We start from the raw sequence: 57,671 nt of genomic DNA on the forward strand, positions 1-57,671 counted from the left end.
TCCCGGGCCTGGGCGGCAACACCAGATAGCGGAGCTACTGTAGATGCACCTGCTATCTCCTGGATCTCGATCATTCTCCCGGTAGTAGGTGTGGTGGTGCTCAAGGTTCCGATCATTTTTGGATTTATCTTCGCCGCCTTGTTCGCCCTGTTGACCTGCGGTAAGCTGAAGGGCGGTTTTGCAAACGTTTGCAGAATGCTGTCGAAGCAGTTCGCAGACGGAGCCATCGATGTGGCGCCGATGATCGGGTTCCTGCTCACGCTCTCAATGTTCAACAATGCAGCCACCTATGCTTCGCCTTATTTCAAAACCCTGCTGGACGGGGCGATGCCCCAGACCGCGCTACTCTTGTGTATTGTCTTCGCCATCCTGACACCGCTTGGCTTCTTCCGCGGCCCGATGAACCTTGTCGGCTCCGGTTCGGCTATCCTGGCGGTTGTGGTGGCAACCGCAGCCTGGCCGGTACAATTCCTCTATCCGCTGTTCGCCATTACTACAGTAGCACCGCAGCATTTGGACGTTACACAGTCCTGGGTTGCCTGGGGCTTCGGCTATACGAAGGTTCCGGCCAAGGAATATATGAAGATGTCGATTCCTACGGGCTGGATTATCGGGATTATTCTTTGCACAATCGTATTCTTCATGTACGGCAATCTGGTGTAGTCCACTATTAATGAAGAGAAACGGAGAAATCATATGGGTAAAATGGTTAGAATGGGTATCGATGTGGGGGGAACCCATACCAAGGCAGTTGCGATTGACAACGCGACACATGAGATTATCGGCAAATCATCCGTGAAGACTACGCATGATCATGCGACAGGTGTAGCCGCAGGTGTGGTGAAATGCTTCCAGAATTGCCTCGACGAGAACAATATCCGTCCGGAGGATGTAGTGTTCGTGGCCCACAGTACCACGCAGGCAACGAATGCGCTGATCGAGGGCGATATTGCCCAGGTGGGCATCATTGGCCTGGCGAAGGGCGGTCTGGAAGGCTGGCTCGCCAAGCGTCAGACCCGGCTTCAGAATATCGATCTGGGCAACGGCAAGGAGATCAAGATCTATAACAGCTTCCTTAATATTAAAAAAATGTCCGAAGCCTCTGTGCTGACGGTCATCGAGGAGCTTAAACAGCAGGGGGCACAGGTGATTGTGCCTTCCATGGCTTTTGGCGTAGATAACGGGCGGCCCGAGGAACTGGTCTATATAGAAGCGGAGAAAAAAGGGATGCCGACCACCATGGCCTCCGACATCACGAAATTATACGGGTTGACCCGGAGAACGAGAACAGCGGCAATTAATGCAAGTATTCTGCCGAAGATGCTGGATACGGCCAATTCAACAGAGCGGTCTGTCAGGGAGGCCGGTGTCCATGTGCCGCTGATGATCATGAGAGGCGACGGCGGCGTGATGGAGATCAGTGAGATGAAGAAGCGGCCTGTGCTGACGATGCTGTCGGGTCCGGCGGCTTCGGTCATGGGATCGCTGATGTATCTGAGAGCGTCGAACGGGGTGTACTTCGAGGTCGGTGGCACGACTACCAATATCGGTGTGATCAAAAACGGCCGCCCGGCCATCGACTATTCTATCGTCGGCGGTCATCCGACCTATGTCAATTCCCTGGATGTACGGGTGCTCGGCGTGGCTGGCGGGTCGATGATCCGGGCGAACAAGAGCGGAGTGGTCGATGTCGGACCCAGATCGGCGCATATCGGCGGACTGGATTATTCGGTATTCACCGATCCGGATAAGATTAAGGGAGCGCAGGTCGAATTCTTTTCTCCGAAGCCTGGTGATCCTGCTGATTATGTGGCGATCCGGCTGGAGAACGGGGAACGGGTGACGATCACGAACTCCTGCGCGGCGAATGTGCTGGGACTGGTCAAGCCGGAGCATTTCTCCTACGGGAATGTGGAAGCGGCCAGAAGGGCGATACAGGCGCTGGCTGATTACTGCGGAACAACGGTAGAGGATATTGCCAAGCAGATTATGGAGAAGGCGTATGCGAAGATCGAGCCGATCATCCTGGCGCTGGCCGAGAAATACAAGCTGGAGAAGGACCAGATATCCCTGGTGGGTGTCGGCGGCGGAGCGGCTTCGCTCATTGTCTATTTTTCTGAGAAAATGGGCCTGAAATACAGCATCCCCGAGAATGCAGAGGTTATCTCTTCGATTGGGGTTGCTCTGTCGATGGTCCGGGACGTTGTAGAGCGGATTATTCCGTCTCCGTCCAAGGAAGTGATTGCGGCCCTGAAGATGGAAGCCTTGAACAAAGCCATCCAGAGCGGGGCTACACCGGAGAGCATCGAGATTCATATTGACATTGATCCGCAGACCTCCAAGGTGACAGCGATTGCTACCGGTTCCACCGAGGTGAAGACGACTGAGCTGCTGAAGGAATGTGATGAGGCAGAGCTGCGGGAGCTGGCGGCGAAGGATATGCGTATTCCTCTGGAACGGACCAAGCTGCTGGAGAAGACCCGGTATGTCAGTATTTTCGGCGAATTGATGGATAAAGCCGGTGAAGCCGGGGCGGTCCGCATCCTGGACACCAAGGGCTTCATCAAAGTGCAGAGGGGCCGGGCTATGGCGCTTAAGACCACTGCGGGTGACTACCTGAATGCGGTTAAGCAGCTGTGGGAGGCAATGGCGGTCTATCAGACGGAGCTGATTGCAAGACCTGACTTTTACCTGTGTATCGGCGCCCGGGTCATGGACTTTACCGCATCGGATTTCGAACAGCTGGAGCTGCTGATGGATATTGAGATTTCCACGTTCGAGCCGGACACTGAGGTGGTTGTTGTGGCGGCCAATATTAAGCAAAGCTAACCGCCGGGCGGGAGAGTATAGACAGGAGGCTGGATGTAGGTGCAGGTGAAGGTGAAGCTAGGAGAAATGATGAATCATTTGCTGCAGGTAGAGGATGAGGCTTGGGGAATGTACGCATTCTCCCGGGATATTCTGAACCGGCGCCTTCAGCCGGAGATGAAGAGGGATATGCTGGCCAAAGCCAGAGCCTGCGGCATAGAATACGCACACCGGATAATCCGCGAATATGGGACCAGTGATGTAAGGCTGCTTGCGCAAAAGATGAATCTGAAGCTAGAAATCCAGCAGGCGCTCATGACCGGCAAGCGTGTGCTGTTCGCCTGTTATACCCCTCCGGATAAGGTGGAAATTATGGAGGAACCCGTGCGCAGAGCGGCGGAGCGGGTGCGGGAGGAGGCATCGGCGCTAGTTGAACTTTTTCCGCAAGCTGGTATAATGAATACTATCCTTGGCCACGAAATGTATCATTTTGTAGAAGACCGGTATGCACAGGAGATATACACCCGAACCGAGCGGATTCTGCTGTGGAAGCTGCTGGGTCTGAAGAACTATTCTACAATACGCACCTTAAGTGAAGTTGGAGCCATGGCTTTTACACAGGAGCTGAACAGATTGCGGTACTCGCCGTTTATTCTGGATGTTCTGTTGTATTACAGCTACGACTCAGCCAGTGCGGAGACCATATACCGTGATGTACTAGGAGTGAGTTCAGGGAAGGTGTAGGAAGACGTTGAAGATTATGAATAACAGTAATTCACTGAATGATGTAACTTACAATAAAATAAAAGACGACATCATGAATATGACGTTGGAGCCGGGAATGGATGTCAGTGTGCAGAAGCTCTCTGAACGCTATGGCGTCAGCCGGACGCCGGTACGGGAAGCAGTGGTCCGCCTTCAACAGTCAGGACTGGTGGAAATATATCCTCAGCGCAAAACCGTAGTCTCCAAGATTGATCTGCAAAGAGTCCGTGAGGAATGGTTCATCCGGACCTCCCTTGAATCTGCTGTAATCGATGAATTCATCCGCAAATGCAGTGAATTGGTCGCGGATACGATGCAGGAGCTGATCAACAAGCAGAAGAAGTACATGGATAAGAAATATTTCCGGGAATTCTATTTCAAGGACAACCGTTTCCATCAGCTGATCTTTCAGACGGCCGGGGAGGAATTATCCTGGTTCACGATTGAAGAGGTGGCCTCGCATTACAACCGAATCCGTCTGCTCTATGGGAAGATGGAGGGGGTCCAGCCATCCGATATCGATAAGCATGTGAAGATGGTTGCGGCTACCCGCAAGCGGGATGTGGAAGGGATGCGCAAGGTAGTGATGGAGCATTCCAATACGCTGCTGGAAAGGGTTCAGAGCATGTCCAAGCAGTACCCGCAATTCTTCTGATCATACAAGTGAAAAGCTTAAAGGCGTATACTGAAGTCTTCTCCGCGCATGGAGCAGGACTTCCGGTATACGCCTTTTGTTGCGACAGCACTAAGCTGTCTCTACTTGTGCCGGGCCCTGCAACAATAGCTATTGCTGCTTGAGCCGCCGGTAATATAGCCAGGTTCTGCCTGCGAACGAGCCGAAGAGCAGGATGGAAAGGAACATAATTGAAGTGTTCCACGCCTGGGAAGAGGTGATCCCGTCCCGCAGCATGCCATCTATGAAGGCCGACACATTCAGGCTGTAGAGCAGGATCATGGGCAGGAACAGCAGGGTATAACTGATGGCGATTTTGCGTGCCTGCTTAAGGCGGTGGACCGGATCACTATAGATTTCAAGCTGCTCCGCAGAGTTAAGCTCCTCACGGCTCCAAATGGTCCATTTCTGCAGAGAGAAGGGAGAGCTGTAGAGCCTCGTCCAGCCCGCCTCCTGATGCAGCTCGAAATACCCTTCACCCGCAACGACCTGATAGTCGGCGTGATATGTCATGCGGCGCGGACGGCCCTTGCTGAAATGGAACAGCGTTCCTCCGAAGCCTACTTTATAGAGATTCCATCCGTGCTTCTCCTTGTCCTCCAGCCATTGCTCCAGCCGGTCAGGAGCATACATCCAGCCTAACTTCATCCGCGCCATCTTAGTGCCGACAGGCTTCTGCGGTCCGGGAGGCTTCTTCATGTCCTGATGGTCCAACTGAAATACCTTACTGGCAGCCCGGAGCTTCACAATAGAGTAGATTGCAAGAACAAGCAGAGCCAAGGCTCCCGCTGCTGCGATCCAGGTAACAGCCCACATCGGGCTTGGCTGAATGCGGAAGGGAGCATCTGAATTGAAGCTGAGTCCTAGTACAAGCAGTGGAATAAGTGCTATGAGCAGCAAATACACCAGGATTCCAGTGAATAGATAGGAGATGATGCGGTTACGCCTCAGGACATCCTTACGTGAAGGATAGGCGCTAATCTGTGATGGGGACCGATCATTCTCGTACAGGCTCCATTTTCCTTGCTGCAGCCTGCTCCATCCCTCTGCGGCAAGATAGGGAGACATGGATGAATGCCTGGATGAATGATAAGCCAGCTGAAAAGTTAGCCGGACGGGCTCAGCCTGCCGGAAGTTAAAGCGCCGCAGCAGTAAGCTCCATTCCTCCAGACGCCATCCCTTGCCGGCCATATCGGCCAACCAGGCTTCTGTCCCCGGCAGATCGTAGCTCCAAAAGGGCCGAAATACAGTTCTCATTGAAATTCCTCCTCACGGGTGACGGCGTTACGGTGAAGTTCCTTTAATCTGCCGATTTCAGCGCGCATGACTTCCTTCCCAAGCTCAGACACCTCGTACACCGTCTTTCTCTCTCCATCGGCAAATACGGTAATCAGTCCATCCTTATTCATCTTGGTCAAGGTTCCATACACCGTACCGGAGCCCAGCCGTAGCCGTCCTTCCGACAGCTCATCCACATGCTTGATGATTCCATATCCGTGGCGCGGCTTGGTTAAGGACAATAGAATATAGAACGCCGTCTCGGTCATGGGCACGTACTTTTTTAGAACCTTTTGGGCTGCGGACACCGCGTTCACCTGCTTCGTCAATTCGTTGTGCCAAGTCATGGCAAAAAGAAAATATGTCATGATGTGACTATGTCATATCGTGACTATATCACGATGCGACATATAATTCAAGCAGAACTACATTGGCGAAAGAAGTAGAGGCTGGCACAATGGTTGCCAGAGTACAGGTACAAGCTGGGGCTGTGAACAGTAGACCGTCTGTAAATACTGGCTGAGTGGGGCCAGCTTGTCCTCAACCAGCACCTCCTTGATCTCGGACGGCTTGACGGGTATAGCTTGTCCGGTGGAGGACATGAATTCGGCTAGGGGAAGCAGCATTGCGCAGCTCTTACGGTATGACATGCGGTGCGGGAACCTTGGAGAGCTGCCGGAATCGTATTTGGACAGCCTGATGCGGGCGTAGTGACCCGCCAGGACTCTGCGGGCATCAAGCTTCAGCACAGCGAAGACCTCGCCTGGCTCTCTGCGCGAATACATCGCAGCCATTGCGAGGCAATCGCGCCAGGTCGGCCACAGGAACACATGGCGGTCCAGGCAGCGGCGGAACTCCTCCGCCGTTGTCCCCGGAGCCATCGCCTCAGGCGTAATGCGCAGATGGGCATTCAAAATCGCGGCTTGCCGGGCGTAGCTTACCCGGTGCGCGGCAGTCCGCCGCTCTCCGGCTGCATGGGCGGGACTCAGCACCGCAGAAGAATAGATGGTATCAAGCGAAGCCATGGCGGGCAGATTCACTGCCCGGGTGAAGTGATAGAAGGAGGTGCGGAGCGGGCTTTTGGTAATGGCGTCAATCAGGGAGGGGTTCATGGGAGCTTCTGTCCATTGAAAGAGCTGAAGGGCATACTCTTCACCTTGCGGTTCAATAGGACCGCATTGATCTCTCCTCCGGCCAGGATAATGAACGAGCTGATATACAGCCAGATTAGCAGCACGGTTACGCCCCCGAGACTGCCGTAGGTTTTGGAGAAATCACTGAATTGATTGACGTACACGGAGAACAGAATCGAGGTCGTAATCCAGCCGAAGGTGGTGAACAGCGCCCCAGGCATGACCTCCCGCAGCGCCAGTCTCCGGCTGGGAGCGATCCAGTACAGCAGGGTGAAGACAATGAACATCACGAGCAGTGGAATCGCGTATTGCAGCAGATCCCAGAGCTTTTGGAAACCATAGGGAAGATCAACCAGCAGGAAGATCTGCGTCTTAAGCCAGCTTCCGAGGACCAGCAGCAGAATGCTGAGCAGTACGACGAACCCGATCGTCAAGGTAGCGAGCAGGGCGATCCCCCGGATTTTCCAGAACACTCTGCTCTCGTCAATCTCGTAGGCACGGTTAAGCCCCTTGATGATAGCATTGATTCCTTTGGAGGCGGCCCACAGCGTAGCCAGCATCCCGAAGGACAACAGCGTCTGGCTGCGTCCGGCGGACACATCCTGCAGAATCTCTTCTATAATTGAGATGGCTTCGGCGGGCATGATCTGCTCCAGCTGCTCTATATTTTTCTCCAGCGAGATATTCGCATACCCGATCAGGGTCATGATGAAGATTAGAAAAGGAAACAGAGACAGGATTAAATAATAGGTCAGCTGCGCAGCGATGCCCTGGACATCATCGTCGTTGATTTTCACCCATAGCTGCTTGATGAAATTGAAAGTGCCTCTTCTACTGCCCGAAGTGCTGTTCATAGGACCCTCCTTCTTGAATTCCCGGATAGGCTAACCTGGTAGCCAAATCGTTCCATATATATGTATACCCGTTAAAGTATCCTTTAGTCCGTCAAGGTAGTTTTTATTGTATCATACGGGATTAGTTGGATTTTGGGCAGTGAAAATTCAAACAGGGAATTCACTTGTATTATACTGGAAAACTCTTAGAATAGTAGGAAAGATAACAATATAGGAATATAAGGAGAGTGCATATGAAGCTGTTGCTGGAGGAGTATGAGGGAATTAGGCGCTGGATGGTTCGGAATGCCCGTCCGCTGGACCTGGCGCGGTGGAGATTTCACTTTGAGGGCGGCGGGGTTGAGCCGGTGCTGGAAGCGCTATCCGCTTATCAAAATGAGGATGGGGGCTTCGGCCATGCCCTGGAAGCGGACGCGTGGAATCCGCATTCCACGCCCATCCAGACCGCTACGGCGGTGGAGCGGCTGCTGGAGCTGGAATTCGCAGATGCCGGGCATCCGCTGGTGCAGGGAATTCTGAAATATCTGGACAGCGGTGTGGATATGGATGGCCGTACGTGGAGGAATGTCGTAGCTTCTAATAACGATTACCCTCATGCACCCTGGTGGCATACAAGCTCAGACAGTACTTCCCACAGTATGTATAACCCTACAGCTATTCTGGCCGGATTCATTCTGAAGGCTGCTCCCAAGGATAGCGGGCTGTATGCCACCGGACTGGGGATTGCCCGTGAGCTGACTGAGCTTTTCCTGCGTGATCCTGCTATTGAGATGCACCCGCTGAAATGCGTGGACACGCTGCTGCATTGCATCACCTGGGCGGGGCTGCAGGAGCACTTCCCCTATGTGGAGCTGCAAGAAGCCTTCAAAGTACAGAGTGCACGGCTGATCAGCCGCGATGAGGGGAATTGGAACGGGTATGGCTGCAGACCCTCAGTGTTCATCCATTCGCCGCATAGTCCCGGGTACGCTGAACTCGGCGGGCTGCTGCACCAGGAGCTTGATTATCTGCTGGAGACCCGAAATGCCGCAGGTGTCTGGGAGCTGACCTGGAGCTGGGAGGGATATGAAGGCGAGTATGCTATTAGTGAGAACTGGTGGAAGGGACATATCGTGATTGAGAATTTGCGGCTGCTGCGGGAATTCGGACGAATGGCGGAGCTGCTATGAACAGAATTGGAATGCAGTTTGGCATAAAATAAAATAAATGCAGCGCATTCTCAAGCCACAGCCCTCTGTACCGGGAGCTGTGGCTTGATCGCGTCGCGTGCCAATTGCAGCCTTGTCACCAGCAGCAGCTATGATGCGCCGCCGGTTTGAAGGAATTCCTGTTCGTGAATGGCCCGGACATCCTTCAGGATACGGCTGCTGTACTCAGTGAATTTCAGCGGTTTTACCTGATTCTTGGTCAGGAAGACACCTGACTTGCCGCTGTGTTCACCCAGAGCCGCCTGATACAACAGGCCTGCCCCATGGGTAGGCTCGGGGAAGAACAGCCGCGTAATGGGTTTTAACCACAGCGGGATACCGGATTTTTTGCCGCTGCGAAGGGTATTGTTGCCTCCGGGATCAGCGCTGCGGATCAGGATGCCTTCGGCTGCAAGCGCGGGTGCCACCGCTTCCGTCCACAAGGACATGGCGCGCTTGGTGTCGGCATAAGGGCCGGTCAGCATCTGGAATTTCACCGGATGCTCCAGAGAAGCCGGGTCGAAGCTGCGCTTCATCATAAAAGCGTTGGAGGACGTATTCACGACCGTGCGGAGCGTGCCTCTCAGCAAGAGCGGCTTCAGCTCCATCGTAATGATATACGGAACCACCGTCTGCAGCTCATAATGCAGCTCACGCCCTTGCTTGGACAAGAGTAACTCGGGGAAGCTGCCCCCGGCATTATTGAACAGGATGTCAATCTGCGCTTCGTGGCGGTTAATATCCTGCAAGGCACTCCGTAATTGGCCGAAATCGCTTAAATCAGCCTTATAGATTCGAAGTTGTCTGCTGCAGAGTGCCTGCCCGATAAGCCGGTCATCTTCCGCAAAAGCAGAGCGGATCAGCGCAATGACCTCCCAGCCTTCGTTCAGCAGTCTATGGGTCAGGGCCAGCCCAATACCGTGATTGGCTCCGGTAATTAGCGCGGTGCGCGGGGAATGTGATGATTTCATAGTGGTTGCTCCTCTACATGGAAAGTGATGAATGGTGCTCATTGTATAACTTGGAGCCGAGTCCAAGTCAAGTACCGAAATTAACCGTTGACTTGGAGCTGACTCCAGGTTGTACAATGGTACGAAGACGCTTTTAGAGCAAGTAGAGAGGGAGTGATTCTATGAGTCTGGCGGAAGCGGATCTCCAGCAGGGATATTCGATTAAGGAAACGGCGGAGCGGACCGGAATGTCCGAGGATACGATAAGGTATTACGAGAAGATTGGGCTGCTGCCCCGGGCGAAGCGCAGGGGAAACAGCCACCGCATTTATAGCGATGCGGATCTGAGTCGGATGCAGCTGGTGACATGCCTCAAAAAAACAGGAATGTCGCTGGACGACATGCGGCCTTATCTTGATTTGTCTCTGGATGCAGACCTGTCTCAGTATCCTGAGCTCCACACGATGATTCTGAATCACAGGCAGAAGATTATCGAGCAGATCGCTTCGCTGCAGCAGATTGTAGACTTCATTGATGTCAAAATAGAGCAGGGAAATATGGGCCCGCAGACCTGCGAGCTGACCGGAGACCGCAAGCAGATGCCAAGGGGACGTAAAACCAAAGCTAAAGTGAGAGAAACACTTAAGTTTAGATAGGGGATGCATCATGGTGCAGATCATTTATTCACCGTCAAAATACATTCAGGGCAGCGGAGAGATTGCCAGACTGGGCGGTTACTGCCTGCAAATGGGGGCTAAGGGGGCGTATGCCATAGTAGATCCTTATATTCTCTCAAGGTATGGGCAAGAGATTAAGGACGGCTTCGCGGCTGAGCAGCTTCCCTTGATGCTGCGTGAATTCCAAGGGGAATGCAGCCTGGTGCAGGTAGAGCAGATCGTAGCTGAGCTGGATAGGGGACAGGTGGGGACCATCGTAGGGATTGGCGGCGGCAAAACCCTGGATACAGCCAAGGCCGTCAGCCATTTCGCTGACTTGCCGGTGATGCTGGTGCCGACTGTCGCTTCAACAGATGCACCTTGCAGCGCCTTGGCGGTTCTCTATACCGACTCTGGAGAGTTTGACCGGTATCTGCCGCTGCGCCGCAGCCCGGATCTGGTGGTTGCAGATGTGGCGATCATTGCAGGTGCCCCCGTAAGATTGCTGGCCGCCGGGATGGGCGATGCCATGTCCACCTACTATGAAGCCCGGGCTTGCAGCCGGTCGGGAGCAGTAACCAGCACCGGAGGGACAGGGACGCTGGCGGCTCTCGCCCTGGCCCGTACCTGCCTGGATACACTGCTTACGGATGGGGAGCAAGCGCTGAAGGATGCCGGCGAGGGCCGTGTCACGGCTGCCCTTCATCACATCGTCGAAGCGAATATCTATCTCAGCGGCATCGGATTCGAGAGCGGAGGCTTGGCCGCCGCCCATGCCATTCATAACGGGCTGACGCTGCTGGAGGAGTGCAAGCCTATGCTGCACGGGGAAAAGGTCGCTTTTGCTACACTGGTGCAGCTGATTCTGGAGGATGCAGAAGAGGCGGAGATTGCCGGAGTCGTGGAGTTCTGCCGGATGGCAGGCCTGCCTGTGACCCTGGCGGAGCTGGGACTGGAAGGAGTGGAGCAGGGCCGGCTGCTGCAGGCTGCCGAAGCCAGCTGTAACCTGGAGAATAGTCCGATGGGCAATATGCCTTTTGCCGTGACACCGCAGCAGGTGCTGAAGGCTATGCTTGACGCTGACAGACGCGGAGCTGGAGTAATGACATAGATGCCGATAGGCCGCCCGTGCCGCTTCCGCCGCCCATTGTTAATAATTGCGTAAGCGCTCCGTACATATTTAACCTTCGTGAGCCAAACAATGAGAACAATTGTTGAATCATGAAGGAGGTGTTCCATTATGAATACAAGTAATCACAGAGTGAAGCGTATCCTTCTGTATCCCTTAGCCACAGCTGTGATTATGGCAGCGGCGCTGATTCCGTCAGCCCCTTACGCAGTGACTGCTGCATCAGTAGATAAGGCACTTTCAGCACCCGCACCAGCGGATAGCAGAGGGGGCAGCGTATCCGGCAACAACCGGACAGTTGGGAACCAGCAGCAGCAGCAGGCGCTCAGCCGTGTAGCGGTCATTATCGATGATTTTGGCAACAGCATGCGCGGGACAGAGGAAATGTTCAAGCTGCCCGTCAAAATCACCGTCGCAGTCATGCCATTCCTGCGCTCCAGTGAGCAGGATGCCCGGCGCGCCCATGAGCTGGGCTTCGATGTGCTGGTCCATCTGCCGATGGAGCCGCGTCAGGGCAAGCCGGAATGGCTGGGGCCGGGGGCCGTGCTGACCAGCATGAATGACGCCGAGGTCCGGGGGCGGGTGGAAGCTGCGCTCGATAATGTGCCATACGCGATCGGCATCAATAATCATATGGGCTCCAAGGTGACCGGAGATGAACGGGTCATGGGTATTGTGCTGGAGGTCTGCAAGGAGCGAGGTCTATTCTTCGTAGATAGCCATACCAATTACCGTTCAGTCGCGGGACGGATGGCCCGGGAGCTGGGAATGCCGCCGGTGGAGAACCACATTTTCCTCGATGATGTGCATTCGGCAAGCCATGTGGCGAAGCAGATGAAGCTCGTGCAGGAACGGGCCTTGAGCCAAAAGTTCTGCGTCACCATCGGTCATGTCGGCATCCAGGGCAAAGAGACCGCCGCGGGCATCCGCAGCGGCATTGCCGGAATGAAGGACAAGGTGCAATTCGTCGGCATCTCCGATCTGGTCCGCGAGGAATGGAAGTGGAATTCCCGGCTTACACTTCCATAAGATAGGCAGCGATCCCGTTCGCAATGGCTTCGGCGATCTCTTCCTGGCCCTTCGGTGTACAGAGCTTCTCGCGGTCAGCCGGACTGCTGACAAATCCCGCCTCAACAATCACCGTTGTGGCGGTTATTTTGTTGAGCAGGTAGAAGGGCTTGCCCCGGATAGGATCATTCTTCATCCTGTAGAGCTGGTTGAGCTGATCCTGAATGGTCCGGGCTAGCAGGAAGCTGCGTCCTTCCTGGCGGTACAGGACGAGCGGACCATGCTTGGACGGGGATTTCGCCCAGTTAATATGGATGCTGACCACGACATTGGCCGGAAGCGTCTCCGCCAGCTCCTTGCGCTGGGCCAGATCGCGCAGATGCCGGGATCTGCTTCTCAGCCATAGATTCTCATCGCTGGGCGCATAGTCGCCGGTCCGGTTCAGGATCGTATCGAAGCCGTCCGCACGCAGCAGTAGAAAGAGGCGGCGTGAGATGGCGAGGGTGATGTCCTTTTCCAGAATGCTGCCGTATGAGGTTCCGCCGTCAATCCCCCCATGGCCGGCATCGATCAGAATCATCCGCTGGTCATGGCCGAGCATATGCTGGCGCTTTTCGGGCTGCTCTGCCTGGGGATTAGTGCGGGATGCAGTTGCGTGGATCACTGCGGTGTCGCCTGCTGTAAGCAGGAGCAGAATGCTTGCTGCGGCAATGATTAGCTTAAGCCGCAGCCCGGATCTCAGCCGTGGCTGCTCTTTTGAACGGTGGGACTGGGACTGTGTAGCGGTATGGGGCTCCAATGCTTCCGATTGTCTCAAGTGAATAACCTCCCTGCCGGAATAATCAACTGCTTCTTGTACTTAATGACGGATTATACAGGTGTAGTCTTGTTAGATTGTGCCTTTAGGGCCCAAATCATACGAAGCTTCGGATTCCGGTTTAGAGATCGGAGGATTGGAGCACACTATAAGCATAAGATCAAGGGGCGGGAACCCGCCAAGCACTCACCTGGGAGGTGTACGAGATGGCATCCGGCGGAGATGATCTGGTGAAGTATATTACGGAGAAAGTAGTCGTCTACATTGAGAATCCGCGCGCTGTCCATGCCAGACGGAAGGCAGAGAAGCAGCCGTGGGCGGAAAAGTGGTTCGGCACGCTGCCGCTCGCCTGGTCCGTGTGGCGCAGCAAATGGAGCAGGGGCGGAGATAGTAAGGAGTAGCGATTTAGCAGTGAACGGGCGCTGAGCAGGATTCAGGGGTATAAGTGTACCTGAATTCGGAGAAAGCGGGTGTTGTGAGGAATTCAGGTGTATAAGTGCACCTGAATTCGGAGAAAGCGGACGCTGAGTGGGATTCAGGTGTAGAAGCAAATAGCCTTCCCTAGGAGCCGTTCAGACGGAACCGGGGAAGGCTATTTGCTTTTCACGAATAATGATCACTATTGCCTGGAATCTGGAACAGAGGCTGCGCTCAGAGTTGTGTCTCCGCGCAGCGGCATTGGCGGCTTGTGGAAGGTGCCGGCCTTTTGAAGCGCTGTGAGCGGGAGGTAGCGAATCCCCCCGGCCCCGACAGCCGCATAGACCACTGCGACTTCACTGTCTGCCGGGTCTCCGGCAGAAGTAGTCTTAAGCCAACTCTGGCTGCCTGTGATCATGAACGGCGCCCCCAGAGCATCATTATGCCCGGAAGACTGGAAGGCAAGACTGCCCCGCTCCTTAAGCAGAGCGGTCAGGCTTGCTCCGTTCAGCGTCTTCAGCACGGGGGCGGTCAGCCACAGCAGATCGGCATACGGGTCATCCTCTCCGCCGCTCCGCAAGGCGGGCTGGGGAGCACGCGCCTGGCCCGGGCCGGAGGACAGCATGGCTGAGGCTTCCTGTGCAGCATTAAGAACATTCTCAGCCTGGCTCGGACTCCAGGGCAGCGTCTCCAGAACGGTAGCATTCAGATACAGCGTTTTGTTCTCCGTAGTGATTTTCCAGACAGGCAGCATTGGAGCATAGAGCGCCATAACCCCGATGGCACCTGAAGAATTAGAAGGTATCAGTCCTTGCTGCACCAGATACTGGCGCAGTTCAGTCATACTGTAAGGGAGCCCATCGGTTCCGGCTCCGTATTCGCTAAGCAGATAGCCGCCCTGATCCGCAGCGGAGATGATGAGATAGCCGATCCGCTGACCGCTGTGCATCACATTGACCAGCCAGCTGCGCGTTCCCGGGCCAAGAGGGTAGACCTCCGTGCCGGCATCCTTCCATTCCTTAAAAGGAGCATCCGCCGAGAGCTGGCTAATCGTCTGGCGGGTGAAGGCCTGCAGCGTTTCCGGCGCTGGAATCGGCTTCATCTCCAGTCCTGGAAGAACCTCCTGCGTGACGGCCTGCATCACGGTCGTTCGGCTGGCTTGTGACGCTAGCGCCTGGGGAGAGGAGGCGCTAGCAGCCAGCAGAGTCAGTCCAAGAATCAGACAGAGGAGCAGGCGGCCACGCCGCCGGGAGCCCTTCCGTCTTGCAGTGATATTCATAGGTTCAGTCACCTTTCCTGTTTAGAGGGAATTTATGCTTCTTACTGTTCATTGTAGGGGACAAGCCCTGAAAAGGCTGTTGCTTGCTGTCGCGCCAGGCGGCGGGAGTTTCGCTGTTTTTTTGCCTGCTTTTAGCGGACAAGGTCGCATTCTATGTGCTGCGCAGATGAAACAATCCATACGTTACGGCAGAAACTGCAATCTGCGGCTCATACTGCCACGAGGTCTCCTGGCGGCGGCGGTTGTACTGCTCCTGGATGGCGAGGCGCTTCTCTTCTTCGGGTTCTTTCAGCAGCTCCGCGTAGTAGATGTCCACGATGCTAAGCTCCAGCTCCAATCGTTCTCGCGCTTCTTCCGCCCAGGTGTAATCCAGCAGGGCCAGCTTCGAGGTCAGATATCCCTCCAGCCGGTCGGCCCCGTCCGTAATCCCCAGCTCGAACGGCTGGACATGAATGTTCTCCGGCAGCCGGGGTGTAAGCTCCTTCGAGACCAGCCGGGCTTCAAAATCAGGGACAATTAGCCCCGAAGTCAGGGACAACGCGATGAAATGCAGCTCCTCCCGCTTCAGGTCACAGGTCATCTCGACCTTGTAGCAGACCGCCAGCCATGGCTCGTAAGCGGCCGAGAAAAGGGTGGTCCGCTGCCTGAGCCCGGGGTCCTCGAACAGCTGCAGGCACTTGCCTTCATCCCGCGCCGCCGACCAGATCTGCCGCAGACGCTTGCTGCCGTACGTCACATCCTCCCGGCGGATCATGCCCGGTCCGATGCGCGGCAGCGCCGGAACGACGCCGAAGTACCGGGCAAGGATGCTGTCCTCCGGGGCAGCAGATACCCCGGGGGGCAGCACTCCGCCCGGAGCCGCAGCATACGCCGCGCCAAGCTCCGCCCCAGCCTCGGAATCCGCCGCCGCACCGGCCTGGCCCGGCAGCGCGTCTGCCGCTGCCGTGCGGCTTGCGCCGCCACTGCGCGAGCGTGCTGCCTGCGCGGCCAGTTCATCGTACTTCTGCGGATCGAAGACGAAGCTGAAGGACAAGGTCTCGGGATCTACACCGGTGCGCTCCACGAAGCCCCAATAATAAGGGCGGTCCGTCAGCATCCGGTCCGCGCGGGGGGAGAGCTTCACCGTCACATGTAGCGGTGAGGATTCGAGAATGGTGCATTCGGTTGCTTCCAGATAATCCATGACCTGCTTGCGTACTTCCAAGGGCGAGAGCATCAAGGAGCCACCTCGCTTTCATCCAGATCAGCATGGGTCAGCTCGCTGAGGGTATCTCCAATATCATCGAGACTGCTGCGCAGCTCCTCATCCGTGCGGGCTTCAAGGACGATTTTGTACAGGCTTTTCTCCAGCGACTCTTTCTTCTCGAAGCGTTCCAGAATGACATCCAGCCCGCCGATGACCATCTCGAACATGTTGATTTTCTCATGCAGCAGGTGGAGAATATGCTCTTCAATCGTCCCCTCCGTAGAGAGGTTATAGATGACCACATCATTCTCCTGACCGAGCCGGTGGACACGGCCGATCCGCTGCTCGACCCGCATCGGGTTCCACGGCAGATCGAAATTGATCATATGGTGGCAGAACTGCAGGTTGATGCCTTCGCCCCCTGCCTCCGTGGCAATCATCACCTGGGCGCGTCCGCGGAAAAGGTCCATCATCCAGTCTTTTTTGCCGCGGTTCATTCCACCCGAGTAAGTGACACACTGCAGTCCATGCTCCCGGAAATATTGAAGCAGATACTCCTGCGTGGCGCGGTATTCCGTGAAGACGATGACCTTTTCATTCATTTGCTGAATTAACTCCATCGTCTTCTCCGCCTTGGTATTCGTCTTGACGGTACGGATGGTCTGGAGAAGACCCATCATCCGCTCGCGCTTCGGAGAATCCGCCGGCAGCTTCTTGATCAGGTTCACAAGCGTGACGAACACAGCGTCCCGGCTGCTGCAGACTTCACGTTGAAGCGTAACCAGGGAGAGCATACTGCTGAGATTGCCGCCCGCCTCCTGATATTGGTCTTTGACAAAAGCAGTGACGCCGTCATACAATTCCTTCTCCTCTGCCGACAGAGTGAGCGGGATGTTGCGCACCTTGCGCTTGGTGAAGTTCACCGGGCCTTCGCCCCGGCGGTTGCGGATCATGACCTTGGACAGCTCGCCCCTGAGCTGGACTTCATTCTTGGGCTGGCGCTTATCGACAACGAAATTGGTGGCGAAATCGCCCTGATTCCCGAGCTGGCCAGGCTTCAGCAGCGTGATCAGATTGAACAGCTCGCCGAGATCGTTCTGCACGGGTGTGGCGGTGAGCAGCAGGCAGTATTTTTTGCGCAGCTGCTGTACAAACAGATAGTTCGTGGATTTCTTATTCTTCAGCTTATGGGCTTCGTCGATTATGAGCATGTCGTACTCCTGGCTCAGCAGCATTTCCTTATGCGGGTCACGTTTGGCGGTATCCATGGAGGCGACGACAATGTCATTGCCCCAGGAATAGGCTTTTTTTTGCGCTACGGCTGAGATCCCGAATTTGGCATTCAGCTCCCGTACCCATTGCAGGACAAGCGAGGCCGGCACCAGAATCAGAACCTTGCTCACAAGGCCCCGCACCAGATATTCTTTCAGCACCAGCCCGGCTTCTATCGTCTTGCCAAGACCAACTTCATCGGCGAGAATTGCCCGGCCCGACATTTGGAACAGCACCTTATGCGCAGTATCCAGCTGATGGGGAAGCGGGGACAGCCCGTTCAGATGCTTCATACATTGCAGCTCATCGAAGCTCGTAACCAGGCCCGACTGCTCTCCCTGCACGGCAAGGCGGGATAACCGCCAGTCTCCCCAAGGACCGCCTTTATCGAGTCTCGATTCCAGATCATGCAGCCAGTTACGCTCAAAAGATAGAGGAACAGGCAGCAGCGGCGCAGAAGTTACGTTCTCGTGCGGCAGGGAATTGCGGAATAATTGCGTCATGTTGCAGCCTCCTCCGTCGCAGTTTCATATCGAAATGCGTAGCAGTAGTATGCGCGTAAAAGAGAGATTTCATAACCTGCGGAGCATGGAATTCACAGAGGAACGCTGTAATCCGCCTTGAAAGCTTTCAGTTCCAGTGCCTGCAAAAAAGCGAGAAAGAGGGAGGAAATCAGCCTTTCTTTTCCCAATTTTCCGTTATTCCTGCCTGGGGCTGCTTTTTCAAAAAAGACCTCTATCCACAACATGTGGTATAGTTTAAAAGTTAACGCACACCATATATTGTTACAAAAGCATGAAATTTAGCTGGTATGCGGATTTTTTTTGGCTGTTTGTTATTGACAAAAGGAGCTTTCGCCGGACAAGCAGGCTGCGGCTGCCCAGCCGCCGGAAGCATGACCTATTATATCCTGGGAGGTTTTTCTATTGAGTACAGTGGAACACAACAAGCGTCTAGAGGGACTGAGTGAGAAAATATTCCTGGACCGTTATGCCTGGAAGGACGCGGACAGCAATAATGCCAAGGTAGGCGATGTAGTACTTGTCCTGACGAAGGATGATCCGAAGTTCCCAACCAAGGAGGTTGGCGAGATTGTAGAGCGTACAGGCCGGATTGTAACGGTAAAAACCCGCAGCGGCGAGCTGGTGCAGTCGGATGTGGAAAAGCTGACGCTCAATATCGAGAAGACTCCAGAGGAGATGTGGGACCGTCTCGCGGGAGCGATGGCGTCCGTAGAGAAGACCCCTGAGCTTCAGGAAGAATGGACGGGCAAATTCCGCTCGATTCTGGATGACTGGAAGCTTGTACCGGGCGGACGGATTGCGGCGGGTGCCGGAGCGAGCGAGGAGCTTACCCTGTTCAACTGCTATGTAGTTCCTTCCCCAAAAGACAGCCGGGGCGGCATTATGCAGACGCTCTCCGAGATGACGGAGATTATGGCCCGCGGCGGCGGCGTAGGCATCAACCTGTCTTCGCTTCGTCCGCGCCGTGCTATTGTCAGAGGGGTGAATGGTTCATCCAGCGGCTCCGTATCCTGGGGCGGCCTCTTCAGCTATACCACCGGACTGATTGAGCAAGGCGGCAGCCGCCGTGGCGCGCTGATGCTGATGATCAATGACTGGCACCCGGATGTGCTGGATTTCATTACCGTGAAGCAGACCATGGGCCAGGTGACTAATGCCAACCTGTCGGTCTGTGTGAGCAACGGCTTCATGAAGGCCGTCAAGGAGGATCTGGACTGGGAGCTGGTCTTCCCGGATACGACCGATCCTGATTACGACACGCTCTGGGACGGAGATCTGGATAAATGGAAGGCTGACAACCGCCGTGTGATTCCCTACCGTACGGTCAGAGCTCGCGATGTGTGGCATACGATTATCGAATCGGCCTGGAAATCGGCGGAACCGGGCGTTGTTTTCATGGAGTATTATAATCAGATGTCGAATAGCTGGTATTTCAATCCGATTATATGTACTAATCCGTGCTTCCACCCGGACACCCGCATTGCAACGGAATACGGTCTCTTAACCATTGAAGAGCTATATAAAAAGGTCGGAACGGAATCCTTCCTGGTGGGAACCGATTTGAGACTAGTGGAGCAAGCCAAAGTGGTTGGCGGAAGAAGCTATGAAGTTCCGGGTCTACAGATGAGACGGGCTACAGTGTTCCCAACCGGGACCAGAGAAACCTTGAAGATCTTGCTGCAAAATGGGGTAGAACTATCCGTAACACCTGAGCATCGCTTGTTTACCGATTCCGGCTGGAAAGAGGCCCGGAACCTGAGTGCAGACGATTGCGTTTATTTGCAGTCCGGAGAAGGTTCCTTTGCCGCTGAGGATACCCTTGGTGAGGGATGGGGCTGGTTCCTGGGCTGGCTCATAGGCGACGGCTGGATTTCCAAACGTGGTGATATCGGTATGGTATTTGGTGAGGCAGACAGCGAAGTTATTCCATTGCTCATTGATGCTGCCAAGAATATCACAGGCGTAACCGCCAAAGTATTCGACAGAACCAACAATACCAAGCAGGCTTATTGGTGGCGTAAGTCGTTCCGTGAACAGCTTGAAGAACTCGGAGTGAAGGCAGTTAGAGCCGCTGAAAAAGAGGTTCCGGCTGCACTGTATACAGCTTCACGTGCAACTGTTGTGGCATTCCTGCAAGGATTATTCTCTGCTGACGGAACAGTGTATGAGAATGATGAGATGCACCGTACGGTCAGATTGACCTCAGCTTCCAAAAAACTTCTTCAAGGCGTTCAATTGCTGCTGCTTAATTTCGGAATTAACAGTTCTATCTATAACCGTGAGAAGAAAAATCAGGCTGTATTTACGTATACAACAATAGCGGGCGAGGAACGCAGCTATGAAGGCGGCGTATTCTATGAGCTAATCTTAAGCGGCAACAACATCCTGGAGTTCAAGAATAAGATTGGGTTCAAGCTGATTACCAGAAAACAAGAAGCACTGGAGCGGATTGCCCGGCCTTCCCGCAAATCCGAAAAGTTTCTGTCCAAAGTCGTTGGTATTGAACCCGGCGACGTTGTAACGGTATATGATATCACCGAACCTGTGACGCATTCGCTGATTGCAGGCGGTGTAGTTGCCCATAACTGCGGTGAACAAGGCCTACCCGGCTGGGGCGTGTGCAACCTGTCCGCCGTCAATCTTTCCAAGTTCTACGATGCGGAGAATCATGATGTGGACTGGGCAGATCTGGCGACAACGACCCGTTATTCCGTGCGTTTCCTGGATAATGTTATCGACAAGACACCGTATCATTTCCCGGAAAATGAAGCCAACCAGAAGCTCGAACGCCGCGTAGGTCTCGGCACCATGGGTCTGGCTGAGCTGATGATCAAGCTGAATATCCGCTATGGCAGCCCGGAATCGCTGGAGTTCCTGGACAAGCTCTACGGCTTCATGGCCCGCGAGGCTTATCTGGCTTCCGCAGAGATTGCGGGCGAGAAGGGATCATTCCAGGCGTTTGACACCGATAAATATCTGCAGAGCGGCTTCATGCGGAATATCACCGAGGTCTATCCCGAAGTGGGCGAGTCGATCCGCAATCATGGTATGCGCAACGTAACCGTGATAACCCAGGCGCCTACCGGCAGCACAGGAACGATGGTCGGCACCTCCACAGGGATCGAACCGTATTTCGCCTTCAAATATTTCCGTCAGAGCCGACTTGGCTACGATGAGCAGTTCGTGCCTATCGCCCAGGAATGGTTGGAGGCCCATCCAGGAGAAGAGCTGCCGGAATACTTCGTCACTTCGATGGACCTGTCCGCCAAGGATCATATCCGCGCGCAGGCAGCCATCCAGCGCTGGGTGGACAGCTCAATCTCCAAGACCGCGAACTGCCCGTCCGACTTCACGGTGGAAGAGACCGCCGAGCTGTATGAAATGGCCTTCGATCTGGGCTGCAAAGGCGTGACCATCTACCGTGACGGCAGCCGGGATGTACAGGTGCTGGAAACGACGAAGAAGGAAGAGAAGAAGGACACTCCGGCGGCAGCTGAGGCGGTGGAGGCCAAGGCAGCCGAAACAGCAGCTCCGGCTAATGTAACGGCAACTCCGGTAACTGTAACGGCATCCACCGGTCTACAGCCGTCAGCCAACGTAGTAGACAAACAATACAAGAAACGCCCGCAGGTGCTGCGCGGCGCTACCTATAAGATCAACACGCCATTCGGCATGGCGTATATCACCATCAACGATCTCGACCGGACACCGGCCGAAATCTTCCTGAACGTCGGCAAAGCCGGCTCCGATGTGTTCGCCATGGCGGAAGCGCTGGGCCGCGTCTGCTCGCTGTTCCTGCGTTACGGTGATCACGGCGAGAAGGTCGAGCTGCTGATCAAGCATCTCAAAGGCATCGGCGGCTCCGGTGCCATCGGCTTCGGCGCTAACCGCGTCGAGTCCATCGCCGACGCGGTGGCGAAGGCCCTGGAGACCCATGTGCTGAACAACGCCCATGATGACCATATCCCTGCGCCCATCGCGGCGACACTGGAGCTTGATTTCAACGAGGCGCTGAACGCCGAGCTGAAATCAAGTGTGCTTCCAGCGCCTGCCGATGAAGGACACGGAGGCCACGGTGCGCACAACCACGCTACCGCCTCGCGGGATCTTTGCCCTTCCTGCGGAAGCGCATCGCTGATTAATATTGAGGGGTGTAAGACCTGCGGGAATTGCGGGTATAGCCGGTGCGGGTGAGGGGTTAGGGAAGTTAGACAACGTAATAATTAAATGGAAAATGGATATTTATGCATCGTATATTTTCATCATATTTATACATTAATAAGCCCAATCCTTTGAGGTTTGGGCGAAGCATTATTATGTTAAAAAAGAATATTTCTACTTATTACGGATATAAGCTATTGACCATCGAGCAGATTGAGATAGTGATCAAAACGCTTGAGACAAAAATCTAATAAAAACCGCATTATAATGGGGGCTGTTTCAGAAATATTGAGACAGCCCTTATTTTTACACGTTTTTCGTCACAAAATAATTTTAACAATATTAATATAGATTTTTTCGAAACCTCACTCCCCTAATGATAACCCCACTTTTGCAAACACTCATACATATCCCCTGGTAACATCCATATCTCCTATCCGTTTATTCGACCTCAATGTCTAAATGAAATAAAAGTAAAAGGATACTGGTGACGTCGAGTATATCAAGATTTAACCATGAATTTTATCTAAAAAAAAGGAGGTTGACTTTCTCTTTGGTTCAGGGGGGGTCTTGACAGGCGTATGTTAAGATCAAAAAGTTGAAAGTTCTCCTACGGATTTTGAACGAGAATTAAATAACTTTTCAAAAGGAGGTATTTTGTTCTACTTGATTTCTTACATGAATCAAAAATTAGAAAAACACTGAGGAGTGAGGGTTTTGCAATCAGGTACTATTTCTGGAAATCAAAAAGTTCCAAATGTTAAGGTTTTCCCAATTATGTTTGCATTGATGCTTGCTGGTATGATAGGTACGTTTAATGAAACGGCAATTAATATTGCTGTAAGTGATATAATTAATCAGTTTGCGATTACGGAATCTACAGTTCAATGGTTAACAAGTGGTTATTTACTTACCCTGGGAGTTTTAGTTCCTCTTTCAGGACTATTGATACAATGGTTTTCAACACGTCAACTTTTCCTGACATCAGTCAGTATGTCTATTATAGGATCTGCAATTGGTGCTATGGCGGGAAGTTTCGATATCTTGCTATTAGGGAGAATACTTCAAGCAGCTGGAGCAGGGCTATTATTCCCATTGATGCTTAATACGGCTCTTATTATATTCCCAGCCGAGAAACGCGGAAAAGCGATGGGACTAGTCAGTCTTGTGTTCACAGCAGGACCTGCTTTAGGCCCTGCTATCTCAGGTCTTTTAATTGATTATCTAAGCTGGCATTGGATATTCTGGGTATCGCTGATGACTCTGGTGCTTGCTTTGTTAGCAGGCGTAGCGTTTATGAAAAATGTAGCACCTATAACCAAACCACGTATCGATATATACTCTCTAGTCTTGTCGACAATTGGTTTTGGTGGACTTGTTTATGGTATTAGTAGTGCAGGAGAGGGAGATCATGGTTGGAGTAACCCTGTTGTTATTGTGCCCCTGGTTGCCGGGGTTATCGCATTAATCTTATTTGTCATTCGTCAACTGAACATGAAAGAACCTCTTATGAACTTAAGAACTCTAAAGAACCCTATGTTTGCTATGGGTACTTTGCTGGTATTCATATGTATGATGGTTTATCTATCCGCCATGTTCATTCTTCCCATGTTTATGATTCGTGTTCTTGAATTTAGCGCACTGACGACTGGATTTATTCTTCTGCCAGGCAGTGTGATTTCAGCTGTATTTTCTCCTGTTATAGGGGCACTATTTGACAAATTCGGACCTAAGTTTTTGGTCGTACCTGGACTTATCGTAGTTTCAGCCACTCTATGGTTCTGTTCTAATATTACAGTTGCTTCGTCCATTGCTTTGATTGTGGTCTTGCACACCTGTCTGATTGTCGGAATTCTTTTGGTATGGATGCCTGCTCAGACAAATGGTCTGAATCAGCTACCTCCTGATATGTACCCCGATGGTGCAGCTATATTGAATACACTTCAACAAATCGCAGGAGCTATCGGTATTGCAATGGCAGTAAGTATCATGACAACCGGATCCGCAGACTTTATTAAAAGTGTGGCTGATCCTACGGAGTCGGCAAATGCAACATTGGCCTTAATGGCTGGTATGCAGAACGCATTATTCTTCACGATGTTTGTAGCCCTTGCCGGACTTGTTCTAGGTGTATTTGTAAGACGAGTGAAAGTCCAGAAGTGGTCTGGGGACTCGGAATGATCATAAACTAGCTCTGGATGATGATCTAATAAGTAGAGATACAGATCATCTTTTTTAAAAGACTAAATTGTACCCTATAAGATAGACACTTTGAAAAAGTCCATCTTGTAGGGTGTTTTTCAAAAGGTTTGTAAAACAATCAATTTAATAACGTAACGCATTCCCTTATACCTAGTAAGAAGGTGTGATTACTTATTTATGATCTTAAGATATGTTACTGAGTTTAATAAAAGTGGAATGATACGACATTTGTTGGTTTTTTTGTCTTTTATCTTATAGACAGGAGGAATAACAATGAAAAAATTTATAAATGTCAGAGGTGCAAGAGAGAATAATTTGAAAAATATCAATGTGGATGTTCCCCGAGACCAAATTGTCGTTTTCACAGGGGTAAGTGGATCAGGGAAATCAAGCTTAGCTTTCGATACGTTGTATGCTGAGGGTAAAAAAAGATATGTTGAATCACTCTCAGCCTATGCTCGACAATTTTTAGGACAAGCTACTACGCCAGATGTCGACTCTATTGAAGGGCTATCTCCTGCTGTCGCAATCGAACAAAAAACAACTTCACGAAATCCACGTTCTACTGTAGGCACGATGACAGAAATATATGATTACCTTCGACTTCTTTGGGCTAGAGCAGGTACACCGCATTGTCCGGATTGTAAAGTGGAAATTGGGCGACAATCTGTGGATGAAATCGTGGAGCGTATTTATCAGTTGCCTCAAGGAGCTAAATTTGCTGTAATAGCTCCGATCTTACATGGACAAAAAGGGGAGCATAGCAGTGTTTTGGATGAAGCTCGTAAGAATGGTTTTGCACGTATTCGTGTAGACGGAACATTTTACAATCTGTCAGATGAAATAACAATCGACAAGACTAAAAAACATACGATAGACATTGTTGTAGATAGGCTTACTGTCAGAGAAGAGGATGCTCAACGTTTAGTCGATTCCCTTGAGACTGCACTTTCGCTCTCAGGAGATACTGTCATAATTTATGATTATGCTAGTATGCAAGAAACAAACTTCTCTCAGAGTTACAGCTGCTCGATCTGTGGTAGATCACTCACGGAGTTATCACCACGTTTATTCTCGTTTAATCATCAGCTAGGAGCTTGTCAATCATGTCATGGTCTAGGCATTTACCTACAATCGGGGGACTATGAATATTTGTTTAACACGCAGAAAGATACAGACGATGAGATTGTTGCTCCGCCATGTCCGGATTGTTTGGGGGATCGACTGGCACCACAGACCCTAGCGGTAACGGTTGGTGGAATTAATATTGCTGATTTCTGCAAATTGTCTGTCACTGATGCACTTGAAATGGCAACAAACCTGAAACTGATAGGTGCCAAGAAAATCATTGCAGTTCCCATTCTTAAAGAAATCCGTGCTCGACTTTTATTTATGAAAAAGTTGGGATTGACATATTTATCACTTTCTCGTGTTTCAAGTACGCTGTCCGGAGGGGAGAGCCAGCGAATTCGGTTAGCTTCGCAACTTGGCTCAGGTTTGACTGGTGTGCTCTATGTATTGGATGAACCATCAATTGGACTACATCAACGTGATCATTCACTCTTGTTATCAGCTCTTCGTGATCTGTGTGAGCAAGGAAACTCACTACTCATAGTGGAACATGATGAAGAAACAATTCGAAAGGCTGACTGGATAATAGACATTGGTCCGGGAGCAGGAAAACACGGTGGAGAGCTAGTAGCGCAAGGAACGATAGAGATGATTATGAATGCGCCATCCTCTGTAACTGGCCAGTACTTATCAGGAATTAAAAGAATCGAGGTTCCTGATAGAAGGCGGTTTGGGAACGGGAAAAGATTAGAAATTATCGGAGCAGCGGAAAATAGCTTGAAAGATATTGATGTCTATGTACCTCTAGGCACACTCACCTGCGTGACGGGTGTTTCGGGTTCAGGGAAATCTAGTCTGATTTATGAAATCTTGTATAAGAAACTAGCGGCGGAACTTAACAGAGCCAAGACAAAACCAGGAAAATATAAATTGATTAAAGGGACTGAATTTCTTAACAAAGTAATCCATATCGATCAAAGCCCAATTGGACGTTCACCACGGTCTAATCCAGCCACTTATACAGGTGTGTTTGACCTCATTCGTTCCCTTTTTGCATTAACTAGTGAGGCTAAAGCTCGTGGCTATGAAGCGAGAAGGTTCTCTTTCAATGTTAAGGGAGGACGGTGTGAAGCATGTACAGGTGATGGTCTTATGAAAATTAAAATGTATTTTCTTCCAGATGTGTATGTTCCTTGCGAAGTATGTAAAGGGAAACGTTACAACCGAGAAACGATGGAAATCTACTATAAGGGCCAAAACATTGCAGATGTGTTGGCTATGACAGCAGAAGAAGCATTAGTTTTCTTTGAAAATATGCCTAAAATACGGAAGAGAATCGCTGCGATTTGCAAAGTTGGACTTGGGTATATCCAACTGGGGCAAGCCTCTACCACATTGTCCGGCGGAGAAGCACAGCGGGTCAAGCTTGCTTCAGAGCTTTTGAAGCCAGCAACAGGAAATACCCTTTATGTGATGGATGAACCAACTACAGGTTTGCATATAGCCGATGTGCATCAATTGATAAATATTATGCATGAACTAGTGGAAAGCGGAAATACCGTTGTGGTTATAGAGCACAGTATGGAAGTGATCAAGAACGCGGACTTTATAATTGATTTAGGACCCGAAGGCGGCATTCATGGGGGAGAGATTGTTTGCATTGGCACACCTGAGGATGTGTCTAGATGTGAAACAAGTCACACCGGAATTTTCTTAAAAAATGTGTTAAAGGGGCACTGATGTAATGGAACTTATAGGGCTAAAAGTCATGCATATTCGATTTGGCGAAGGTGAGATTGTGAGCAACACAGAAAACCGAGTTGATATTCATTTTGTAGAACTTAAAGAAAAAAAAGGTTTTATTTATCCAGATGCCTTTGTCCAGTATTTATGGATTCAGGAATCTGAAATTCAAGAGTTTATTGTTTCTAAATATTATGATAATCAAAAGGAAATTGTATTAGAAAAACAGCGACAAATGCAACTGAAAATTGAAGAAAATAAACGTGAATTAGCTAAGACAGAAGCTCGTAAGTCGGCAGCATCAAAAAGAAAGTCCTCTACCAGAAAGAAATAATATAGAATCGTAGTGTGAGTTAATAATCTGTTTTACCCAGAGAAATCAGAAAAAATTAAAAAAACTAACTTTAATTAAGAGCTACTGATCTGTAAAACAAAGTTCAGTAGCTTTAACTATATTGTATTAACGAATATCCTGAGTTTCTACACACCACACAAAATAAAGCAAATACTTTCTAGGCATAGTAACAAATCTAGTGTATTAACAGATACTACGTAACTCAACTTTCGCAGCCTGAAATCGGCAAGTACGCCTTGATGTAATTGGGCAGAGCGGCGATCCAGTGCTGGAGTTGACTTTTAATCATAGCGGATAGCTTTTTGCCGACTTGATTGGCGATCTCGTTCATCAATTCCACCAGTTGTTGTAAAGCTACTGCCCAATCCAAGGTACCCACTTCATCGCAAAGCAAATAAAACAGTCCACCGAGCGTCCGTTGATCGGTACTTTGCCGATGCTGCCAAGCCAGCAGTATATAACGGGAAAAGACAATGGTGGTATGGCTAATGAGCAGATCGTACGAACGACCTTGGAACTCTTTTTGCAGGCGTAGCAAGGATTTCGTGCATTTAAAAAAGACTTCGATATCCCAGCGTAAAGCGTAGATTTGAATGATTTCCGGTGCCGTCAGTGTGAGATCCGTCGATAGAATCGCGAGCCACTCGTTTTTCTTGGAGCGATGGCGAACAAAGACCACAACGACCGGAATACCAGGAACCAGTTCCGTATGAATCTGACGCAAAATATTCCGCTGCTTCCCTTGCACTTGTGTAGCGGATCGGTAAAGACCTTTGAGATCGACCCGCTTGCCATGAACGAGATATCGCTTGTTGTCGTTTTTCACCATGCCAATGACATGAAGACCTCGTTCCACCACTCGCCCGATTAAGGGCGCATGAGTGAACCAGCTATCCATGAGTACGTAAGTCGCAGAAACACCCGAGGCGATGGCCCGATCCAGCAGTTCAGAAACCAGATGTGGGGCCGAAAGAAGAGCTTCTTTTCGGCGTTTGTACCCAGAGGATCGCTTATCGATTTCCGGATGAATACCGGTTAGTCCAGCCTTCACGGAACTGAGCAAGGCGAAGTCCAAAGGGAGAAACGTATGGCCGTCCGACCAGCCTAAAGTCAGCATACGAAATCCCTTATAATAAGCACCGGTGGCGTGATCCTTGAACCGAGCCAGAAGTTCTACGGCTTTGCTGCGATTTCGTTCAAACATGGAATCGTCGACGATGAACACGGAAGTTCGCGTGACGGAGGTCAAGGTTTCGACTCGCTGAACGGTGTCGCTGCTGAGTGAAGTCAAGAAACGCCGCCAAGCAAATTGGCTGTGATTCAGAAACCGGTAGACGGCATCTTTGCCAGGAAACGCTTCACCTTTGGAACTTTCGAGCAGACGAAACCAGTTCTTCTGATGAAAAAGCAAGACAAAAACGAGCATAAATAGATGGGAACAGGTATAACCAAACGTCTTTTTGAATCCTGCTTTTCTCAAGTGCTTCAAGACACCGAGTTCCTGAAAAGCAGGTCTCATTTCAGGTGGGAGTTGATCTAGGGACGACTTTTGTTTTATCATGGAAGGGACACCTCTTCTGTGGTTTAGTGGATCTCGACAATCTCACTTTACCAAAGGAAGCGGTGTTTTTCTATGTTGGCAAGATCGCTACTTAAACCAGCTTCACCTTAACACCGGCTTGGGGTCAACTCAATTTTGACTCTGCGAAAGTTGAGTACGTAATAATGATTTAATAAAATGGAGGGTTAACAATGTCAGATATGTCTGGACAGTATTTTACTACTAATGAATTTGCTAAGATGTGTGGCGTGACTAAACACACTCTATTTTATTATGATGAAATCGGACTTTTAAAGCCCGAAGTGGTTAACTCAAAAGGATACCGCTATTATTCATTTCGACAATCTTATTTATTGGATATAATCAATGTACTCAAAAAAGCAGGTAGTTCATTACAAGAAATTAGAGAATTTTTTCAAAATCAAAATACATCTCATCTCATCACTTTACTTAAACAAAAGCAGACTGAACTTGAATTAGAAATGTTTCGAATTCAACGAATGCAAGGAATCTTAGGAAGTGCTATAAAAATGACAGAGTCGACGCTTGAGGCTTCACAAAATGTTCCATGTGTGGAAGAGTGCGATGTTGAATATTTTATAGCTACGCCATTAGAAGTAGGGGATGAAAAAGATTATTCAGTCAAATTGAGTGAGCATAGAGGCTATTGTGAAGAACGCTCAATCCAACACGAATTTCCAATATGGTCAATCCTTAATAAGGAAAGCTTTGAATCTGGAGATATTTCTTGGGCCTATGTGGCCAACAAACTAAAAGTACCTATTATTGATGAGAAAATGATTAAGAAGCCCAAAGGACTTTACGCTATTATGAATCACAAGGGCTCTTACGATACGATATCTGAAACTTGTTTCGTTATTCAAAACTATATAAAACGTGAGGGAATGAAGATTTGTGGAGATGTTTATACAGTTGATTTGATCAACTACTTCTCTGAAGCGAACCCAGATAGCTATATTATTCGGGTTTCAGTTCAGGTTATGGTCTAGAAATCTATTCGTATTATAATGTAATCCAGATTCCTTTTTATAATATAGAGTAAAACAAAATTGTTTTAACGCTCGGATTGTTTATAAAAAAAGAAGGAGTAGCATATTTGCGGCTCCTTCTTTTTTATTTAGGCGTGCCCAGAGGCACGCATTATCTAGTTGGTGAAAGTCCAACCAAAGGAGGGACCAAGCTACCTTTGTAGCTAGGATGCTTGCACATGGCGAAATCTGTGTGTAAAAGCGCATCGACAAAAGTACTGGTCAGAGACCGGGCGAGCAACAATTCAGGCCGCAACATCAAGTGAATCCTGCCGCGTCGTCAAAAAGGCCCTGCAAAGGGGAACAGAGGGAGCCGAGTCCCGCTATTATGGACGAAGGCCAAGGAAACTGTGCAGAACTTGGAACAGCAGTGAAGAATCCTCCGGCGTAATGGGAACGGCATGGATTGAAAGATAATGCAGTGAACTGGGGAGACCCTCCCCCACACGGAAGAATTTTTTTTTTAGGAACCCGTAAAGAGACGCTCTATAAGTCCAGAAGACGAAGTGAACCGTCTGTGGGAAGGGAGTCCGAGGGGCTTATAGTACCGAAGAACCTAAGGACAACATAACCTTAGGGAGGGAAGGAGCCCTGCTTTGTTTACGCTTTTGGAGGAGGTACGAGTGAGTGAATGCCAAACGGCTAACGACACCCAAGGAAAAAGTTCAAGAACTCCAAGAAAAGCTAGGTCATGCGGCCAAGGAGAACAACAAGCGTAAATTCCACGCCTTGTACGACAAAGTCTACCGGTGGGATGTGCTATGCGAAGCCTGGAAACGGGTGAAAGCGAATAAGGGAGCTGCGGGAGTGGATGCCGTAACGCTCGTTGAAATCGAGAAACAAGGAGTCACGAGATTTCTCAAAAGCTGTGAGCGAGAATTGAAAGAAGGCAGCTACCATCCGCAGCCCGTACGGCGGCACTATATCCCGAAGAAAGACGGGAAGCCAAGACCACTAGGCATCCCTACGGTACGAGACCGAGTCCTACAGATGGCAACCAAACTGGTGATTGAACCCATCTTTGAAGCCGATTTTAAAGAAGTCTCCTTCGGATTTCGCCCGAAGCGAGGTGCAAAAGGAGCACTGGAACGAATCCGGAAAGCCTGCAACCGCAAAGGAAATTGGGTAGTCGACGTCGATATCCAAGGTTACTTCGACCATATCAATCAAGAGAAACTCATGAAATTGGTACAGATGCGTATCAATGACAGACGGATTTTGAAGCTTATACGGAAGTGGCTTCATGCGGGAGTGATGGAAGAAGGAAAGGTACGGCGTTCCGATCTAGGGACACCCCAAGGTGGTGTCATCTCGCCACTGCTGGCGAATATCTATTTGAACTACTTTGACCGGTTATGGGAGAAACACGGAAGTGGGCTGGGAGAACTGACGAGGTATGCAGACGACTTCGTTGTGGTCTGTAAAACCAAAAAGGATGCAGAACATGCGTATGAACTCATCCGCACCATTATGGAACGTCTAGAACTCACGCTGCATCCGACCAAAACCCGCATTGTAGGTCTGTGGACAGGAGACGAAGGCTTCGACTTCTTAGGAATGCACCACCGAAAAACGAAAGCAGAAACCTCTCAAGGGAAGGTGTACTATACCACTCAGCAGTGGCTAACGAAGAGGGCAGAGGAACGCATCCGAGGCGTGGTCAAAGACCGATTAGCACCGCCTGGAATGCGCTGGAAATCGTTTGAGGAACACGTGGAATGGCTCAACCCAAAGATTCAGGGATGGAGAAATTACTATTACACGAACTACAGCCAAAAGAGGTTAGCGAAGCTGGATTGGTATATTCTGCAGCGATTTACCCGGTGGTATGCAAAGAAGAGACAACGGAGGAGATGGATGAGCTCATTCAGGGAGGTCAAGTATATGGCCAATAAGTGTGGACTAAAAACGCTATTGTAATCTGCATGCCCATGAATGACAAACATCGGAAAGCCGTATGAGGGAAAACCTCACGTACGGTTTGATGAGGAGGGGCTGGGTTGTACCAGCCCTTTACTCTAGAGATTTACAATTTCTTTGATTCACAGAATGATGCTTTCTAAATAATTTTGTCTCCTGTTTTTAGATGTGCTTGCTTTGTTGTTCGTCTTCCAATCAACGTAACAGTGATTGATGCGACTACTAAGAAGATTGTAATACCTGCAATAACCATAAAGAATGAATAATCGAAAGCTGTACGTCCTGCCATACGAAGCATTTCTGCTGCTTCTGTTGGTAATTGTTCTGCAGCAAGGAGTGCTTCATCTAAACTGTCTCGAACATTCTCTGGAGCATTGATGCCGCTCGGAACATGCATGGAGAACGTATAAGCTAGTGTAGACGTGCTACCAATAATTGCAATACCTGAGGCTCCACCCACCTCATAAGCAACTTCTTCTATGGAAGCGGCCATACCAGCTTTATGCGGAGGGGCTTCACTCATAATAGAATACGAAGCTGCGGTCATGCCCGCACCAATACCCGCGCCAACTAAGAATAGTCCAAAGATTTGTACGATTACATTTGCATCGAATTGCCAAAGAAATAGTCCCATTCCGATTGCCGCCGTAATCAAGGATATGGTTTTTATTCGAATTGAATCCACGCGGTATAGAAACATACCAATGATTGTGCCCGATATAACCGATGCTATCGGAATACTAATCGTATAAATCCCAGCTTGTAGTGGAGTCATACCTACAACTAATTGAAGGCGTTGGGTGACAAGATACTGAATGCCCATCTGAGCAAACATACCAACAAGGGCAACTATAAATCCTGTACTAAAACGAGGGATTTTGAATAGTGAAAGATCAAGCAGTGGTTCTAGACTACGATTTTGTCGACGTATGAATATAAACAAAGTTAAGAGGCCGATCAAGGCACCTATAGTTGCAAACATGACCGATCCATCACGCCGTGCGAATTCTTTGATTGCATAAATTAAACCTACCATTGCAATCATGATCTGTATAGAGCCTAGAAGATCCCATGTTTTTGTTGGATCACCTTTATGTTTGGGAACGAAAATCAGAGTGAAAATCAACGCTGCAAGTGCAATTGGTAGATTGATTAGAAAAACAGATCCCCAATGAAAATGATTAAGTAGCACGCCGCTAATGAGCGGACCAAGTCCTGCTCCGCCAGCTGAGATAGAACCCCAAATTCCAATCGCTAAGCCGCGTTCTCTCTCATCTGTGAAAGTAACCCGAATGATGGACAAAGTAGCAGGCATCATCATTGAAGCTCCGATCCCTAGTAATACACGTGAAGCAATTAAAACAGCAGGGACAGGTGAGAACGATGCGAGAAGTGAAGCAGCAGAGAACACAAATAAACCTATGGTGAAGATTTTTCGGTATCCTAAGCGGTCACCTAGTGTTCCCATTGCAGGTAGGAGACCTGCCATTACGAGAGAATAACCATTTAGAATCCAGAGTTTTTCCGAAGCTGAAGCACCCATATCGTGGGTCAAGACAGGGAGCGCAGTGTACAGAATAGTCATATCCATAACAATGAGAAGCAGCGCACTCGATACAATTGCTAGAATAATCCAGCGGTTAAGAGCAGACATATTATTCCTCCATTTTTATTGATTACGTCAGTATGTTTTTTCTAACTAACTTTTTTATGATAATGTATAGGGTTACCCTATAGTCAAATAATCGACGAACAGAATGTAAAAATCGACGACTAGGGTGGGAAGCACATTCAGTTCTTGAATTATGCTAATATGAAATCTCGTTTCAGGAAAATTGCGGAATGGCATGCGGATACTGACAGAATCTGAAAAACAACCTCTATAAAATTTGGAACAGAAAAAAGATATTTGAAGCGCTCGCCAGCGATGCTGACTTGCAGGATGTTTCTCTAGACAGCACCTCTTGTAAAGTTCACCAGCACGCAGCGGGGGCTAAAAAAGGGCTGAAAATGCCGCGATCAACCAAGAAATCGGACTTTCCCGAGGGGATACAATACCAAAATCCACGCTGTAGTCGACGCGCTAGGGAATCCGATTCGCCTATTTTTAACGCCTGGAAACATCCATGATTGTACGGCAGCGGTCGAAGTCCTGTCAGGCGTAAGCTTGTCCGGAACCGCTATTTTGGCCGATAAAGCCTACGGAACGGTAGAGATTCGAACGTATATTGAATCCCAAAACGCAACATACTGAAAGGCCTAACCGCTGAAGAGGAATTGAGTATTTCATGCTGTCATCGGTAGTAGACTGGTATTCGGCAAGTGAAGGATGGGAAGATTATTTTTACGCAGAAGTGAAAAAAATTTTGGATGCGAAAACTTTTTGGGAACCCGTATACGTCTTACTTCTTGTTACGACAAAAGATTTATATAGAAAAGGAATAATCGACCATGTTCAATAGGAAAACCGAAAAAATTCTTACACACTGTATTACCGAGCATAAAGAGAATGTATACCGACTTGCTTATAGCTATGTCAAAAATAAGGATGATGCCCTGGATATCGTACAAGACTCCATATACAAAGCGATGACGAATCTCGAACTTTTGAAGAACCCAGATGCGGTAAAAAGCTGGTTTTACCGGATTGTGGTGAATACCGCCCTGGATTTTTTGCGCAGAAACAAAAAGGTTCAGGCGATGGATCATGAAATGATCGAAACCTACAGCCCCGGGGCAGAAGATACGTATATGGACATTGATTTGAAGCGAACGCTCGAATCCTTGCCGGATAAATACAAGAGCGTCATTATACTGAGATATTTTGAAGACATGAAGATCGAAGAAGTTGCGGCTGTGCTGGATGAGAATGTGAATACGATTAAAACAAGGCTGTATCAGGCGCATCAGCTATTGCGAATCAAAATGAATGATGAAACAACCAAAGGAGATCCAGTAAGATGAACAATAACATGGAACAGCTGCGAAAAGAATATCAAGAAATCCCCATTCCAGATGAATTGGATAGCATTGTAAACCAATCGATTCATAAATTCTCTAAGGAGAGAAGGAGGGGCCGCAGCTCAAAGTACAGATGGTTAGCCGTTTCCAGTGCGGCTGCGTTCATGTTCATTGTTGCGATCAATGTCAGTCCTCCTGTAGCGAAAGCCTTATCATCCATACCGGGTGTGGACCGGATTATCCAGGTGCTCACGTTCAAGGAATACGTGGTTGACGAGTCTAAATACAATGCGAATATCAAAGTGCCTTCCATTACCAATATGGAGAATGAGCAGTTGCAAAGCGGGTTGAACGAGAAATATATGAAGGAGAGCAAAGCGCTTTACGAAAAGTTCCAGGCGGAAATCAGCGAATTGAAGAAGCAAGGCGGTGGCCATCTGGGACTTGATGTCGGATATGAAGTAAAGACGGACAACGACGAGATTTTATCTATACAAAGATACGTGGTCGAGGCCGTCGGTTCATCCTCGGAGGAGCTTCAGTTTGATACGATCGATAAGAAAAGCCAAATCCTTATAACCCTGCCGATGCTGTTCAAGGACGATCGTTATGTGCGGCTCATCAGCGACAACGTTAAAGAGCAGATGCAAGTGCAAATGAAAGTGGACCCTAATAAGATTTACTGGGCTAGTGAGTTCCAGAGCATCGCGAAGGATCAGAGCTTCTATATCAACAACGACAGCAAGCTCGTGATCGCTTTCAACAAATATGACGTCGCGCCAGGCTATATGGGTTCTGTGGAATTCGTTATTCCCACGGATGTGTTAAAAGACGTTCTGATTAACAACCAATACATTAAGTAATGGAAGAGATCGGTGATTGGGGACCCCGCGCCGGTTTTTTTGTTAGGAATACGCAGCCTAACTAAATAATTCACCTGGTTAAACAATGCCATCACGGAATAAAGTGGAACGTGTATTAATTTTGATTTTCCAAAACTTTCTGTACCCTCCCATGCGTCTAGCCAATAAGTGTGCGTGATTAGACACTCATACAAAGAGATGGAGGATGAAAGCTATGAAAAAGAAAACGATAAACTTCATGAAGATGGGGGCCATGGGCTGTGTAGCCATGCTCGGCGTAGGCGCAGCGAGCTTACCTACAAATGTGCTGGCCTCGGCACCTGTTTCAGCGAACGTAACGGTCAGCTCTAAGGTACATGCAACCGTCCCTTCGGCTACAGGAGTAAAAATCGTGGAGGAGGTACTGAACACAACAAGCAAGAACCTTGTTGTGAACATTAAGGTACCGCAGCTGGATGGCATGCTGGACACCAGCTACCAGAATGAACTGAATGACATCCTTTTATCCCATGCGCAAAAGGATCTTGCTCAGTGGGAGAAGGATGCCGCAGAAACGGCCAAAAAAGCAAAAGTAAATCACCAGGAGTTCCACCCATATGAATTTTACGTCAGCTATAAGCTAAAGTCGGACGGAACTGGAAACCCGGCAGGGGTAGTTTCGCTTGAAGTAATCACGGAAGGTTACGGGGGCGGAACAAGCATGCCCCGGATCGATACCTACAACTTGAAAAATGCCTCTGCGGCTCAACGCGTGACACTGGAGGATCTTCTCGGTTCTAACTATAAAGAAAAGCTTGATGCAGATATTCTTGCGCAAATGAGAAAGAATCCCGATCAATACTTCCTGGAAGAATTCAAAGGGACGTTCACGGAACAGTCGTTTTATATTGAAAAAGGCGAACTGGTTATCGTCTTCCCGAAATACAGTATCGCGCCGGGATATGTGGGTTCACCGGAGTTCCGTTTCAATCTGAAGAATGCCAGCTTCTGAGGCAAAGCCGAATGACATGAAGCCAGTTATTCTGAATATGGCATCCCGTAGCCTCTCTTCTTACGGGATGTTTTTTTAAAAATATAAGAATTTATATGTTGCACACGATAAATTATCCTTCTATTTCTCGCTGAAACGGTACCGTCCTTTTAAAGGACGGCAAAGCCGTTTCTACTTGGTTCTAAAGCAGTTGTATGACTAGAATAAAGATAAGGATGATTTGAAATGAACAAAAGGAAGAAAACACGGTGGCCCGTTTGGCTGGTTGGATTCATTGTATTAGCTGGCGGGATTCTAGGAATCAATCTAATGGTGCAAAATGTTCTAGCAGGAAACAACAGCGTTACAGAGAACGTTGAAGTGTCGCCCAGTGCATACCCTGGCTTAAATATCGAAACAAGGACGAAGAATACGAAGCATTATATATTGTCGATTAACAACGTTCTCACAAACAGCAAGGAGATTAATACTCCTATTCAGACGTGGGTCAATGATCAGGAAAAGAAATTCTTAGCCCAGGTTGAAACCGGTGCAAAAACGCTTCAAGGCGATCATCGTGCTGAATTAAATATTACAGTAGATACGAATAAAATTAATGACCATTTATATAGTTTAGTGTTCACTTCCTATCAAATCACCACAGGCGGTGCTAATGGACAATCGATAATAAAATCTTTTAATATCGACACAGCTGAAAATAAAATTTTGAATTTATCCGATATCATGACTTATGACAAAGCAGCTATTGACCATATTATGTTAATCGTGAAGGAAGAATTGAAGAAACAGAAAAACGTCCACTCTTATGTATTCGAAGCAGAACTTCAAAAATCGTTAAAAAATCCATCTGAATGGAAATGGTCCATAGGTAACGGAGTCTTTATTTTATACTTTAATAAATACGAGATCGCTGCTGGTGCAGCCGGAACGGTCCAAGTGAACATTCCACTGAAATTCTTGCATTCCTACTTGAAAAAGGACCTCGCCAAAAAATGGAATATCACATATGAAAATAACGCTGAGCCAGAAGGGAAGGAGCCAACTCAGTCTCCGCTTGATCCCAAAGGGAAATATGTGGCTCTTACCTTTGATGACGGGCCTCACCCAAAGGTGACACCTAGAGTTCTAAAGACTTTGAAGGAGTACAACGCGAAGGCTACTTTCTTCATGCTGGGCGTACAAGTTGAGTATTATCCTGATATGGCTAAAAAGGTTGCTGAGGCCGGCCACGAGATCGGCAATCACTCCAAAAGTCATCCGAATCTGGCGAATAGGAGCCTGAGTGAGGTGCGCAAACAAATCATAGAATCATCGGACCGAATCGAAGATGCGACTGGAGAAAAACCAACCCTATTCCGTCCGCCTTATGGTGCTATGAATGAATCAGTCAAAAAAGTCACCAAAGAACAGAAAACACCCATTATTTTATGGTAAAAAAGCAAGGCTACCAATTCGTAACGGTTTCTCAGTTGTTGTCCTTGAATGAATCCACAGGAAATGGCCCTTATTATAATCAATAAGTTCATCAAGTTCGTACATTCCTACATGATTCTGAATATGAGTTCGACAAAATGATGATTATTCATTACAATGAGAATGATTATCACAGAATCAGGAAGTATGGAGTGCTTAATTATGAACAACTCGATTCAATATAATTTTAATCATTTCTTTGAAAAGTTTGAGGGAGGTCATCGAGCCGGAAGTTCAAGCTATATCATCATCCTACGACAGGAATAGGACAGATTTCCCGCTTTTACCCGCGGTCTGAGTTGGAGATGGTTATGTCAGACTATAAGCTGTACCAGAACCATGATATACGCCTAGATTCACTCGCGCCAATGGTAGAGTTTGGGTATTGTTCTGAGGGTAGTAGGGAAGTAAGTGTACCTGGCGCTCGTCAGGAGTTCAAGCCTGCAAATTGGAGTTTGCAACTGATTAATACCCCGGAAGCGAGATTGGAGCTAGGCAAAGCCCAACCCTTTCGAATGTTCAGCATCGGGATGTCTGTCGGCGTATTTCATCATTTTATGACCTCAATCGGGGGAGTGCAAAAGGCTGACTTTAACAGACTTCTTGGAGGGAAGTCGTATCGGTTGCTTCAGGAGAAGCCGCCAGCTTCCGCCAGCGCTTCGCTTCACCACATTACAGCCAGCCTAAGGGATGGAACGATGAATAATATTGAGCTGGAGTACACAGTGTTAGAACTTCTAGAACTGGCACTCCGCACTCTTCTCGAAGGAAAAGAGGAGCGGACAGGGCTTAGCCGAGAGACCCAGTTGCGTGTTGGCGAAGCGCGCCGAATCATACTGGAGCAGATGGATAATCCTCCATCATTGTTGCAACTGTCGCGTATGGTCGGTTTGAATGATTACAAGCTCAAGGTGAGTTTTAAGGAGATGTATGGTAACACAATCTTTGGATACCTGCGAGAGAAGAGGATGGAGCAGGCTTTAAAGCTACTGCAAGCCGGGAAGTCGAACGTCATTGAAGTGTCTTGCGCAGTGGGCTACTCGAATCCAAGCCATTTTGCCGAGGCGTTCCGCAAGAAATTCGGAGTAAATCCCAGCGCATTACTACGTGAAAATTCTTCCCGGATGTAACATGGCAACTGAACCTGCCAGACACTGAAAAGCCCTTCAAGGAGCGATACCCTTGAAGGGCTTTTTCATGTATCGGATGCTTACTTTCAGAGAATGTCAAGAATTCCGTGAACCGGGGGTTTTAATCCACCTTGGGGTAGAGGGTATCTTCAGAAAAAAACATAATAAAGGAACAGTTTAAAAATATACCACAGAAGGGAAAGTGCACAGGTGCGCTCGAAAATCAGTTCTGATTCCAACTTTAATTCAGTCTCTCTCCCATCTTTCTGGCCGTTTGTACTGACCGGGATGTTGATGATTGTGACCACGACAGGGTTTGCGCGAATGGCCTACGGGCTAGCTTTGCCTTATATGCAGACCGGACTCGGATTGTCAATTTCACAGGGAGGGATGCTTGGCACGATCATGTTTCTAGGTTACCTGGTTTCGGTTGGGCTGTCGGGTATACTGGCTGTCCGCTGGGGTGGCAAAGCTGTTCTTATGGCTGGAGGTAGTGCAGTCGTCATCAGTATGTTTGGCCTTTCCGGATCACCCTCGTTCATTTGGGTGGCCCTGTTCATGTTCCTGGCCGGAGGGGGCAGTGCACTGGTGTTCACTCCACTCATGTCCCTCATGCTGGGTCAGTTCCCGGACAAGAAGGGAATCGTCCTGGGGATGTTGCTAAGTGGTGCAGGTATCGGGATGTTGTTAAGCGGATTTTTAGTACCATTACTAATCAGTCAATTCCCCGTTCTAGGCTGGCGTGCGGTCTGGTTAGGGTTCGGTATCATCTCATTAGTTGTGCTTATCGCAGCTTTATTAATCCTGAGAAATCCTGAGGTTGCAGGGAGCGCGAAGGAGGCAGACAAACCGAAGTGGCTAAAAAATAAAGCGTTGATGCAGGTGGCTGCACTCTATTTTCTAGTGGGTATAGCGTATCTTGTTCCCAATCTCTATCAATCTGGCTACATGCTGGCTGAAGGGATATCAGACCGTGCTGCCGGTCTGGTGTACGCGGTAGCCGGCATCTTCAGCATTGCAGGCGGCCCTGTCTGGGGCAGTCTGTCCGACCGTTTTGGTGTAAATCGGATGTTTGTACTGGTTTGGGCTTGCGCGGCGGCAGGGGATATCATCCCGCTTCTGAATCATAGCATCCCGGGATTCGTCTTATCATCAGTACTTTGGGGCTCCAGTATCGGTGGTCTGGTTACATTAATTCAACTGAAGGCCGCAAGACAAGTTAATCCCCGATATGTTCCAACTGCCATCGGATTTATCTCAGTATTCTATGCGGTAGGACAAATGCTGGGGCCGGGCGTGACAGGGTGGATGATAGACTATCTCGGCGGCTACGGAGTGGCTTATGGATTCGGAGCGGTAGTTTACGGCTTTGGGTTAGTCGCCAGCCTGATTTCTGGGCGCAAACGAAATAACCCAGCTATGTGAGGATTTCAAGGGTTTAGTCTGATTCTAACATATTCCCGGGGGAGATGGGGTACGCTAATGGGGACCGGATCATTGAGGCTTTCGGTACGGAAACTAAATTCTTCAATGGAAAAGCTGCTTGTTTGCGGTACTGCCGTATTAGGAGTTAATAATTTATCCATTTTCCAGCCAAGTATCAACATAGCGGCGAACAGGGAAGTGCAGCATATTATATTACGTATTAACATGAGGAATTCCTCCTTTTCACACAGGCTCCCCTGATGCTTCCATGATTATTCACCGCAAAATGCCTTTACATTCTCCTTCGGTGACTATATAATTGCAATAATTGTATACGGATTTAACCGGAGGAGCCTGCCAACAGCGGGCTCTTTTTGTGTTTTTTTACTGGAATAAATTTACTGCTGCGGAGGGTTTGAAATGGAAATGAACAATGAGAGCATCATGGTGTGTGTGCATTATGGGCCGCACGGGCAGCGGTTAATACAGCGGGGAGGACAATTGGCCAGATTGCTCAATGCCCCGCTGATGGTACTCACTGTAGATGCATCCGGAGACAATGAATATAACAGGGAGAAGCAGCAGTACCTGTCTGGCTGGGAGCATCAGACCAAGGAGGCTGGCGGACAATTTGTGATCCGCAAATGTAATGGCAAAAAAACGGTTGATGTGATTGTGGAAACTGCAAAGGATAACAAAATTACACAAATTGTACTCGGACAATCAAGCCAAACGCTGTGGCAGGAGATTACACGGGGAAGCTTTATCAATGATCTGCTGGAGCGGATGGGTCCGATTGATCTTCATATCGTTGCGGTACAGCGGTATCCGGAGCTGCTTGAGCAGTCCCATGAGCAAGGATTCTCTGCTTATCTGGTCAAAGAGGGCGACCGCCATATCCTGATGGATGAACCGGATGGGAATGAAGCCATGAAGGGGGTTTTCTTTCGTGAGCTCGATACAGATTTTAATACCGGCCTGTTCAAAATCGTCAGAAACGGTGAAGCGCAATATTTGAGAATTGTACAGAACGAATGGGTGAAGCCCCGTTAAGAGGATTATACCAATACTAGAAAGGGGGATTAAGCCTTGCTGCATATGATTATCCTGCTTCCGTTTTTGCTGGCTGCGCTAATGCTGCTGATGAAGCAGAAGAACACCCGGTTACACCTGGGCTGGATCGTTCTGCCCCTTCCTGCGGCTCTCTTCATTTATTTCCTGACGAGAATTCCATCCATCCGGGCGGGAGAGCCTATTGAGAACAGTATCACCTGGATGCCGTCCTTTGGGGTGAATATCTCGCTGGTACTGGATGGGCTCAGCTTGCTCTTTGTCCTGCTGATTACCGGAATGGGTGCCCTGGTTGTGCTCTATTCGATTTATTATCTCGATAAGCTCATGGAGGGAATCCGCCAGTTCTATATATACCTGCTCATGTTCATGGGAGCCATGTTAGGGGTGGTGCTGTCAGATAATCTGATGGTGCTGTACGGATTCTGGGAACTGACTAGCATATCCTCGTTCCTGCTCATTGCCTTCTGGCACCGCCGGGAAAGATCCTCCTATGGAGCAATGAAGTCCATGCTGATCACGGTGTTCGGCGGTCTGGCGATGCTTGCCGGATTCAATCTGCTATATGTAATGACCGGCACTTATAGTATACGTGAGATTGTTGCACAGGCTGGGACCTTAACTGAAAGTGGAATGTTTATCCCGTCCATGCTGCTTATTCTCCTGGGAGCCTTTACGAAATCCGCCCAATTTCCGTTCCATATCTGGCTGCCTGATGCCATGGAAGCGCCGACTCCGGTCAGTGCGTATCTTCACTCGGCTACCATGGTTAAGGCGGGGATCTATCTGGTAGCGCGGCTCACCCCGCTGTATGCCGGACAATCTGAGTGGTTCTGGCTGGTTTCAGTCACAGGACTGGTAACTCTGATCTATGGGTCGTTCAAAGCCATCCGGCAAACCGATCTAAAGGCCTTACTCGCGTACTCCACGATCAGTCAACTCGGCTTGATCATGTCTTTGCTTGGACTCGGGTCGGCGGCAGCCTTCTTTACCGGTACGGGGGATGCGGTTTTCTATACGATAGCTACTTCAGCAGCGCTTTTTCACCTTATTAACCATGCTGTATTTAAAGGCAGTCTGTTTATGGTTGTGGGCATCATTGACCATGAGACGGGTACCCGTGATCTGCGCAAGCTTGGCGGGCTTATGTCCCTCATGCCGGTCACCTTCTCTATCGCATTGATCGGGACATTCTCCATGGCCGGATTGCCGCCATTCAGCGGATTCCTCAGTAAAGAAATGTTCTTCACTTCTGTCCTCAATATCCGGGAGTTTGACATCCTGAGCTCAGGATACTGGACCCAGCTCTTTCCGGTGATTGCCTGGATTGCCAGTGTATTTACCTTTGTATACAGCATGATCTTTGTCTTCAAGACCTTCCGCGGCAAGCTGAAGGAAGACAAATTGGATAAAGTGCCTCATGAAGCTCCACTGGGTCTCTTGCTGTCACCGGTGATTCTAATTTCACTGGCTGTAGTGTTTGCTTTCTTCCCTGACCTGGTCTCTGCTACGCTGATTGAACCGGCCATGTCTTCCATTCATACGGGGCTGCTGGCGCCAGAAGAAGTCTTTGAGGTTTCTATTCATTTCTGGCATGGCTGGACACCGGAAATCTTCATGACCCTCGGCGTTATAGCAGCAGGTACGCTGTTGTTTAGAATCTATACCCGGTTACGTGTACTAGACCGTGAAGCCGGCGGCACCAATGCACTGAGCCGTATGTATGACTTCTCGTTAAGACTGCTCGAGCAGGGTTCAAGACGCTTAACCGATGCCTATATGACTGGCTCGGGTCGCCATTACCTGATCTATATTTTTAGCTTTTTCATCATTTCCTTGCTCACAGTTCTGCTCCGGCAGCCAGGCATTAGCTTTGGTATGGATCAATATGCCTCATTGTCTTTTTATGAACTAGCGGTTGTAGCAGCAATGCTACTGGCTGCCTTTGCAGTTCCATTTGCCAAGTCACGTGTGAGCGCGATTCTGTTCACCGGTGGTGTGGGGTACATGGTGACGCTGCTCTTCGTTCTTTTCCGAGCACCGGATCTTGCACTCACACAGATGATTATAGAGACCGTATCGGTCATTCTGTTCCTTCTTTGTTTCCGGTATTTACCGAAGCTGAAGAAGCAGAAGGAGCCGCTGCGTTTTAAGCTGCCCAATCTGGTGATAGCGGCTGGAGCCGGGATCACGATGACGTTGATTGCTCTGGCGGCGATGGGTACCAGTCCGTTTGAACCTATCTCCGAGTTTTTCTTGAAGGAAAGCTACAACCAGGCTGGCGGCAAGAATGTTGTCAACGTCATCCTGGTAGATTTCCGCGGGTTTGATACTTTGTTTGAAATCATGGTGCTTGGCATCGCCTCACTGGCCATTTATGGTCTGATACATCTGAGAATGGAGACGGAATTGCCGCCGCTGGAGCCTGCCAAGAAAGAACTATTGCCGCTACGCAGCAATGATGTGATTCTACAGACGGTCTCCAAGGGGATTGTCCTTGTCATTCTGATATTCTCCCTGTATCTGTTCTTTGCCGGACATAATCATCCCGGGGGAGGCTTTATCGGGGCTTTGATGGCTTCTGCTGCGCTTATGCTCATTGCAATTGCATTTGGCATGGATCAGGTACGTAAGGTGCTCCCTGTGAATTACCGGCTGCTTACTGCTTCCGGGCTCATGCTGGCTATTCTGACAGCGTCAGGTTCATTCCTGTTTGATGCTCCTTTTCTAAGTCATACGTTCGGCCACTTCCATCTGCCTGTACTTGGGGATACGGAGCTGGCGACTGCCGTCCTGTTTGACCTTGGCGTATTCCTGGCCGTAGTCGGTGTGACGATGACCATCATTTTATCGATCGGAGGGGAGAAGAAATGGAACTCGTAATGGCGGTAGCGGTCGGAATTCTCTTCATGATCGGTGTTTACCTGATTCTCTCCAAAAGCCTGCTGCGCATTGTGCTGGGAACCTCCTTGCTGACGCATGGAGTCCATCTGCTGCTGCTCACGATGGCCGGGCTCAAAAAGGGTGCAGCCCCTGTACTAGGCAAGGCGGATACCTATGTTGATCCGCTGCCGCAGGCGCTGATTCTAACCTCCATCGTCATCAGCTTTGGGGTCACAGCCTTCTTTTTCGTACTCGCATACCGGTCTTATCAGACGCGGGGTACTGATGAAATGGACAGCATTAAGGAGGACAACGAATGAGCAATCTATTGGTGCTCCCGATTCTCATTCCGCTGGCTACGGCTGTCATCCTGATTTTTCTCAAAGAGAAGATCCGGCTTCAGCGCGTGATTAGTGCGCTCAGCGGTCTATTGAATATTCTGATTGCGGTGCTGCTGGTTACACGTGTCCATTCAGAGGGCATACAGACCCTGCAGATGGGGGGCTGGCTCCCTCCGTATGGCATTGTATTTGTGGGGGATATGTTTGCTGTATTGCTGGTAATGATGGCTTCGATCGTCAGTTTTGCGATTCTGTGCTACTCCTTCAGCAGTATTGGAGAGCAGCGGGAGCGGTTCTATTATTATACGTTCTTTCAGTTTTTGCTTGTCGGGGTATACGGTTCGTTTCTTACCGGGGATATATTCAACCTGTTTGTCTTTTTTGAGGTCATGCTGATTTCTTCTTATGCGCTCATCTCACTCGGAGGGACCAAGCTTCAGCTAAGAGAAACGTCGAAATACCTGCTCATCAATATTGTATCCTCAACACTGTTCGTAGCTGCGGTAGCTTATCTCTATGCAGCGGTAGGAACACTCAACATGGCGCATCTGTCCCAGCGTATCGCTGAAGCGGGACAAGGCGGCGTGCTTAATGTGATTGCTATTTTGTTCTTGATTGTATTCTCCCTGAAGGCCGGGCTGTTCCTGTTCTTCTGGCTTCCAGGGTCCTACAGTGCACCTCCGGCGGCTGTCAGAGCGTTGTTCGGTGCCCTGCTGACCAAAGTAGGACTCTATGCAATCATCCGCACCTTCACGTTGCTGTTCGTGAACGATCCCGGCTTCACCCATGACTGGATCGCCTGGATGGCTGCTGCTACCATGATCCTGGGTAGCCTGGGGGCAGTGGCTTATAAGGATATCCCGCGGATTCTGAATTATAACATCATTATCAGCGTTGGATTTGTAGCCTTTGGAATCGCTGCAGGGACTGCAGATTCAATGAATGGGGCAGTCTTCTATCTGTTGCACGATATGCTGGCCAAGGGACTTATGTTTATTCTGGGCGGGATGATTATATCCGCAGCCGGAACGGACCGGCTAGGCAGTATGGGCGGGATGATCAGAAAGTATCCGTTTCTCGGCTGGATGTTTTTTATTCTGGCACTCGCCCTGGTGGGGATTCCGCCGCTTAGCGGTTTTGCCGGCAAAATTATGATCCTCCGCGGAGCGTTGTCAGAGGGGATGCTTACGTTGTCTCTAATTGGTCTGGGGTCAAGCTTTATGGTGCTGTTCTCCCTGATGAAGGTGTTCCGGCTGGCATTCTGGGGAAATGAACCCAAGGAAGAGCAGCCTAAGGTGAGCTTGAAGGCTGCTTCGGCTGTGGCTGCCGGCTTGCTGCTGCTTGTGATTGCAATGGGGATCGGGGCGGAGGTTGTGTATACTTATGTATCGCAGGCAGGTGACGTTCTGGCTTCACCTGCGCTATATATAGAAGCCATAATGAAGGAGTAGAGGAGATGGCCTTACAATTCCTGTTTAATCTGTTGATTGCCTTTCTGTGGATGGCGATAAATAATAATAACTCCGGTTCAACCTTCGTTGTAGGTTATCTGCTGGGCATCGGGCTTTTACTGTTATTTAGGAAATCCAGGTCCCAGTCCCGGCCATTCTATCTCATACGTATATGGGCTGTACTTAAGCTCCTGCTGATCTTTGCCCGTGAACTTACGGTTTCGAATTTCGTGGTCATAGGTCATATTATCCGTCCAAAACTGGCTATACGTCCCGGTATCTTTGCTTATGAGACTGCTTTGACCACGCCCTGGGAAGTTACACTGCTCTCGTGCCTGATTTGTCTGACACCGGGAACCCTGACCCTGGATGTTTCCAAGGATGGCAAGACGCTGTACATTCATGCAATTGATATTAAAGATGCAGAGCTGCTGGTCACGCAGATTAGAGGCACTTTCGAACGAGCGATTAGGGAGGTGACCCGTTAATGATCCCAGTTATGCTAACCGTGGCCATGATCATTCTGGCTCTGGCGATGCTGGCCTGCCTGTTCCGTCTCCTGAAAGGGCCAACCCGCTCCGACAGGGTTGCCGCACTCGATACGATAGGCATTCATGTACTTGCTATGATAACCGTCTTTAGTATGCTGCTGGATACCCAGGATTTTATAGAAGTCATCCTGGTTATCGGGATTCTGACGTTTATTGGTACTACGGCACTGGCCAGATATATTGAACGGGGAGCCGTTATAGAGGATGGAGGGAACCCTAATGACAGGTGAACTGATTAGCTCTATTCTTGTGGTAATGGGCGCAGTCTTCTGCGGCTTAAGTGCCTTCGGCTTAGTACGGCTGCCCGATGTGTATCTGCGTTCACATGCTGCTACCAAAAGTGCAACCTTCGGGGTATTGTGTTTGCTGACAGGAGGCTTCCTGTACTTTTGGTTCAAAGACGGAACGGTTAACGTCAAGCTTCTGCTGGCGATTGTATTTGTATTCATCACTTCACCGGTAGCAGGTCATTTAAATGGCCGGGCTGCCTACCGTTCCGGAGTGCCCCTATGGAAGGGAAGCGTTCAGGATGACCTGAAGTCACTGAAGGAAGAAAGTAAGGAAACGTCTGAGAAATAACAGTTAATCGCTGAATTCCTTATAGGAAGCGGGGGAACCAGGTTACATGGGGTGAATCTCGGAAAAAACGAGTAGGGCTACTTTCAGGCCCGAATCCGGCAGCTAACCCCGCAAGCGTTCATGAGAGGATGCACTATATATGCCGTATATTGAATTGAATGGAACATCGCTGTATTATGAGATGTCGGGCAGCGGTCTGCCCATTGTTTTTATTCATGATTATTCGACCTCTCATCATCTGTTTGAGCCGCAAGCGGAATATTTCAGCAAGCGTGCCAAAGTGATCGTATTCGATTTGAGAGGGAACGGGCAATCGGGTAAAATGGATGTGGAAATCAGCCGGATCGTAGACACACAATGTGAAGATTTGAAGCTGTTATTGGACGCTTTATCTGTAGAGAAGGCTGTTATCGTAGCTTGTTCCAGTGGTGCTGTGCTCGCCCAGAAATTCGCCTATCTGTACCCTGAACGGATAATAAATATGGTATTGGTGGACAGTTATTTTCAGGAGGATTACACGGCGAGAGGCAGTAAAATGAAAGGAATCTTTGAGGTCTGCGCATGGGCGGCCCATTATCTTCCTGCCGAAATGTTCATCCGTTCCTTGCGCATCACCTACAATAAATGGCTCTCGGCTTATCATATTCTCAGGAAAGAGCTTGTGCATGAACGGACAACGGAATTAATTAAGCAGCGGCTGGCACTTAGACAAACGGACAGCTACGGGTTCGCATTACGGCTGCAGATTCCTGTTCTTGTTGTATCCGGGAATCAGAATGAATGGGCGCTGGAGCAGGTGGAAAGAACAGCCGGCAAGTATCCGTCTGCCCGTCTGGCGATCCTTGAGGATGCGATGTATCCGACTCATCTGTGTCAACCCCAGCTCTTCAACCGTATATTACTGGATTATCTTAGGGAACAGCATAGTTTTCAGCAGGCGGCAGCCAGCGACTAACTTGAATTACAATGGGAGCCAATGATATGTTCTTTAACAAAATCTCATCCTTCATCACAAATCTCAAATTGACCTCATCCAGAATCATTTTGCTCGGTTTTGCCGTCCCTATTTTGCTAGGTACAGTGCTGCTGGCCTTGCCGATATCTTCGTCCAGCGGACTTAGTATAGGGTGGCTGGCAGCACTGTTTACTTCGACTTCAGCCGTATGCGTAACGGGACTTGTTGTACTTGATACCGGTACCGACTTTTCTCATTTTGGACAGATGATCATCTTACTTCTGATTCAAATTGGCGGATTGGGATTTATGACATTCAGTGTTTTGATTGCCGTGATCATGGGGAAAAAGATTGGACTAAAAGAACGTCTGCTTATCCAGCAATCATCTAATTCTGTAACAACACAAGGAGTCGTGCGGTTATCACTCAATATCTTTCTCATTTCATTTATCGTGGAGACAACTGGAGCTATAGTGTTGGCCCTTCGATGGGCAAATGAACTAGGAACAACAAGGTCCATTTATTATGGAATATTCCATTCAGTGTCTGCCTTCAATAACGCCGGATTTGGATTATGGCCAGACAGTCTGAGCCGCTATGTGGGTGACCCGTTAGTTAATATTGTTATCTCTTTTTTGTTTATCATCGGCGGGATTGGATTCACGGTGATTCTGGATCTGTACCGGAAAAGAAGATGGAGAGATCTTTCCTTTCATACAAAAATAGTTTTAATTACCTCTGGGCTCCTTTGTATGGCAGGGTTTTTGGTGATTTTTGCGATTGAACTCTTTAACACGAAAACATTCAGTACTCTCTCATGGAGTGAAAGAACTTGGGCGGCATATTTTCAGGGTGTTGTTACCCGTACAGCCGGCTTTAATTCCATCGATATTGGAGCAATGCTCCCGGCTTCACAATTTTTCATGATTTTCCTGATGTTTGTAGGAGCTTCGTCCGGATCGACTGGAGGAGGTATAAAAACGACCACTTTTGCTGTACTCATGTTAAGTATCGTCTCAACGATTAAGGGGAAGACAGATGTGCAACTGCTTAAAAAACGCATCTCTCAGGATATCATATTCAGGGCACTGGCAGTAATGACCATATCCCTGGGTGTAGTTCTTACAGCCACCTTTCTTCTATCCATTACAGAATATGCTCATCCTAAAGACTTCCTGGCGCTTCTCTTTGAAGCAACCTCTGCATTTGGAACTGTAGGAATGTCTATGAATCTAACGCCAGAGCTTTCGCCACTGGGAAAATGCATCATCATAATTACAATGTACATCGGGAGACTAGGGCCCTTGACTTTAGCTTTAGCACTGGCACAAAAAAATGTGAAGCAAAAATATCGGTATCCGGAAGATAAGCTGCTGATCGGGTAAAGTTTATTGAGCTGCGCTAGTTCTAATGATTTTAGTAAGAATTGGGGTATAGCCGGTGAAGAATTGAGTATATGGCACAAAAAATTTCGAAAGACTTGTATTAAAATCGGTAACTTTTTTTGTGATAATTTAACCATCAGCGGCAGTCCAAGACTTTATTTACTGAGTCTTAGACTGCCGCTATTTTTATTAATGAACAGTCCTGTACCATGTTATTCCCTATCAAACAATAGCCCGATAGAGTAGTTTCGGCTGTATTCACCAAGATGTAAGAAAGAGTTGATGCTTTCATGAACGTTTAAAGGCGAAAAGGTGACCGGAACCGATTCGCTTAAAATTAAAGATATAATAATTTAAAATAACTATCAGCTTTTATAAGGAGGCACTAACATAATGGGCATCGATACCGTGCTGTGGAGCAGACTGGTGACAGGCTTGACACTGGGGTTCCACGTTATTTTCGCAACAATTGGCGTTGGGGTTCCGCTGATGATCGCCATTGCTGAATTCATGGGCATACGCAAAAAAGACCCTCACTACACGCTGATGGCCAAGAGATGGGCACGCGGGTTTGTCATTTCTGTGGCCGTGGGCGTGGTGACAGGTACAGCGATTTCGCTGCAGCTGGCCTTAGTCTGGCCGAATTTCATGAAGCTGGCCGGCAACGTGATTGCGCTCCCGTTATTTATGGAAGTGTTTGCGTTCTTTTTTGAGGCGATCTTCCTGGGCATTTACCTCTATACCTGGGACCGGTTCAAAAAGCCGTATATCCACTGGCTTCTTACGATCCCGATTGTTGCCGGTGCCGGGATGTCTGCTGTTTTTATCACGACGGTAAACGGGTTCATGAATCAGCCCGAGGGCTTTGCCATGGCGGGTGGGCAATTCATAGCTGTCAATCCGGTGGAGGCGATGCTGAATACAGCGACGTTCTCCAAGGTGTTCCATGTCTTAAGCTCAGCCTATCTGACCGGAGCCGCAATGCTGGCAGGCATTGCCGCGTTTGCACTCCTCAAAAAGGGCGCCTCGGAATACCATAAAAAAGCGCTGAAGCTGATGATGGCCGTGGTGATGGTGTTTGGACTGCTGAACTCACTGGCTGGAGATGCGTCTGCAAAATTTTTGGCTGAGCATCAGCCGGAGAAGCTGGCAGCGGCAGAGTGGCATTTTGAAACGGAAAGCGGTGCAGATTTGATTCTGTTGGGGTGGCTTAACGCAGAGCATGAGGTTCTGGGCGCACTTCACATTCCCAAATTTCTCAGCTTCCTTGCCTTTGGCGATTTTAATGCAGAAGTGACAGGTCTGAATGAATTTCCTGCGGATGAGCAGCCACTGCTCCTGGTCCATTATTTGTTTGATCTGATGGTCGGTGTAGGGTTCGCACTACTAGGCATTTCATTCCTGTATTTCCTGTTTGTCTTCTGGAAAAAACGCAATGAGCATAACAAATGGCTGCTTCGCGCGATCGCGTTAGGCGCACCGCTTGCTTTTCTGGGAGTCGAGCTAGGCTGGTTTTACGCTGAAATCGGTCGGCAGCCCTGGATCTTAAGGGGATACATGCGTGTAGAAGAGGGGGCTACGACATCACCGAGCGTAAGAATCCTGTTTTTTGTTTTCTTGTTGCTGTACATCCTGTTAGGCACTGTATGTGTTCTTGTGCTGCGCCGCATGTTCAAGGACAATCCGGCAGAAACCGAGATGGAGAAGTGGCATCAGCCTCCCGGCGACAAATCAAAAGTAAAGGGTGAGCACGCAAAATGAGTTACGAACTGATTGGGATTTCAGTGCTCTGGCTGTTTTTATACGGATATTTAATAGTAGCCTCTATTGATTTTGGAGCCGGCTTCTTTGCCTTTTATGCCCGGCTGACCAAGCAGGATCATCTGATTAACCGATTGATCTCCCGCTACTTATCGCCTGTCTGGGAGATTACCAATGTCTTTTTCGTCTTTTTTTACATTGGACTTGTTGGATTCTTCCCGGATACCGCTTATTATTACGGCTCGGCGCTGCTAGTTCCGGGAAGCATTGCCGTTATACTCATCGCGATCCGCGGTTCGTTCTATGCGTTCGAGAATTACGGCTCCAAGAATAACATCGTATATCTGTTCCTGTACGGCGCTTCGGGCCTGCTGATTCCCGCATCCTTGTCAGTGGCGCTCACCCTGTCGGAAGGCGGCTTTATCTTTAAGCAGGGAGAGACCGTGTCTCTGGATTACTGGGCATTGTTCACCAACCCGTTATCCTGGAGCATTGTAGGCTTGGCGATTGTATCCGTACTGTTCATCAGCGCCTCCTTCTTGGCCTTCTATGCTTCCAGGGCTGAGGATCAGCCCGCGCTGAAGCTTATGCGCACCTATGCGCTGTTCTGGAGCACCCCGACCATTGTTATCGCACTGACGGCCTTTATTTATCTAGGACAGCACAATGAGCGGCATTTTCAAAATATGATGGATTTATGGTGGCTGCTTGCGCTGTCCGTTGCTTTCTTCATGCTTGCCATGTGGCTGCTGTACAGCGGACGCCGTTACGGCTTGGCGTTCATAAGCATCATGCTGCAATTTCTATGCGCCTTCTTCGCTTACGGAATCGGGCAGTATCCTTATATTCTGGACCCGTTCATTACGCTTGAGAACAGCATCACCTCACCGGCCATGGGCCTGGCGCTGGTTATCGTGTTCATCGGCGGCATGTGCTTGCTCATTCCTTCCCTGATTCTGGTGTTCAAGCTGTTCCTCTTTGACGCAGATTATGTGAAAGGAAAGAAGTAAATGGACAACAAAAAAAGCCTGATCGCTGAGCAAATGTCTGGGCAACGAAAACGGCTGGTTTTGCTGACCCTCCTGTCGCTCATGCTTGGCATTGCGATTGTAAGCCAGGCCGGGTTGTTGGCTGAAGCAGTCCAGCGGGTGTTCGTGGAGAAGGCTTCCTTATCTTCGGTTGCATTGCTGCTCGCTCTTCTGCTGTCAGTGATGGCTATCCGCACTTTGCTGTTATACGCAAACGGAAGGGTAGGCTTGTCTATGGCTGCCGAAGCAAAGGCAAATATGCGTTCAGCCGTGCTGCAGAAGCTTACCCATGCTTCCATGCCTTCAACGCTGCGGGGGCAGACGGGAGGAAAGGTCAGTGTGGCTCTTGATGCAGTGGACGAGGCTGACAGCTATTTCAGTCACTACATGCCGCGGATGGCCGAAGCAGCGATCATCCCGGTTCTGATTCTGGTGTTTACGTTTATCTTACATGCGAATACCGGCTTCATTCTGCTGTTTACGGCACCCTTCATCCCGCTGTTTATGATTCTGGTGGGACTGCAAACGAAGAACAAATCCGAAGAGAAATATGCACAGCTTGCAGAGTTCTCCGGTACGTTCCTGGATTCGCTTCAAGGGCTGGTGACGTTGAAAATATTTGGACAATCCCGCCGCCAGCAGCAGCAGATTGAGCGCAGCAGCCTGGGTTACCGTGACGCGACCATGGATATTTTGAAGGTTGCCTTTACGAATACTTTTATGCTGGAATCCATCGTCATGCTTAGCATCGGGATTGTTGCCCTTGAATTGGCTATTCAACTGCTCGTATTCAAATCGATGCCGTTCCACACGGCCTTTCTGGTTCTGCTGCTTGTTCCCGAGTTTTTTAACCTGCTCAAGAATACAGGCACTGCTTTTCACAGCGGGCGGACCAGTATGGGGGCGGTCCGTAAGGTGGAGCAAATGCTTGCGGAAATAGGCGGCGGCACACAGCCGGAAGAGGGCCAGCAGTCCTCAGCCAAGCTGCTCCGGATGCCGCCATCCATTGCGCTGGATGATGTACATTTCCATTATGCACCCGATTCATTTGAGCTTAAGGCCGGACCCGTCTCCATAGGACCGGGAGAGCATATTGCCATAGTCGGTAAAAGCGGCTCGGGCAAAACAACGTTGCTCCATCTCTTTGCCGGGCTTCTGAAGCCGGTATCAGGGACAGTGATGGTGAACGGAAGCCCGCTGACAGAGTGGGAGGAAGACTCATGGTTTGAGCAGGTCAGCTACATTACGCAGCACCCCTATATTTTTGCCGGCACATTCGCTGATAATATCGCCATCGGCGCCGGACGTACGGTCTCCAGGGATGAAATCAAGCAGGCCGCAGAGGAAGCGGGACTTTCAACGCTTGTTGCCGGGCTGGAGCAGGGTTTGGACACTTACGTCGGGGAAGGCGGCAGGGGACTGTCGGGAGGGGAAAAGCAGCGTCTTGCTTTAGCGCGGGCCTTTTTGAAACGTCCGGCTCTGATCCTGTTCGATGAGCCTACGGTGGGCCTCGACTTACAGACCGAACAAATCCTGCAAAGCTCCATAACCGCGCTGGCTCGAAATGCAACGATGATCACAGTCGCACACCGGTTATATACGATCCGGCAAGCGGATCACATTTTGTTTATGGACCATGGAGTATTGGCGGCGGCAGGACCTCACGAGGAGCTCCTTGAACATGTGCCTCAATATGCCGAGATGGTTGATATTCAGCGAAAAGGAGGGTCAGCATGAACGAGCTGGCGATTTTGTCCAAGGCCATGATAGCAGAGCGTAAGGATATTCTGCTTTCGATTCTGGGAGGGTTTATTGCCGGCGCAGCCGGTGTGGCCCTCTTCTCCGCAAGCGGGTATCTGATTTCACAGACGGTCTTTATGCCGCCGCTCTACACCCTTATCGTACTTACCGCGCTGGTCAAGCTGCTGGGTCTGCTCCGGGCGGCAAGCCGTTACGGGGAACGCCTGTATTCGCACAGAGCAACCTTTTCCATGCTTAGCCGTTTGCGCACAGGCTTTTTTGCCCGGCTGATCCCGTTAACGCCCGGTATATTGAACAAGAACCGCAGTGGAGATCTGCTTGCGCGGATTGTCGGCGATGTAGAGAGCCTGCAGAATTATTTTTTGCGTGTCGCTTATCCGCCGGTTATCGTCATCACGGTGTTTCTGGCAACTATGGTGTTCAGTGCTTCTTATTCATTCTGGATGGCCTGCTTGTTTATAACAGGAATGCTGCTGACCGCATTGGTTGTACCGGGAATCGTATTGCTGGGCCAGCGGTCAATACACGGCCGCGTCCGTAAGCAGCGGGCGCTGCTGTCAACGGAGGTAACCGAGGTGTTGTATGGCTTCCGCGATCTGAAGGTGTACGGGCAATTGCCCCAGCGGGAACAGCAGCTCCAGGCGGCTTCGGCAGCACTGACAGCAGAGCAGCAGCGTGCAGCAGGCCATCTGCTGCGCGGACAGGCAATGCATACTTTTGTAACCTTCTTTATTTCGTGGGGTGTACTGACGTTAGGTGCCTATCTAATTATGGAAGGTGCGCTGGCCGGAGTATTTCTAGCTATGCTTGTCATGGCCTCACAGACGGTGTTCGAAGAAGCTGCGGCCATGGCTACTTTACCTGCATATAAGCAAGACAGCGAGCACGCGGCCAAAAGGCTGACTGAAACCGTAATGCCTGCCGGTGACTTACCTGTGCAGCCGGGCCGCACTCTGGCGGCAGGAGATGCTGTTTCGGTGGAGCTGTCCGGCGTTACGTTCCAATATATCGATGAGTGGCGGCCCGCGCTGACAGAGGTGTCGCTGCAGCTCCCGGCAGGCTCCAGAACGGCCGTGGTCGGACCGAGCGGGTCCGGCAAATCAACCCTGATCGATTTGCTGCTCAAGCTGCGCACACCTGTATCCGGTGACATACTTCTAAACGGTGTTTCGGTACAAGAGCTGGATGAGACAGGCATTTGGGAAGCCTCTAATGTCGTATTACAGCAAAGTCATTTTTTCCGTGGAACGGTCCGAGACAACCTGCTGCTGAATGGAGAAGAACAGTCTGACGAAGTATTATTAGAAGCTCTCGCGAAAGCCCAACTGCAGGATGTGGCATTAACCGATGTTGTATTCGAAAAAGGAGAGAACCTGTCCGACGGCGAGAAGCAGCGTTTGGCTCTGGCCCGGGTCATGCTCCGCAAAGGGCGGTTATGGCTGCTGGATGAACCGACATCTTCGCTGGATTATGTAACGGAAGAGCGCGTGTTAACCCATCTCTACGAACAGTCCGCCGGAGATACTTTACTGCTCATTTGCCACCGGCTTACCGGCCTGGAAGGTATGGACAGGATTATCGTCATGGAGCAAGGCAGGGTCATCGAAACAGGTTCATATGCGGAGCTAATGGAACAAAAGGGCTACTTGTACCGTATGAAGCAAATTGAGCTGCAAATGATTGGAGAGCTGTAGGCAGAAGGTCTCTATCGCGAGGCGATTATTCATGAAATGATTCACAATGCGACCATCAATAGGGTTATGCTGCTCACCTCGAGGTGAGCTTTTTTTGGTGAAGAAAGTCACATTTTAATTTTGGGATATATGCTATTTTTATCTTGTAAAATGTAAATATTACCTCATATACTAATTCGCCCTACTTTATTCCTATTCATCCCCTTTAATGGTAATAGTTAATTTTAACCACTCTGAAGTCTACCAATCCCTTGTAAAATGCATGTTTATTCAAAAAAATACATATAGTTTAATGGAATTTTTTTGTTATTTACAGTTGTGAATGATAAGCATAGTAAAAGGAGCGAAAGGTATGAATAAGCAGACAGACAAGCTAGTGGCGATTGTGGGGATGGGCTGCAGATTCCCAGGGAGCGCAAATAATGTAGAACAGTTCTGGGATATCTTGAAGTCAGGCAAGGATACAATTACAGATATTCCCGAGGATAGATGGAGTATTGAAGAATATTATCATCCTAACAAACAGGTAAAAGGAAAAAGCCACGCCAGGCGCGGAGGATTTATCGATAAGTTTGATCAATTTGATGCAAAGTTCTTTGGGATTAATGCCCGGGAGGCAGATCAGATCGATCCGCAACAGAGACAAATGCTGGAGATTGTCTGGGAGGCGTTAGAAGACGCAGGAATTAAGCCCGGAAGTCTGAGCGGTTCCCGCACCGGTGTATTTATCGGCGGATTTACTCTCGATTATAAAATCCTGCAATTTGCTGACGCTGCACAAATTGGAACCCATGCTGCAGTAGGAAGCATGATGACGATGTTATCGAATAGAATCTCGTACATATACAATTTAATGGGTCCCTCTCTATCCATAGACACAGCCTGCTCGTCCTCCGTGGTTTCTGTTCATGAGGCCTGCAAAAGTCTGCACAACGGTGAATGCGAGCTGGCCTTGGCAGGCGGCATGGAACTGATCTATGCCCCGGAGTATTTCATAGCTGAATCCAAAGGCGGATTCTTATCGGTGGACGGAAGCTGCAAGACCTTCGACGCTGCTGCGAACGGTTATGTCAGGGGAGAAGGGGGCGGAATCCTTGTCCTTAAAAGTCTGGAAAAAGCGCTCGAAGACGGCGACTATATATATGCCGTGATCAGAGAGAGCCTTGTGAACCAGGACGGAAAAACGAATGGCATTACGGTTCCTAACGGCGAATCCCAAAAGATGCTGCTGCAGGATGTATATGCAAGAGCAGGGATTGCCTCCGACCAAGTTCAGTATGTTGAATTGCATGGAACAGGAACAGCACTGGGTGATCCCATTGAAGTCAATGCGGTCGGTGAGTTCTTTGGAGAGCACAGAACCGAGGATA

The 57,671-nt window shown here is 49.4% G+C and carries 47 protein-coding genes and 1 riboswitch (2 of these 48 cut by a window edge); of the genes, 35 read left to right on the forward strand and 12 right to left on the reverse strand.

What is annotated here, in order from left to right:
• From NST43_RS09710 to NST43_RS09725, 4 genes are all read left to right on the forward strand, one after another.
• Nucleotides 1-663 carry the 3' end of a citrate transporter gene (locus tag NST43_RS09710; RefSeq protein WP_339224067.1) on the forward strand. Its footprint begins 684 nt before the window's first position, so only the last 663 of its 1,347 coding nucleotides appear in the window; its start codon lies beyond the left edge, outside the window; its stop codon occupies nt 661-663.
• A 33-nt stretch (nt 664-696) separates the two neighbouring features.
• Nucleotides 697-2,829 (forward strand): hydantoinase/oxoprolinase family protein, encoded by a 2,133-nt coding sequence (locus NST43_RS09715; RefSeq protein ID WP_339224068.1) that lies wholly within the window; start codon nt 697-699, stop codon nt 2,827-2,829.
• 66 nt (nt 2,830-2,895) lie between these two features.
• The gene (locus tag NST43_RS09720) at nt 2,896-3,552 is read left to right on the forward strand and encodes a hypothetical protein (protein ID WP_339224070.1); all 657 of its coding nucleotides are present in this window, start codon (nt 2,896-2,898) and stop codon (nt 3,550-3,552) included.
• A gap of 16 nt (nt 3,553-3,568) precedes the next feature.
• Nucleotides 3,569-4,228 carry a GntR family transcriptional regulator gene (locus NST43_RS09725; RefSeq protein ID WP_339224072.1) on the forward strand — a complete coding sequence of 220 codons (660 nt, stop codon included), beginning with the start codon at nt 3,569-3,571 and terminating at the stop codon, nt 4,226-4,228.
• 129 nt (nt 4,229-4,357) lie between these two features.
• On the opposite strand, the gene NST43_RS09730 is transcribed toward NST43_RS09725, so the two are convergent.
• From NST43_RS09730 to NST43_RS09745, 4 genes are all read right to left on the reverse strand, one after another.
• Nucleotides 4,358-5,503 carry a DUF2812 domain-containing protein gene (locus NST43_RS09730; RefSeq protein ID WP_339224073.1) on the reverse strand — a complete coding sequence of 382 codons (1,146 nt, stop codon included), beginning with the start codon at nt 5,501-5,503 and terminating at the stop codon, nt 4,358-4,360.
• Complete coding sequence (locus tag NST43_RS09735; protein WP_209991199.1) at nt 5,500-5,871, reverse strand: PadR family transcriptional regulator; 372 nt, start codon at nt 5,869-5,871, stop codon at nt 5,500-5,502. Before NST43_RS09735 ends, NST43_RS09730 begins: the two co-directional genes overlap by 4 nt.
• Nucleotides 5,872-5,949: 78 nt before the next feature.
• Entirely contained in the window at nt 5,950-6,636 is a 687-nt protein-coding gene (locus tag NST43_RS09740) for a hypothetical protein (RefSeq protein WP_339224075.1), read from the reverse strand.
• Nucleotides 6,633-7,511, reverse strand: coding sequence for a YihY/virulence factor BrkB family protein (locus tag NST43_RS09745; protein ID WP_339224076.1), 879 nt, complete (start codon nt 7,509-7,511; stop codon nt 6,633-6,635). The genes NST43_RS09740 and NST43_RS09745 overlap by 4 nt, the downstream gene beginning before the upstream one ends.
• A gap of 233 nt (nt 7,512-7,744) precedes the next feature.
• Here NST43_RS09745 and NST43_RS09750 point away from each other — a divergent pair, with 233 nt between their 5' ends.
• Nucleotides 7,745-8,680, forward strand: a complete 936-nt coding sequence (locus NST43_RS09750; protein ID WP_339224077.1) for a hypothetical protein — start codon at nt 7,745-7,747, stop codon at nt 8,678-8,680.
• A gap of 128 nt (nt 8,681-8,808) precedes the next feature.
• Here the strand turns inward: NST43_RS09750 and NST43_RS09755 are convergent, their stop codons facing one another.
• Nucleotides 8,809-9,669 (reverse strand): SDR family NAD(P)-dependent oxidoreductase, encoded by an 861-nt coding sequence (locus NST43_RS09755; RefSeq protein ID WP_339224078.1) that lies wholly within the window; start codon nt 9,667-9,669, stop codon nt 8,809-8,811.
• Between the two features lie 161 nt (nt 9,670-9,830).
• On the opposite strand from NST43_RS09755, the gene NST43_RS09760 reads away from it, so the two are divergent.
• The 3 genes from NST43_RS09760 (at nt 9,831) to NST43_RS09770 (ending at nt 12,462) form a co-directional block, all read left to right on the forward strand.
• A complete protein-coding gene (locus tag NST43_RS09760; protein WP_339224079.1) occupies nt 9,831-10,304 on the forward strand; it encodes a MerR family transcriptional regulator in 474 nt (157 codons plus the stop codon).
• Nucleotides 10,305-10,314: 10 nt separating this feature from the next.
• The gene (locus tag NST43_RS09765) at nt 10,315-11,415 is read left to right on the forward strand and encodes a glycerol dehydrogenase (protein WP_339224081.1); all 1,101 of its coding nucleotides are present in this window, start codon (nt 10,315-10,317) and stop codon (nt 11,413-11,415) included.
• A gap of 129 nt (nt 11,416-11,544) precedes the next feature.
• Nucleotides 11,545-12,462 carry a divergent polysaccharide deacetylase family protein gene (locus tag NST43_RS09770; RefSeq protein ID WP_339224083.1) on the forward strand — a complete coding sequence of 306 codons (918 nt, stop codon included), beginning with the start codon at nt 11,545-11,547 and terminating at the stop codon, nt 12,460-12,462.
• Here the strand turns inward: NST43_RS09770 and NST43_RS09775 are convergent.
• A complete protein-coding gene (locus NST43_RS09775) occupies nt 12,449-13,258 on the reverse strand; it encodes an N-acetylmuramoyl-L-alanine amidase (RefSeq protein ID WP_339224085.1) in 810 nt (269 codons plus the stop codon). The two genes, NST43_RS09770 and NST43_RS09775, sit on opposite strands and share 14 nt — an antisense overlap.
• Before the next feature lie 206 nt (nt 13,259-13,464).
• On the opposite strand from NST43_RS09775, the gene NST43_RS09780 reads away from it, so the two are divergent.
• Nucleotides 13,465-13,659 (forward strand): YqzE family protein, encoded by a 195-nt coding sequence (locus NST43_RS09780; protein WP_339224087.1) that lies wholly within the window; start codon nt 13,465-13,467, stop codon nt 13,657-13,659.
• 218 nt (nt 13,660-13,877) lie between these two features.
• Here NST43_RS09780 and NST43_RS09785 read toward each other — a convergent pair whose 3' ends face one another.
• The 4 genes from NST43_RS09785 to NST43_RS09800 all read right to left on the reverse strand — a co-directional run bounded on the left by NST43_RS09785 (nt 13,878) and on the right by NST43_RS09800 (nt 18,160).
• A complete protein-coding gene (locus NST43_RS09785; protein WP_339224089.1) occupies nt 13,878-14,954 on the reverse strand; it encodes a hypothetical protein in 1,077 nt (358 codons plus the stop codon).
• Between the two features lie 151 nt (nt 14,955-15,105).
• Complete coding sequence (locus NST43_RS09790; protein WP_339224090.1) at nt 15,106-16,170, reverse strand: YqhG family protein; 1,065 nt, start codon at nt 16,168-16,170, stop codon at nt 15,106-15,108.
• Entirely contained in the window at nt 16,170-17,915 is a 1,746-nt protein-coding gene (locus tag NST43_RS09795; protein WP_339224091.1) for an SNF2-related protein, read from the reverse strand. Before NST43_RS09795 ends, NST43_RS09790 begins: the two co-directional genes overlap by 1 nt.
• Nucleotides 17,916-18,007: 92 nt before the next feature.
• Nucleotides 18,008-18,160: a hypothetical protein gene (locus tag NST43_RS09800; RefSeq protein ID WP_339224093.1), complete on the reverse strand. Its 153-nt coding sequence runs from the start codon at nt 18,158-18,160 to the stop codon at nt 18,008-18,010.
• A gap of 178 nt (nt 18,161-18,338) precedes the next feature.
• On the opposite strand from NST43_RS09800, the gene NST43_RS09805 reads away from it, so the two are divergent.
• From NST43_RS09805 to NST43_RS09820, 4 genes are all read left to right on the forward strand, one after another.
• Nucleotides 18,339-22,130 carry an LAGLIDADG family homing endonuclease gene (locus NST43_RS09805; protein WP_339224095.1) on the forward strand — a complete coding sequence of 1,264 codons (3,792 nt, stop codon included), beginning with the start codon at nt 18,339-18,341 and terminating at the stop codon, nt 22,128-22,130.
• 744 nt (nt 22,131-22,874) lie between these two features.
• Entirely contained in the window at nt 22,875-24,278 is a 1,404-nt protein-coding gene (locus NST43_RS09810) for a DHA2 family efflux MFS transporter permease subunit (RefSeq protein ID WP_339225382.1), read from the forward strand.
• Nucleotides 24,279-24,572: 294 nt separating this feature from the next.
• Entirely contained in the window at nt 24,573-27,110 is a 2,538-nt protein-coding gene (uvrA, locus tag NST43_RS09815; protein WP_339224097.1) for an excinuclease ABC subunit UvrA, read from the forward strand.
• Nucleotides 27,111-27,114: 4 nt separating this feature from the next.
• Nucleotides 27,115-27,447: a hypothetical protein gene (locus NST43_RS09820; RefSeq protein WP_339224098.1), complete on the forward strand. Its 333-nt coding sequence runs from the start codon at nt 27,115-27,117 to the stop codon at nt 27,445-27,447.
• Nucleotides 27,448-27,670: 223 nt separating this feature from the next.
• Here the strand turns inward: NST43_RS09820 and NST43_RS09825 are convergent, their stop codons facing one another.
• Nucleotides 27,671-29,029, reverse strand: a complete 1,359-nt coding sequence (locus tag NST43_RS09825) for a transposase (protein ID WP_339219482.1) — start codon at nt 29,027-29,029, stop codon at nt 27,671-27,673.
• Nucleotides 29,030-29,220: 191 nt separating this feature from the next.
• Here NST43_RS09825 and NST43_RS09830 point away from each other — a divergent pair, with 191 nt between their 5' ends.
• Both NST43_RS09830 and ltrA read left to right on the forward strand, forming a co-directional pair.
• On the forward strand, nt 29,221-30,039 hold the full coding sequence (locus NST43_RS09830; RefSeq protein WP_339224099.1) for a MerR family transcriptional regulator: 819 nt from the start codon (nt 29,221-29,223) through the stop codon (nt 30,037-30,039).
• A 666-nt stretch (nt 30,040-30,705) separates the two neighbouring features.
• Nucleotides 30,706-31,998, forward strand: a complete 1,293-nt coding sequence (gene ltrA / locus NST43_RS09835; RefSeq protein WP_339219618.1) for a group II intron reverse transcriptase/maturase — start codon at nt 30,706-30,708, stop codon at nt 31,996-31,998.
• 139 nt (nt 31,999-32,137) lie between these two features.
• On the opposite strand, the gene NST43_RS09840 is transcribed toward ltrA, so the two are convergent.
• Nucleotides 32,138-33,652, reverse strand: coding sequence for an MFS transporter (locus tag NST43_RS09840; RefSeq protein ID WP_339224101.1), 1,515 nt, complete (start codon nt 33,650-33,652; stop codon nt 32,138-32,140).
• A 797-nt stretch (nt 33,653-34,449) separates the two neighbouring features.
• On the opposite strand from NST43_RS09840, the gene NST43_RS09845 reads away from it, so the two are divergent.
• From NST43_RS09845 to NST43_RS09940, 20 genes are all read left to right on the forward strand, one after another.
• The gene (locus NST43_RS09845; RefSeq protein WP_339224102.1) at nt 34,450-34,962 is read left to right on the forward strand and encodes a sigma-70 family RNA polymerase sigma factor; all 513 of its coding nucleotides are present in this window, start codon (nt 34,450-34,452) and stop codon (nt 34,960-34,962) included.
• Nucleotides 34,959-35,822, forward strand: coding sequence for a DUF3298 domain-containing protein (locus tag NST43_RS09850; RefSeq protein WP_339224104.1), 864 nt, complete (start codon nt 34,959-34,961; stop codon nt 35,820-35,822). The genes NST43_RS09845 and NST43_RS09850 overlap by 4 nt, the downstream gene beginning before the upstream one ends.
• Before the next feature lie 214 nt (nt 35,823-36,036).
• The gene (locus tag NST43_RS09855; protein WP_339224106.1) at nt 36,037-36,813 is read left to right on the forward strand and encodes a DUF3298 domain-containing protein; all 777 of its coding nucleotides are present in this window, start codon (nt 36,037-36,039) and stop codon (nt 36,811-36,813) included.
• A 225-nt stretch (nt 36,814-37,038) separates the two neighbouring features.
• Complete coding sequence (locus NST43_RS09860) at nt 37,039-38,247, forward strand: polysaccharide deacetylase family protein (protein WP_339224107.1); 1,209 nt, start codon at nt 37,039-37,041, stop codon at nt 38,245-38,247.
• Nucleotides 38,248-38,801: 554 nt separating this feature from the next.
• Nucleotides 38,802-39,416, forward strand: coding sequence for an AraC family transcriptional regulator (locus tag NST43_RS09865; protein WP_339224108.1), 615 nt, complete (start codon nt 38,802-38,804; stop codon nt 39,414-39,416).
• A gap of 294 nt (nt 39,417-39,710) precedes the next feature.
• Nucleotides 39,711-40,841 (forward strand): YbfB/YjiJ family MFS transporter, encoded by a 1,131-nt coding sequence (locus tag NST43_RS09870; protein WP_339225383.1) that lies wholly within the window; start codon nt 39,711-39,713, stop codon nt 40,839-40,841.
• Between the two features lie 420 nt (nt 40,842-41,261).
• Nucleotides 41,262-41,894 (forward strand): universal stress protein, encoded by a 633-nt coding sequence (locus tag NST43_RS09875; protein WP_339224109.1) that lies wholly within the window; start codon nt 41,262-41,264, stop codon nt 41,892-41,894.
• A 45-nt stretch (nt 41,895-41,939) separates the two neighbouring features.
• Nucleotides 41,940-44,795 (forward strand): Na+/H+ antiporter subunit A, encoded by a 2,856-nt coding sequence (locus tag NST43_RS09880; protein ID WP_339225384.1) that lies wholly within the window; start codon nt 41,940-41,942, stop codon nt 44,793-44,795.
• A complete protein-coding gene (locus NST43_RS09885; protein WP_173128094.1) occupies nt 44,783-45,115 on the forward strand; it encodes a Na(+)/H(+) antiporter subunit C in 333 nt (110 codons plus the stop codon). The genes NST43_RS09880 and NST43_RS09885 overlap by 13 nt, the downstream gene beginning before the upstream one ends.
• Nucleotides 45,112-46,587, forward strand: coding sequence for a Na+/H+ antiporter subunit D (locus NST43_RS09890; protein WP_339224112.1), 1,476 nt, complete (start codon nt 45,112-45,114; stop codon nt 46,585-46,587). The genes NST43_RS09885 and NST43_RS09890 overlap by 4 nt, the downstream gene beginning before the upstream one ends.
• Before the next feature lie 5 nt (nt 46,588-46,592).
• Nucleotides 46,593-47,075, forward strand: coding sequence for a Na+/H+ antiporter subunit E (locus NST43_RS09895; protein ID WP_209992485.1), 483 nt, complete (start codon nt 46,593-46,595; stop codon nt 47,073-47,075).
• Nucleotides 47,075-47,368: a Na(+)/H(+) antiporter subunit F1 gene (locus NST43_RS09900; RefSeq protein WP_036725027.1), complete on the forward strand. Its 294-nt coding sequence runs from the start codon at nt 47,075-47,077 to the stop codon at nt 47,366-47,368. The genes NST43_RS09895 and NST43_RS09900 overlap by 1 nt, the downstream gene beginning before the upstream one ends.
• Nucleotides 47,358-47,717 (forward strand): monovalent cation/H(+) antiporter subunit G, encoded by a 360-nt coding sequence (gene mnhG, locus NST43_RS09905; protein WP_339224115.1) that lies wholly within the window; start codon nt 47,358-47,360, stop codon nt 47,715-47,717. The genes NST43_RS09900 and mnhG overlap by 11 nt, the downstream gene beginning before the upstream one ends.
• Nucleotides 47,716-47,849, forward strand: a riboswitch (cyclic di-AMP (ydaO/yuaA leader). Its footprint overlaps the gene before it by 2 nt.
• A 7-nt stretch (nt 47,850-47,856) precedes the next feature.
• Entirely contained in the window at nt 47,857-48,672 is an 816-nt protein-coding gene (locus NST43_RS09910) for an alpha/beta hydrolase (RefSeq protein WP_339224116.1), read from the forward strand.
• 26 nt (nt 48,673-48,698) lie between these two features.
• The gene (locus NST43_RS09915) at nt 48,699-50,057 is read left to right on the forward strand and encodes a TrkH family potassium uptake protein (protein WP_339224118.1); all 1,359 of its coding nucleotides are present in this window, start codon (nt 48,699-48,701) and stop codon (nt 50,055-50,057) included.
• A gap of 393 nt (nt 50,058-50,450) precedes the next feature.
• Nucleotides 50,451-51,818, forward strand: coding sequence for a cytochrome ubiquinol oxidase subunit I (locus tag NST43_RS09920; protein WP_339224120.1), 1,368 nt, complete (start codon nt 50,451-50,453; stop codon nt 51,816-51,818).
• Nucleotides 51,815-52,828, forward strand: coding sequence for a cytochrome d ubiquinol oxidase subunit II (locus tag NST43_RS09925; protein WP_076073513.1), 1,014 nt, complete (start codon nt 51,815-51,817; stop codon nt 52,826-52,828). The genes NST43_RS09920 and NST43_RS09925 overlap by 4 nt, the downstream gene beginning before the upstream one ends.
• Complete coding sequence (cydD, locus tag NST43_RS09930) at nt 52,829-54,583, forward strand: thiol reductant ABC exporter subunit CydD (RefSeq protein WP_339224121.1); 1,755 nt, start codon at nt 52,829-52,831, stop codon at nt 54,581-54,583.
• Complete coding sequence (gene cydC / locus NST43_RS09935; RefSeq protein WP_209992475.1) at nt 54,580-56,301, forward strand: thiol reductant ABC exporter subunit CydC; 1,722 nt, start codon at nt 54,580-54,582, stop codon at nt 56,299-56,301. The genes cydD and cydC overlap by 4 nt, the downstream gene beginning before the upstream one ends.
• A gap of 352 nt (nt 56,302-56,653) precedes the next feature.
• Nucleotides 56,654-57,671: the 5' portion of a type I polyketide synthase gene (locus NST43_RS09940; RefSeq protein ID WP_339224123.1), read on the forward strand. The gene runs 4,457 nt beyond the window's last position; only the first 1,018 of its 5,475 coding nucleotides appear in the window; it begins with the start codon at nt 56,654-56,656; its stop codon lies off the right edge, out of view.

Source organism: Paenibacillus sp. FSL H8-0332 (genome assembly GCF_037963835.1).
Lineage (GTDB): Bacteria > Bacillota > Bacilli > Paenibacillales > Paenibacillaceae > Paenibacillus_AQ > Paenibacillus_AQ rhizoplanae.

Coding starts and splice junctions, on each gene's coding strand:
- NST43_RS09730 (WP_339224073.1), bottom strand. CDS start 5,503: ATGAGAACTGTATTTCGGCCCTTTTGGAGCTACGATCTGCCGGGGACA.
- NST43_RS09870 (WP_339225383.1), top strand. CDS start 39,711: ATGATTGTGACCACGACAGGGTTTGCGCGAATGGCCTACGGGCTAGCT.
- NST43_RS09830 (WP_339224099.1), top strand. CDS start 29,221: ATGTCAGATATGTCTGGACAGTATTTTACTACTAATGAATTTGCTAAG.
- NST43_RS09825 (WP_339219482.1), bottom strand. CDS start 29,029: ATGATAAAACAAAAGTCGTCCCTAGATCAACTCCCACCTGAAATGAGA.
- NST43_RS09765 (WP_339224081.1), top strand. CDS start 10,315: ATGGTGCAGATCATTTATTCACCGTCAAAATACATTCAGGGCAGCGGA.
- NST43_RS09735 (WP_209991199.1), bottom strand. CDS start 5,871: ATGACTTGGCACAACGAATTGACGAAGCAGGTGAACGCGGTGTCCGCA.
- NST43_RS09780 (WP_339224087.1), top strand. CDS start 13,465: ATGGCATCCGGCGGAGATGATCTGGTGAAGTATATTACGGAGAAAGTA.
- NST43_RS09845 (WP_339224102.1), top strand. CDS start 34,450: ATGTTCAATAGGAAAACCGAAAAAATTCTTACACACTGTATTACCGAG.
- cydC (WP_209992475.1), top strand. CDS start 54,580: ATGAACGAGCTGGCGATTTTGTCCAAGGCCATGATAGCAGAGCGTAAG.
- NST43_RS09810 (WP_339225382.1), top strand. CDS start 22,875: ATGTTTGCATTGATGCTTGCTGGTATGATAGGTACGTTTAATGAAACG.
- NST43_RS09795 (WP_339224091.1), bottom strand. CDS start 17,915: ATGACGCAATTATTCCGCAATTCCCTGCCGCACGAGAACGTAACTTCT.
- NST43_RS09785 (WP_339224089.1), bottom strand. CDS start 14,954: ATGAATATCACTGCAAGACGGAAGGGCTCCCGGCGGCGTGGCCGCCTG.
- NST43_RS09820 (WP_339224098.1), top strand. CDS start 27,115: ATGGAACTTATAGGGCTAAAAGTCATGCATATTCGATTTGGCGAAGGT.
- NST43_RS09760 (WP_339224079.1), top strand. CDS start 9,831: ATGAGTCTGGCGGAAGCGGATCTCCAGCAGGGATATTCGATTAAGGAA.
- NST43_RS09900 (WP_036725027.1), top strand. CDS start 47,075: ATGATCCCAGTTATGCTAACCGTGGCCATGATCATTCTGGCTCTGGCG.
- NST43_RS09865 (WP_339224108.1), top strand. CDS start 38,802: ATGTTCAGCATCGGGATGTCTGTCGGCGTATTTCATCATTTTATGACC.
- NST43_RS09715 (WP_339224068.1), top strand. CDS start 697: ATGGGTAAAATGGTTAGAATGGGTATCGATGTGGGGGGAACCCATACC.
- mnhG (WP_339224115.1), top strand. CDS start 47,358: ATGACAGGTGAACTGATTAGCTCTATTCTTGTGGTAATGGGCGCAGTC.
- NST43_RS09855 (WP_339224106.1), top strand. CDS start 36,037: ATGAAAAAGAAAACGATAAACTTCATGAAGATGGGGGCCATGGGCTGT.
- NST43_RS09860 (WP_339224107.1), top strand. CDS start 37,039: ATGAACAAAAGGAAGAAAACACGGTGGCCCGTTTGGCTGGTTGGATTC.
- NST43_RS09910 (WP_339224116.1), top strand. CDS start 47,857: ATGCCGTATATTGAATTGAATGGAACATCGCTGTATTATGAGATGTCG.
- NST43_RS09850 (WP_339224104.1), top strand. CDS start 34,959: ATGAACAATAACATGGAACAGCTGCGAAAAGAATATCAAGAAATCCCC.
- NST43_RS09920 (WP_339224120.1), top strand. CDS start 50,451: ATGGGCATCGATACCGTGCTGTGGAGCAGACTGGTGACAGGCTTGACA.
- NST43_RS09840 (WP_339224101.1), bottom strand. CDS start 33,652: ATGTCTGCTCTTAACCGCTGGATTATTCTAGCAATTGTATCGAGTGCG.
- NST43_RS09790 (WP_339224090.1), bottom strand. CDS start 16,170: ATGCTCTCGCCCTTGGAAGTACGCAAGCAGGTCATGGATTATCTGGAA.
- NST43_RS09890 (WP_339224112.1), top strand. CDS start 45,112: ATGAGCAATCTATTGGTGCTCCCGATTCTCATTCCGCTGGCTACGGCT.
- NST43_RS09885 (WP_173128094.1), top strand. CDS start 44,783: ATGGAACTCGTAATGGCGGTAGCGGTCGGAATTCTCTTCATGATCGGT.
- NST43_RS09725 (WP_339224072.1), top strand. CDS start 3,569: ATGAATAACAGTAATTCACTGAATGATGTAACTTACAATAAAATAAAA.
- NST43_RS09750 (WP_339224077.1), top strand. CDS start 7,745: ATGAAGCTGTTGCTGGAGGAGTATGAGGGAATTAGGCGCTGGATGGTT.
- NST43_RS09875 (WP_339224109.1), top strand. CDS start 41,262: ATGGAAATGAACAATGAGAGCATCATGGTGTGTGTGCATTATGGGCCG.
- NST43_RS09925 (WP_076073513.1), top strand. CDS start 51,815: ATGAGTTACGAACTGATTGGGATTTCAGTGCTCTGGCTGTTTTTATAC.
- NST43_RS09770 (WP_339224083.1), top strand. CDS start 11,545: ATGAATACAAGTAATCACAGAGTGAAGCGTATCCTTCTGTATCCCTTA.
- cydD (WP_339224121.1), top strand. CDS start 52,829: ATGGACAACAAAAAAAGCCTGATCGCTGAGCAAATGTCTGGGCAACGA.
- NST43_RS09880 (WP_339225384.1), top strand. CDS start 41,940: ATGATTATCCTGCTTCCGTTTTTGCTGGCTGCGCTAATGCTGCTGATG.
- NST43_RS09895 (WP_209992485.1), top strand. CDS start 46,593: ATGGCCTTACAATTCCTGTTTAATCTGTTGATTGCCTTTCTGTGGATG.
- NST43_RS09720 (WP_339224070.1), top strand. CDS start 2,896: ATGATGAATCATTTGCTGCAGGTAGAGGATGAGGCTTGGGGAATGTAC.
- NST43_RS09745 (WP_339224076.1), bottom strand. CDS start 7,511: ATGAACAGCACTTCGGGCAGTAGAAGAGGCACTTTCAATTTCATCAAG.
- NST43_RS09755 (WP_339224078.1), bottom strand. CDS start 9,669: ATGAAATCATCACATTCCCCGCGCACCGCGCTAATTACCGGAGCCAAT.
- NST43_RS09740 (WP_339224075.1), bottom strand. CDS start 6,636: ATGAACCCCTCCCTGATTGACGCCATTACCAAAAGCCCGCTCCGCACC.
- uvrA (WP_339224097.1), top strand. CDS start 24,573: ATGAAAAAATTTATAAATGTCAGAGGTGCAAGAGAGAATAATTTGAAA.
- NST43_RS09915 (WP_339224118.1), top strand. CDS start 48,699: ATGTTCTTTAACAAAATCTCATCCTTCATCACAAATCTCAAATTGACC.
- NST43_RS09800 (WP_339224093.1), bottom strand. CDS start 18,160: ATGTTGTGGATAGAGGTCTTTTTTGAAAAAGCAGCCCCAGGCAGGAAT.